Source organism: Streptomyces sp. NPDC051051 (genome assembly GCF_040682975.1).
Taxonomy (GTDB): Bacteria; Actinomycetota; Actinomycetes; order Streptomycetales; family Streptomycetaceae; genus Streptomyces.
The window spans coordinates 1-49,105 of the sequence record NZ_JBFBCB010000034.1; the positions used below are offsets into that span (position 1 = coordinate 1).

Consider the following 49,105-nt stretch of genomic DNA (forward strand, 5'->3'; position numbering starts at 1 on the left):
CATCACGGCGGCGCCGGCCAGCGACGGGTCGAGGTGGACGACGGGGGCCAGGTAGTCGGCCGTGCCCATGGCCCCGCGGGGGCGCCCGCGCGCCTCACCTCATCCGCCGCCCGTGGGCCGGGCCGTCGTCCGCGGAGGTCAGTCCTCCAGCACCAGGACGACCTCGTCGATCCGGGCACCGCGCGCGGGGGCGTACCCCGTGGCCCGCGCGGTCACCCGGAAGCCGCACTTCTCCAGGACGCGCCGGGAGCCGGCGTTGTCGTCGGCCGCGCGCGCGTACAGCGGGCGTTCGGCGACCTCGGCGAGGAGCGCCCGCAGTGCGGCCGTGGCGATGCCGCGCCCCCAGTGGGAGCGGTCCACCCAGTACGTGACCTCGCGCTCGCCCGGTTCGCCGTAGACCGCCGCGCTGCCCACCACGTCGCCGTCGGCCAGGATCGCGCGCACCACGTCGGCGGAGGCGCGGATCCGTCTCCAGCGGGCGTCGAAGGCGTCCCGGCCGGCCGGGTCCTCCGGGGTGAACGCGGCCATCCGCAGGGACTCGGGGTCGTTCATCTGCCGGTAGAACACCGGCAGATCGCTGTCGTGGACCGGGCGCAGGGCGATCTGCATGTCTCAGAGCCTACGGGTCGCCAGGGTCAGCCGGTCGCGCGCGTCGAACAGCGCGTCCTTCACCAGCTGCTCGTGCGCGGGCGTCAGCCGGGCCACCGGCACCGAGCAGCTGATCGCGTCGCGCGCGGGGGTGCGGTACGGGATCGCGACGCCGAAGCAGCGCAGCCCCAGCGTGTTCTCCTCCCGGTCCACGGCGAAGCCCTGCTCGCGGACCTGGTGCAGCTCCTCGATGAGCTTCTCGCGGTCGGTGATGGTGTGCTCGGTCAGCGCGGGCAGCGTCTCCGGGAGCAGCTTGCGGACCTGCTCGTCGGTGCAGGTGCTCAGCAGCGCCTTGCCGAGGGAGGTGGAGTGGGCGGGCAGCCGGCGCCCGACCCGGGTGAAGGGGCGCAGGTAGTGCTGCGACTGGCGGGTGGCGAGGTACACCACGTTGGTGCCGTCCAGCCGTGCCAGGTGGATCGTCTCGGTGGTGTCGTCCGACAACCGGTCCAGCGTGGGGCGGGCGGCCGCGACCACCTCGTCGCCGTCGATGTAGGAGGTGCCGACCAGCAGCGCCCGTACGCCGATGCCGTACCGCGTGCCCGTCGCGTCCGTCTCCACCCAGCCCAGCTCCACCAGCGTGCGGAGCAGCATGTAGAGGCTGGACTTGGGATAGCCGACGGCCTCCTGGACCGACGCGAGGGAGTGCATTCCGGGGCGGCCGGCGAAGTATTCGAGCAGTTCAACCGTCCGCACCGCGGACTTGACCTGCGCCCCGCCCCCCGTCTCGCCAGCCGACATCGCCCTTGACCCCTTCGTTCGACGGGAAATAGTCTCCGACAGCATATTCATCATCAGAGACAGCGTTCAGTATATCGAACGTCCCTGGTGGTGAGGTAAGGACAGCGGCATTGCGATGCGGCGACGAACGTGGAGGGACCCGCGGTGGCAGCAGCACCAGTCTGGAGTGTCGACCCCCGAACCGGGAAGCAGCGTGAACAGGTTGCGGTGGAGGCCACGGCCCAGGAGGTGGACTCCGTCGTCCGCGCCGCGCATGGCACGCGCGTGGCCCTCGCCGACCGCGCCGTCCGCACGGCCTTCCTGCGCACCGCCGCGGACCGGCTGGAGGCGGCCAGGGACCAGCTCGTCGAGGTGGCCGACGCCGAGACCGCTCTCGGCCCGGTCCGGCTGACCGGCGAGCTCGCCCGCACCTGCTACCAGTTGCGCGCCTTCGCCGACATCGTCGAGGAGGGCGCCTTCCTCGACGTCGTCATCAACCACCCCGACGACACTGCGACCCCGCCCGTGCCCGACCTGCGCCGCTACAAGGTGCCGCTGGGCGTCGTCGCCGTGTACTCGGCGTCCAACTTCCCCTTCGCGTTCTCCGTCGTCGGCGGCGACACCGCGAGCGCGCTGGCCGCGGGCAACCCGGTCGTCGTCAAGTCCCACCCCGACCACCCGGGCCTTTCCGAGCTGGTCGCCAAGGTGGTCCGCCGGGCCGCCGCCGAGCACGGCATTCCCGGCGACGTGCTCGGTCTCGTGCACGGCTTCGAGGCGGGCGTCGAGCTGATCAAGCACCCGCTGATCGCCGCCGCCGGCTTCACCGGGTCCATCCGGGGCGGCCGCGCGCTGTTCGACGCGGCGGCCGCACGGCCCGTGCCGATCCCCTTCCACGGCGAGCTGGGCTCGCTCAACCCGGTCGTCGTGACCGAGGCCGCCGCCGCCGAGCGCGCGGAGGCCATCGGGACCGGCCTCGCCGGCTCCATGACGCTGGGCGTCGGACAGTTCTGCGTGAAGCCGGGCCTGGTCCTGGTGCCGTCCGGCGCGGCCGGCGACGGCCTCGTGAAGTCCCTGACCGACGCGGTCAGCGACACCGACGCGGGCGTCCTGCTCGACCACCGCATGCGCGACAACTTCCTCGCCGGCGTCACCGAGCGGGCGCAGCTGCCCGCGGTCGAGACGCCGGTCACCCCCGGAGCTGGCGGCGAGCACACCGTGAGCGCGGGCTTCCTGACGGTTCCGGCCGAGAAGCTCACCGAGGAGGGGGCGTACGACCTGCTCCTGGAGGAGTGCTTCGGCCCGGTGACCGTGGTGGCGCGCTACGACGACGACGACCAGGCGCGGTCCGTCCTCTCGCGGCTCCCCGGCAACCTCACCGCGACCGTGCACCTGTCGACGCACGAGGCCGCCGGCGAGGGCCGCGGCGCCGAGATCCTCGCCGAACTCACCCCGCTCGCGGGCCGCGTGCTCGTCAACGGCTGGCCGACCGGTGTCGCGGTGGCCCCCGCACAGCACCACGGCGGCCCCTACCCGGCGACCACCTCCACCTCCACCTCCGTGGGCGGCACGGCCATCGAGCGCTGGCTGCGCCCGGTCGCCTACCAGAACGCCCCCGAGGCCCTGCTGCCGCCCGAGCTGCGCGACGACAACCCGCTCGGGCTGCCGCGGCGCTTCAACAACCACCTCGAACGCTGACCGGCACCGGGTGAGAGCCCGGGCGACAGAAGGATCTGGAAAACTCCGCGCATGGACCTCGAACTGCCCGAACTGCCCTTTCCGCTGCGCACCTACGGGCCCGACGGGCACTGGAGCCACGAGGACGGGGTCCTCACCGCATGGGCCGGTCCCCGCCAGGACCGGTTCGTGCCGCCCACCGCGGAGGCGCTGGACCCGGCCGCCGACGCACCCCGGCTGCTGGGGGCGCCCGAGGGCGACTTCCAGCTCATCGCCCGGGTGACCGTCGGCTTCAACGGCGCCTTCGACGCCGGGGTGCTCTACGTCCACGTCGGCGAACGGGCCTGGGCCAAGCTCTGCCTGGAGTACTCCCCGGACGTGCCCACCGTCTGCACGGTGGTCACCCGCGGCCACTCCGACGACGCCAACTCCTTCACCGTGGAAGGCAGTTCGGTCTGGCTCCGGGTGAGCAGGACCGGCCGGGCGTTCGCCTTCCACGCCTCCCGCGACGGCAAGCGGTGGATCTTCGTCCGGCTGTTCACGCTGGGCGACGAGACGCAGACGGGCGCGGCCCTGGTCGGCTTCATGGCGCAGGCGCCGATGGGGCAGGGGTGCGTCGTCACCTACGACCACCTGGAGTTCCGGCCGAAGTGGCCGGACGACATCCGCGACGGCAGCTGACCGGGGCGCTCCGGGGTCCGCTCCGGGGCCCGTCCGCCGTTCCGGAACCGGAGCGGCGGACGGCACGTCCTCCGTGACGTGATCGGTGACCGAGCGGCCGCAGGACGAGTGATCCGCACCGCCGTGCCCGCCGGGGCGCGGGCCCTCGCCGCGCCGCACACGGCGTGCGTGCGGCAGCGGCGCGCCGACGGCAAGGGCGCGCGGCACTGCCGGACGTGCACGTCGGCAACCGGCGCGCCCAGGGCTTCTCCGCACGTCGGAGCTGGTTCCCGGACCCGGCGAACCCGCCCGTGGAAGGTGACCACCACCTCTTCCCGCGGTTCCCGGTGGACGGGGAATGAGCCGAACCGTTTGAACGTTCACCTACGCGCCGGAGGGAGTCTCCGTACCCGCACGACCTGGAGAGAGCCGAGACATGCGCGTCGAGATCTGGAGCGACATCGCCTGCCCGTGGTGCTACGTGGGCAAGGCCCGCTTCGAGAAGGCGCTCGACGCCTTCCCGCACCGTGACCAGGTCGAGGTCGTGCACCGCTCCTTCGAGCTGGACCCCGGCCGCGCGAAGGGCGACGTCCAGCCCGTGCTGGCCATGCTCACCAAGAAGTACGGCATGAGCGAGGCCCAGGCCCAGGCCGGCGAGGACAACCTCGGCGCCCAGGCCGCCGCCGAGGGCCTCGACTACCGCACCCGCGGGCGCGACCACGGCAACACCTTCGACATGCACCGGCTGCTGCACCTCGCCAAGGAGCGGGGCCGCCAGGACGAGCTGGTCCAGCTCCTGTACCGGGCCAACTTCGCCGAGGAGCGGTCCCTGTTCGGCGAGGGCGACGAACGGCTCGTGGAACTGGCCGCCGAGGCCGGCCTCGACGCCGACGAGGCGCGCGCGGTCCTCGCCGACCCGGACGCCTACGCCGACGAGGTCCGCGCCGACGAACGCGAGGCCGCCCGGCTCGGCGCGAACGGCGTGCCCTTCTTCGTCCTCGACCGCACGTACGGCGTCTCCGGCGCCCAGCCCGCCGAGGTCTTCACCCAGGCCCTCACCCGGGCCTGGGGCGAGCGCTCCCCGCTCCAGCTCGTCGACCAGGGCGAAGCCGAGGCCTGCGGCCCGGACGGATGCGCGGTACCGCAGCACTGAGACGGGCGGTGACCGGGCACGAAAGCCCAGCTGACGGCCGACTCATAAGCGTTCCTTGGGGAAACCGCGCAAGAATTCGCCATGGACTTCGACTTCGCGGCACCGCAGAGTGGGGTCATGGAGACCTTCGAGACCCTCGTCCGCACCGAGTTCGCCCCGAAGAACACCTACCTCAACACCGCGAGCAACGGCCTGCTGCCCGCCCGTACCGTCACCGCCCTGCACGAGGCGGCGCTGCTGCGGGCCGAGGGCAGGCCGCTGACCCCGCTCTACGAGGACGTGGAGGCCAGCCGCGCGGCGTACGCCCGGCTGGCCGGCGTCCCCGTGGGCCGGGTCGCGACCGGTGCCTCGGTCGCCGCGCACACCGGCGTGATCGCCGCCTCACTGCCGGCCGGCGCCGAGGTCCTCACCGCCGAGGACGACTTCACCTCGGTGCTGAACCCGTTCCACGCCCGCGGCGACCTCAAGGTCCGCGCGGTCCCGCTGGAGCGGATCGCCGAGGCCGTCCGCCCCGGCACCGCGCTCGTCGCGGTCAGCGCCGCCCAGTCCGCCGACGGACGGATCGCGGACCTGCCCGCCCTGCGCGAGGCGGCCCGTACCCATGGAGCGCGCACCTACGTCGACTTCTCCCAGTCCGCCGGCTGGCTGCCGATGGACGCCGGCGCGTACGACTACTCCGTCTCCGTCTCCTTCAAGTGGCTGCTCGGCCCGCACGGGGCCGCCTTCCTCGTGGTCCCGGAGGACTTCGGCGGACTCACCCCGCTGCTGGCCGGCTGGGTGGCCGCCGAGGTGCCGTGGGACAGCTGCTACGGCCCGGTCGCCGAACTCGCCCACTCGGCACGGCGGTTCGACCTGAGCCACGCCCTGTTCACCTACGCGGGGCTGCGCCGGTCCCTCGACCTGATCGAGGAACTCGGGGTCGCCGCCGTACAGGCCCACGACCTGGCCCTCGCGGACCGGTTCCGGGCCGGGCTCGCGGCACTCGGCCACGAGCCCGTGCCCGCACCCGGTTCGGCGATCGTCTCGGTGCCCGGCCTCGGCGTCCGGCAGCCGGAGCTGAGCCGCGCGGGCATCGAGGTCTCCAACCGTGCCGGCAACCTGCGCGCGGCCTTCCACCTGTTCAACACGGCGGCGGACGTGGACCGGCTGCTGGACGTGCTGTCGGGCTGAGCACCCCCCGGGCGCCCCGGCGGGTGTGTTCAGCGCACCGGCGTGAAGTCGCGGGCGCCGATGAACTCGGGCCGCCGCACCGGCGCCGCGAACGGCTCCACCGCGGCGTTCTCCACGCTGTTGAACACGATGAAGACGTTGCTGCGCGGGAACGGCGTGATGTTGTCGCCTGACCCGTGCATGCAGTTGCAGTCGAACCAGGTCGCCGAACCGGCGCGTCCCGTGAACAGCTTGATGCCGTGCGCGGACGCCATCTCGGTCAGCGCCTCGTCGGAGGGCGTGCCCGCGTCCTGCATCTGGAGCGACTGCTTGTAGTTGTCCTTCGGCGTGGCGCCGGCGCAGCCCAGGAACGTCTTGTGCGAACCCGGCATGATCATCAGGCCGCCGTTGGTGTCGTGGTTCTCGGTCAGCGCGATCGAGACGGACACCGTCCGCATCCGGGGCAGGCCGTCCTCGGCGTGCCAGGTCTCGAAGTCGGAGTGCCAGTAGAAGCCGGAGGCGCCGAAGCCGGGCTTGACGTTGATGCGCGACTGGTGGACGTACACGTCCGAGCCGAGGAGCTGGCGGGCCCGCCCGACGACCCGCTCGTCGCGCACCAGCCGGGCGAAGACCTCGCTGATCCGGTGCACCTCGAAGACGGACCGGATCTCCTTCGACCTCGGCTCCACGATCGACCGGTCGTCGGACCGGATCGCCGGGTCGGTCACCAGCCGGTCCAACTCCCGCTTGTAGACGGCGACCTCGTCGTCGGTGAGGAGCTGGTCGACGGTGGCGAAGCCGTCCCGCTCGAACGACTGGAGATCGAGCGGCTCGAACGGGCCGGGCGCGTCCGGGGCGCCCCAGACGACCGGGTCCTGGCGGGGGACGGTCACCTCGGTGGTGCCGCGGCTGGGGTAGAGATCGGTGACGGTGGTGCCGGTGACGGTGGTCATGGGGATGTCAGACCTCCTCGGGCTCGGTGAGCAGGGGATAGACGCCGTTCTCGTCGTGGTCCTCCCGTCCGGTGACGGGCGGGTTGAACACGCAGATGCATCGGAAGTCCTCCTTGACGCGGAGCGTGTGGCGCTCGTGGCCGTCGAGGAGGTACATGGTCCCGGGCGTGACGGTGTGCGTCAGCCCGGTCTCGTGGTCGGTGAGTTCGGCCTCGCCCTCCACGCAGACGACGGCCTCGACGTGGTTCGCGTACCACATCGACGTCTCCGTGCCGGCGTACAGGACGGTCTCGTGCAGCGAGAAGCCGACCCTCTCCTTGGCGAGGACGATGCGCTTGCTCTCCCAGGTGCCGGACGCCGCCTTCACATGCCGGTCGGTGCCTTCGAGTTCCTTGAACGAACGGACGATCACGGTGGTGCGATGCCTCCTGGATAGGGGTCGGTGACGGTTTGCCAGGCAGTCCGTCAGGCGGTTTCGCGTACGGCGCGGGCGAGGACGCTCATGCCCTCGTCCAGCTCCTCGGGTGTGACGGTGAGCGCCGGCAGCAGCTTGACGACCTCGCTCTCGGGCCCGGACGTCTCGATCAGCAGACCGAGTTCGAAGGCGCGCTGCGCCACCCGTGCGGCCCGCCCCTTGTCGTGGAACTCCAGGCCCCACACCAGGCCGCGGCCCCGGTACTCCTTGATGTCGGCGAGGTTCTCCTCGGCGATCGAGATCAGCCCCTGCTCGACCTGCTCGCCGCGCCGACGGGTCTGCTTCTCCATCGCGGATCCGTCGGCCCAGTAGGTCTCCAGCGCGGCGGTGGCGGTGACGAAGGCCGGGTTGTTGCCGCGGAAGGTGCCGTTGTGCTCGCCCGGCTCCCACACGTCCAGCTCGGGCTTGAACAGGCACAGCGACATGGGCAGGCCGTAGCCGCTGATGGACTTGGACACGGTGACGATGTCGGGGGTGATGCCCGCCTCCTCGAAGGAGAAGAAGGCGCCGGTGCGGCCGCATCCCATCTGGATGTCGTCGACGATCAGCAGCATGTCCTGCCGCCCGCACAGCTCGGCCAGCGCCCGCAGCCACTGCGGGCGGGCCACGTTGATGCCGCCCTCGCCCTGCACCGTCTCGACGATCACGGCGGCCGGCTTGTTGAGTCCGGAGCCCTGGTCCTCCAGGAGCCGCTCGAACCACAGGAAGTCCGGGACCTGGCCGTCGAAGTAGTTGTCGAAGGGCATCGGTGTGCCGTGCACCAGCGGGACGCCCGCGCCGGCCCGCTTGAAGGCGTTCCCGGTGACGGCGAGCGAGCCGAGCGACATGCCGTGGAAGGCGTTGGTGAAGGAGACGATCGCCTCGCGTCCCTTCACCTTGCGGGCCAGCTTCAGCGCCGACTCCACGGCGTTGGTGCCCGTCGGGCCCGGGAACATGACCTTGTACGGCAGGTCGCGCGGCCGCAGCACCAGGTCCTGGAAGGTCTGGAGGAAGGTCCGCTTGGCGACGGTGGACATGTCGAGGCCGTGGGTGACGCCGTCGCGCATCAGGTAATCGATCAGCGCCCGTTTCAGCACCGGGTTGTTGTGGCCGTAGTTGAGCGACCCGGCGCCGGCGAAGAAGTCGAGGTAGGAGTGGCCGTCCTCGTCGTGCATGCGGCTGCCCTGAGCCCGGTCGAAGACGACGGGCCAGCCGCGGCAGTAGCTGCGCACCTCCGACTCCAGGGTCTCGAACACGCTGAGGTCGGGCTGGGTGATGGTCACGGCGAAACGCTCCTCGATGCGGTGGGAGTCGTGCGGAGGGGGAGTCGTGTGGAGGCCGGCGACGCGGGTTCTCGTGCGGCCGGGGTCGCGTGCTGCCGGGGGAGGTGGCTCAGGCGGAGGTCAACGGGCCGATGTGGTAGAGCACTTCGGGGTCGTGGGGGCCGTCCGGGAACAGGTCGGTGCCGAACAGGACCTCACGGGTGACGTCCGCGCCGTGCCGGGCGGCGTAGGAGGTGAACAGCCGCTCCGAGGCGGTGTTGCCCGGGGTGATCGTGGTCTCGACGGTGGCGAGGGGGCGCTCGGCGACCAGTCGGGCGGTCAGCGCGTCGAGCAGCGCGGCGGCCAGGCCGCGGCCGCGGTACGCGTCGGCGACCGCCACCTGCCAGACGAGCAGCGTCCGCGGCGCCTCGGGGCGGACGTATCCGGTGACGAATCCGACCGGTTCGCCGCTCTCGGTGCGCGCCACCGCGGAGGTGTCGGCGAAGTCCCGGCACCACAGCAGATAGCTGTAGGAGGAGTTCAGATCGAGGGTCCCGGATTCCTTCGCAATACGCCAGAGAGCGGCCCCGTCCGCCACCGAAGGGCGGTCGATCCGCAGGTCTGCTTGTGTGGCAGTCATGCGGATGGAACTTACCGAGGGAAATTAAAAAATGCATGGAGAGGTGGCGATGGTTCGGTGATGCCCTCGTGATCATCTTCCGATCTGTCCCGTTATGAACCGTGCATAACGGGACATAAGGCCACTCCTGTGCAATGCGTCACGCGTTCGTAATGCGCTCGAAAAATCCCCGTGTTTAAGCCCTGGGGATTCGGGCAGAAGAACCCCGGAAAGCTACCTGGGGAAAGGTCCGAGAAAGGGGCTGGAGGAAAGCGAGAGGAAAAGGGCCGCAATTGCGGGTATTCGGGCTCCGGTGACTTCGTCGATCCGCTCCCGCAGAATGTCCGCGTGACCGTTGTGCCGCGCGTATTCCTCGATGAGATGGATCAGCACCCGGCGCAGACCGACCTCCGCGCCCGCCACCGGCCCGTCGGCGATCCGCCCGGTGTCCTCCAGGCCCGCGCGCTTCCGTTCCAGGGTCGCGCGGTGGAAGTCGAGCCGGCTGTCGAGCATGGCCCGCTCGTCACCGGTCATCAGGGGGACGGGCGGCCGTCGGAAAGGGTGGTCATGCCGCGAGCACGGCAGGCGCCACCGCCGGCCCGGTCACGGACGCGACCCGGCCGTCCCCCTCCCGGTCGCCCCGCCCCGACGGCACTCTCGCCGCCGGTACCGCTGCGCGGACCTCACCGCCAGGCCTGCTCCGCCGCTCGCAGCGCGCCCGTCAGGTCCACGTCCAGGCCCCTCTCCGCGAGTGCCGCGCCCAGGGCCGTGAGACTGCCGCGGACCGCGCCCGGCGTCGCGTCCGCCCCGTAGTGGTTGACCCGGATCATCTCCTTGGCCAGCGCGCCCCCGCCCGCGGCCAGCGGCACCGCGGGGTCGCCCGCCAGCGCCCGCGTCACCAGCTCCGTGGCCACGACGCCCGACGGCGCCCTGAGCGTCGTGGCCACGGGCGCCGCCTCGCGGGCCTCGTGCACGTACGGCTCCAGCCCGCCGCCCAGCGCCAGCGCCCCCGCGCGGGTCGCGGCGGCGGCGGACGCGTGCCGGGCCATCACGGTCTGCAGCCCCTCCGCCTCGATCCGCTCCACGCACGCCTCGAGCGCCAGCATCTCCAGCTGCGCCGGCGCGTGCAGCAGGGTCCTGCGGCCGCCGTCGATCCACCGCTCCTTCCAGTCCAGCAGCGACAGGTAGGAGCGGCGCGGCGCCCGCGGGTTGGCGGCCATCCGGGCCCACGCCCGCTCGCTCACCGACACCGCCGACACGCCCGCCGGCCCGCCCATCGCCTTCTGTGCGCCGATCACGCACAGGTCCACGCCCCAGGCGTCCGGCAGCACCGGTTCGGCGCCCACGGAGGCCACGGCGTCCAGGTAGAACAGCGCGCCGTGCTCCTTCACCACCTCGCCGATCTCCGCGACCGGATTGGTGTTGCCGGTGGCGGCCTCGGCGTGCACCAGCGACACGAAGTCGATCCCGGGGTGCTCGGCGAAGGCCGCACGGATCTGCTCGGCGGTGACCGCCGTGTGGAAGGGCACCGCGAGATCGATCACGGTGGCGCCGCAGTCGCGCAGCCAGTCCCCGAAGGTCTGCCCGTACGGGCCGGTGATCACGTTCAGCGCGGTCGTGCCCGGCCCGGCCGTTCCGCGGATCGCGCCCTCCAGCGGCAGCAGCGCCTCACCCTGGGTGATCACGACGTCCTGTCGGGTGTCCAGCAGCCGGGCCACCCGGTCCTCGACGGAGGCGAACCGGGCGGCGGTCAGCGGAGCGAGATCCAGGAAGGGGTGCGTCACGGCGGTGCTCTCTTCACTCACGGGGTAGTGGTGACGAGGGTAACCAACGTGACCCCCACCCCCCGGACCGGCGACTTCTTAGGCCGAAGAACCCGGCTGCCAAGGGTTTGATTTGAGAGCCTCAAACTTCTCCTTATAATCGGAACCTACAGTTCCCCCACAGGAAGGCCCGCCGTGAACACGCTCCTCGGGCGTCGCACCCGTGTCCTGGCCGCCACCACCGCTACGGCCGGGCTCATGCTCGTGGCCGCCTGTACCTCCAGCGACGACGGCGGCAGCGGCTCCAAGACCGCCGCGGGCGGTGTGGAGCTGGTCAAGGCGGGTCAGCTCACCACCTGCACCCACCTGCCCTACCCGCCGTTCCAGTCGGAGATCGACGGCAAGGTGCAGGGCTTCGACGTCTCCCTGATCGACCTGGTGGCGAAGGACCTGGGCGTCAAGCAGGAGATCCGCGACACGCCCTTCGAGAACTTCAAGACCGGCGCCTTCCTCAACTCCGGCGAGTGCGACCTGGCCGCGGCCGGCATGACCATCACCGAGGAGCGCAAGAAGAACGTCGACTTCTCCGACCCCTACTTCGACGCCACGCAGGCCGTCCTGGTCGACAAGGACGCCGGGGTGAACTCCCTCGCCGAGATCAAGTCCAAGAACGTCAAGCTCGGCGCGCAGGCGCAGACCACCGGCGAGGACTACGTGACCAAGCAGGGCTTCGACCCGGTCTCCTTCGAGTCCTCCGACGCCGTCCTCAACGGTCTGCGCACCGGCCAGGTCAAGGCCGTCGTCATCGACTACCCGGTCGTCCAGGGCTGGCTGAAGGACAAGGCCAACGCGGACGCCTTCGAGGTCGTCGACAACCTCAACACCGGCGAGCAGTACGGCTTCACGGTGAAGAAGGGCAACACGAAGCTGGCGGCGGCCATCAACAAGGCGATCGCCGACGCCAAGGCCGACGGCACGTACAAGAAGCTCTACGAGCAGTGGATCGGCCCGTACGACGCCGCCGCGGCCTCCCCGTCCGCCTCATGAGCGACGCCACCGAGCTCGAAGCCCCGCCCCGGCGCAAGGGGCTGACGCGGACCCAGAAGCGCAGGCTGTCGCGCGGTGTCCAGTACGTCGTCTTCGTCGCCGCCCTGGTCGCGTTCGCGCTCTCGGCGGACTGGGGCCGGCTGAAGAACCAGTTCGCACAGGCGGACATCGCCGAGCGGATGTTCCCGGACGTCATCACGCTGGCGCTGAAGAACACCGTGCTCTACACACTGTCCGGCTTCCTCGTCGGGCTGGCCCTCGGCATGGTCATCGCACTGATGCGGCTGTCCTCCGTCGGCCCCTACCGCTGGCTCGCCGGCATCTACATCGAGATCTTCCGCGGCCTGCCCGCCCTGCTGATCTTCATCTTCATCGGTGTGGCCGTGCCGCTGGCCTTCCCCGGCACGGAGATCGTCGGCGGCACGTACGGCAAGGTCGCCCTGGCCCTCGGCCTGGTGGCGGCGGCGTACATGGCCGAGACCATCCGCGCGGGCATCCAGGCGGTGCCCAAGGGGCAGATGGAGGCGGCCCGCTCCCTGGGCTTCTCACCCGCCCGCGCGATGGTCTCGATCATCATCCCGCAGGCCTTCCGCATCATCCTCCCGCCGCTCACCAACGAGCTGGTCCTGCTGTTCAAGGACTCCTCGCTGGTGCTGTTCCTCGGCGTCACCCTGGAGGAGCGCGAACTGTCCAAGTACGGCCGCGACCTGGCCAGTACCACCGCCAACTCCACCCCCATCCTCGTCGCCGGCCTGTGCTACCTGCTGGTGACGATCCCGCTCGGCTTCGTCGTGCGCCGTATGGAGGCGAAGGCCCAGGAGGCCGTGAAATGAGCCGACCGGAGATCGAAGTCCGCGCTCTGCACAAGTCGTTCGGCGACAACGAGGTGCTGCGCGGCATCGACCTGAAGATCGGCCGGGGCGAGGTCGTGTGCGTCATCGGCCCGTCCGGCTCGGGCAAGTCGACCCTGCTGCGCTGCGTGAACCTCCTGGAGGAGCCCAGCAAGGGCCAGGTGGTCGTCGGCGGCGTCGAACTGACCGACCCCGACGTCGACATCGACGCCGCCCGCCGCCGCATCGGCATGGTATTCCAGCAGTTCAACCTCTTCCCGCACCTGACGGTGACCGAGAACCTGACGCTGCCGCAGCGCCGGGTCCTGCGCCGCGGGAAGGCGGAGGCGGCCCGGGTCGCCGCCGAGAACCTGGAGCGGGTCGGCCTGTCGGAGAAGGCGACCGCCTACCCGTCGTCCCTCTCCGGCGGCCAGCAGCAGCGCGTGGCCATCGCCCGCGCGCTGGCGATGGGCCCCCAGGTGATGCTGTTCGACGAGCCCACGTCGGCGCTCGACCCCGAACTGGTCGGCGACGTCCTCGCGGTCATGCGCATGCTCGCCAACGAGGGCATGACCATGATGGTCGTCACCCACGAGATGACCTTCGCCCGCGAGGTCGCCGACCGGGTCGTCTTCATGGACGGCGGCGTGATCGTCGAGGACGGCGCCCCCGCGCAGGTCATCGGCGCCCCCCGCCACGAACGCACCCGCCACTTCCTCTCCCGCCTCCTCGACCCGGCGATGGCCGACGTGGAGGAGGAGACCTCGGACCAGGTGGGCGGCGACGCCTGACTAAGGTGCCGTGCATGAGCGACGACACGGTGCTGCACGTGAAGGGCAGGGTCCTCGCCGGACCGGACGAGGACCAGGTCCGCGACGAACTGTGGGTGATCGACGGGAGGGTCTCCTACGACCGTCCCGCCGGCGCCCGTGACATCCGCACGGTGGCCGGCTGGGCCCTGCCCGGCCTGGTCGACGCCCACTGCCACGTCGGCCTCGGCGCCCACGGGCCGGTCGACGCCGACGCCGCCGAGAAGCAGGCGCTCACCGACCGCGACGCCGGGACCCTGCTGATCCGCGACGCCGGCTCCCCCTCCGACACCCGCTGGGTCGACGACCGCGAGGACCTCCCGAAGATCATCAGGGCGGGCCGGCACATCGCCAGGACCCACCGCTACATCCGCGGCTACGCCCACGAGATCGAGCCGGCCGACCTCGTCGCGTACGTGGGCCGGGAGGCCCGGCGCGGCGACGGCTGGGTGAAACTGGTCGGCGACTGGATCGACCGCGGGACGGGCGACCTGGCGCCGTGCTGGCCACGGGACGCCGTGGCGGCGGCGATCGGTGAGGCGCACCGCCTGGGCGCCAGGGTGACGGCGCACTGCTTCGCCGAGTCGTCCCTGCGCGATCTGGTCGAAGCGGGCATCGACTGCATCGAACACGCCACGGGCCTCACCGACGACCTCGTCCCCCTGTTCGCCTCCCGCGGCGTCGCGATCGTCCCGACCCTGGTGAACATCGCGACGTTCCCGCGGCTCGCGGCCGGCGGCGAGACCAAGTACCCCACCTGGTCCGCCCACATGCGCCGCCTCCACGCCCGCCGCTACGACACCGTCCGCAACGCCTACGACGCCGGCATCCCGGTCTTCGTCGGCACCGACGCGGGCGGCTCCCTGCCGCACGGCCTGGTCGCCGCCGAGGTGGCGGAACTGGTGAAGGCGGGCATCCCCCCGGTGGCGGCCCTGGCCGCGGCGACCTGGTCCGCCCGCAGCTGGCTCGGCCGCCCCGCGCTGACCGAGGGCGCCCCGGCCGACCTGGTCGTCTACGCACAGGACCCGCGCACGGACGTACGGGTGCTCGGAACACCGGCACGGGTGGTGCTGAACGGGCGGATCGTGGGCTGAACCGATCGAAGACGTGTACGGGTGTGCCACGTTGGGGTGAAACCGTGCCGGGGCCCTGTCGAACGGGCGGCGGTGCGACATCCTTTCGAGGTCCCAAGCTTTCTCTCTGGGGGTCCCACACCTTGAACGGCTACCACTTCCGCATGCCCGCACGCCGTTGCGCCACCGTGCTGGCCGCCACCGCCCTCGCCGCCGGTCCGGCGGCGCTGGCCGGCGCGCCCGCCGTCCACGCGACCGAGGAGGGGAGCGCGAGCGCCGTGGTGCTGCGCACCGGCCTCGACGTGGCCCTGCTCGACAAGACCGTCGACGTGCCCCTCACCGTCTCCCTCAACGAGGTGCGGGCGCCGCAGAGCGCCCGGAAGACCGCGCTGACGGCCGAACTCGACGGCGTCGACGGCGGCCGTCCCTTCAGCGTGCTGCGCGCGGACGTGGCCGAGGCGGAGGCGACGGTCGACAAGGGCAGGGCCGAGGCCTCCACCCGGCTCGCCCACGCCAGGCTGCACGTTCCCGGGCTGCCGCTGCTCTCCCTCGTCGAGATCGAGGCCGTCTCCTCCCGGGCCGTCTGCGAGGCCGGGAAGACGCCGGTCGCCACCTCCCGCCCGGTCGGCGCGGTGACCGTCCTCGGCAAGCGGGTGACGGTGTCGGCGGGTGGGCCCACCGACGTGAAGGTGCCGGGGGTGGGAGAGGTCCGGCTGGACCTCGCGCGGCACGAGACGACGTCGCGCACCGCCGCCGCGACGGCGCTGCGACTCACCGTCTCCATCGACCCGTTGAACCTCAACGTCGCCGAGGTGACGGGCACGGTGACGCTGGCCGAGGCCACCTGCGAGGTGCCCGCGGCGCCGCGCGGGGAGGCTCCGCCGGGTGCCGAGCCGGCCGAGCCGGTCGGGGACGTCAAGGTGCAGGGCGCTCCCGCGGAGGCCGGGCTCGCCGAGACGGGCGGCAGCTCGATGACGCCGTACCTCGCGGGCGGCGCGGTCGCCCTGCTGGCGGCGGGCGGGGGAGCGGTGGCCCTGGCGCGGCGCCGCCGCTGAGGACCGGAGGCCGCCCCCGCCGCCGTCCGCCCCACCGAGTCGGGTGGGCACAGGCCGGGGGTCCGGGGGGGCGGAGCCCCCGGGTTCGGGTCGGGAAGGGGCGGCGGGGGCGGAACACCCCCCGGCGTCACCCCGCCGCCCCCAGCACCGTCCCCACCGCCTGCAGGAACCCGTCCACCGTCCCGCGGTCCCGCACCGCGACCCGCAGCCAGTCCTCACCCAGCCCGGGAAACGTGTCCCCGCGCCGCACGGCGTACCCGAGGGCACGCAGCTCCCGCCGCACCGCCGCCGCCGCGGGCACCCGCACCAGCACGAACGGCCCCTCCGCGGGCCCCGCCACCCGCACGCCGGCCCCCGCGAACCGCGCCAGCCCGGCCACGAGATGCGCCCGGTCGGCAGCCACCCGGTCCGCCGCCCGCGCCGCCTCGGACAGCGCCCGCGGCGACACGCAGGCCTGAGCCGCCGCCAGCGCGGGCGTGGACACCGGCCACAGCGGCTGGGCCCGCTCCAGTTCGCCGATGGTGTCCGGCGCGGCGAGGACGTATCCGATGCGCAGCCCCGCCAGCCCCCACGTCTTCGTCAGGCTGCGCAGCACCACCAGACCGGGCACGTCCGTCCGCCCGGCCAGGGCCTCGCGCTCGCCCGGCACCGCGTCCATGAACGCCTCGTCGACGACCAGCGTCCGCCCGGGCCGGGCGAGCCCGGCGACCGCGGCGGCGGGATGCAGTACCGACGTCGGGTTCGTCGGGTTGCCGATCACCACCAGATCGGCGTCCTCGGGGACGGCCGCCGGATCGAGCCGGAAGCCGTCCTCCTCCCGCAGCAGCACCCGGTCGACGCTGTGCCCCGCGTCCCGCAGCGCGGCCTCCGGCTCGGTGAACTGGGGGTGCACCACGACCGGCCGACGGACCTTCAGGGCGCGGGCCAGCAGCACGAACGCCTCCGCCGCACCCGCCGTCAGCAGCACCCGCTCGACCGGCAGCCCGTGCCGCGCCGCCACCGCCGCCCGCGCGGCCCGGCCGTCGGGGTAGGCCGCGAGCCCGGTCAGGGACGCGGCGACGTGCTCGCGCAGCCACGCCGGGGGCGTGTCCGCGCGGACGTTGACGGCGAGGTCGACCAGCGCCGAGCCGTCGTCGCGCACCTCCGCGTCCCCGTGGTGCCGCAGGTCGTGCCCGTCAGTGTGCATGGGAATGCGCGTGCCCTCCGTGATGGTGGTGACCGTGGTCGTGGCCCTCGTCGTCGGGGTGGAAGTGCGGCTGCTGCGGCTGCCCCACCTTGTCCTCGAAGCCGGGCAGCGCGATCCGGTACACGCACGAGTCGCAGTTCATCCGCAGATCACCCTTGACGGCCTCCGCGTACCGTTCCATCACCAGGTCCAGCAGCTCCGGCTCGGGCCCGATGACGTCCGCCGACCGCACCTCGACCTCCGGGTGCCCGGCCGCCCACTCCTCGGTCTGGTGCCGCACCCGGTCCGGCAGGATCCCGGTGAACAGGAAGTAGGGCAGGACGACGATCCGCCGCGCGCCGAGCCTGAGGCACCGGTCGAGCCCGCTCGGCACGTCCGGCGCCGCCAGCGACACGAACGCGGTCTCCACACCGGCGTACCCGCGGCCCTCCCACAGCAGGCGGGCCGCCTTGTGCACCTCGGCGTTGGCGTCCGGGTCGGTCGAGCCGCGCCCGACGAGCAGGACGGTCACGTCGGCCGGCTCCTCGGGCGTGCGCGCGCCGCCCAGCGCCTCGTCCAGCCGCCGCCCCAGCACGTTCAGCAGCGCCGGGTGCGGGCCCAGCGGACGGCCGTACGTGTAGGAGATCCCCGGGTGCCGCTCCTTCTCCCGGGCCAGCGCCGCCGGGATGTCCCCCTTGGCGTGACCGGCGGACACCAGCATCAGCGGGACGGCCGCGAACCGCCGTACGCCGCGCTCCACCAGGTCCGTCACCGCCTCGCCCAGCGGCGGCGGGGACAGCTCGATGAAGCCGCCCGCGACGGGCAGTTCGGGGTGGCGGCGGCCCAGCTCCCGGACGAAGTCACGGAACGCCTCGGCTCCGGCCTCGTCCCGGGTGCCATGGCCGGCGATGAGCAGGGCGGGCGGCGGCGTGGTCACGGTTTCTCCTCGGAGTGCGAAAGGGGGGTGTACAGCAGGGCGTTGAGCGCGGCGGCGGCGACCGCCGAGCCGCCCTTCTCGGACACGTTGCTCACGGCGGGCAGGCCGCTCTCGCGCAACGCGGCCTTGGACTCGGCCGCGCCGACGAAACCGACGGGCAGGCCGACGACGAGTGCGGGGGAGGCGTCGAGGGTGAGCAGCTCCTCCAGGGCGGTCGGCGCACAGCCGATCACCCACAGGGCGCCGGGCCCGACCTGCTCGTACGCCAGCCGGACCGCGTGCGCCGAACGCGTCAGCCCGGGACCGGCCACGGCGTCCCGGAGCCGGCAGACGGTCTCCCGCCGGGTGATGCCGGCGGCCACCATCTCCACGTCCACGACCACCGGCGCCCCGGCGTGCAGCGCGGCGTGCGCCTTCTCCAGGTCGCCCTCGTCCATGACGAGGTCGCTCGCGTACTCCAGGTCGGCGGCGGAGTGGATCACCCGCTCCACCACCGCCCGGGTCAGCGGCGGGAAGTGCGAGGTGTCCAGGCGGGCGCGCAGCCGCCGGAAGGACTCCTGCTCGATCGGGTGGACCACACGGTTCACTTGGGCTCCTCCTGCCAGCGGTAGCCGCGCGGCGTCACCATGCGGCCGGCGATGTCCCGGGTCGCCGTGTTGCCCACCGTCACGACCGTCATCATGTCCACCGTCGCCGGGTCGAGCAGCGCGAGCGTCGTCACCCGCGCGGTGCCGTCCGGGCGTGAGGCGTTGCGCACGACGCCCACCGGGGTCGTCGGCTCCCGGTGCTCCGCGAGGATCGCGAGCGCCTTCGGCAGCTGCCAGTCCCGGCCCCGGCTGCGCGGGTTGTAGAACGTCACCACGAGGTCCGCCTCGGCCGCCGCCCGCACCCGCCGCTCGATGACCTCCCACGGCGTGTGCAGGTCGGACAGGCTGATCGACACGTGGTCGTGGCCCAGCGGCGCGCCCAGGAGCGCGGCGGCGGCCAGCGCGGCGGTCACACCCGGCACGCCGACCACGTCGATGTCGTCGGACGCCTCGGCGAGCGCGGGGGAGGCCATGGCGTACACGCCGGCGTCCCCGCTGCCGATCAGCGCGACGGCGTGCCCGCGCCGGGCCTCGGCGACGGCCGTGCGGGCCCGCTCCTCCTCCGCGCCGAGCCCGGACTCCAGGACCCGGGTGCCGGGCCGCAGCAGGTCACGGATCTGGTCGACGTACTGGTCGAGGCCGACGAGCACCGAGGCGCGCCGCAGTTCGGCCCTCGCGCGCGGGGTGAGCAGGTCGCGGGCGCCGGGCCCGAGCCCGACCACCGCCAGCCGGCCGCGTCCGGGCCGCCGTACGACGGCACAGGTCGCCGTCGCGGGGACACCGGCCGACTTGCGCTTGGGCACGAGGAGTTCGCCGCCGCCGGCCAGGGCGGCCGCCTCGGCGACGGACGGGGTGCCCACGGCGGCGAGGGGCGCCTCGGAGGGGTTCGGCACCGGCACCGCCGCCAGCTCCCCGGCCGGGTACGTCACCACCGGCACGCCGAGCCGCTCGGCCGCCCCCACGATGCCCGGCTCCTCGCGCTTGGCGTCCACGGTGGCCAGCTCGGCGAGGCTGCGCGCGGACAGACCCGCGTCCCGCAGGGCCGACTCGATCACGTCGAGTACTTCACCCACCGGAGCGCCCTTGGACGCACCGACCCCCACCACCAGCGACGGCGGACGCAGCAGCACCTCGCGCCCGGCGGGTTCGACGGCCCGGTCCGTGAGGCGCACGGTCCAGGCGCCCCGCTCGGCGAACGGCACCGGCGGCAGCGGCCACGCCACCTCCGCGCGCAGCGCGACCGGCTCCCCGTCCAGCAGGGCCCGCGTCACGCCCGCGACATCGCCCTCCACGGGCATGCCGAGGGTGTCGAGACCGGGGATGCCGACGGCGTCCGTCGCCGTGGTCACCACGGGCACCGCACCCAGCGACTCGCCCACCTCGCGGGCCAGGTCGTTGGCGCCGCCCGCGTGCCCGCCGACCAGCGGCACCGCGAACCGGCCCGCCTCGTCGACGCACACCACACCCGGGTCGGACGCCTTGTCGGACAGCAGGGGCGCGACGAGCCGTACCACCGCGCCCGTCGCCAGGAAGCACACGAGCTGCTCGCACTCCGCGAACGCCCGCCGGACGGCGTCCCCGACGGGCCCGTCGTACACGCGCGTGCGGTCCGGCCACGCCGCGGCCAGCCGGTCGCGCGCCGCCGCCCCCGCCGCGGTGGCGGAAATGAGGCCGATCACTGGGCAACTCCTTCTTCGGGGACCTCCGCGGGGACTTCCGCAGAGTCTTCTTCAGGGGTTTCTTCAGGGGTTTCTTCAAGGACGGGGGGCCTGGACCCCCACAGCAGGAAGACGGGATTGGTCGCCGCCAGCCGGGTCACGTCCCCCGGCAGCGGGGCCAGCCGCGAGGACTGCAGCAGGACGCCGTCGACGGCGAACCCGGCGTCCGTGAGCGCGGCCCGCGCCGCGGGCACCCGGTCCAGCGCGGCCATCGCGACGACCACGGTCCGCCGGGCCCGGCGCGCGCACGCCCCGACGACGGCGGGCAGCTCCCGCCCGCCGCCGCCGACGAACACCGCGTCCGGATCGTCGAGTCCGTCCAGGGCCTGCGGCGCGCTGCCGTGCACCACGTGCACGTCGACGCCGTGCGCGGCCGCGTTGGCCCGGATCCGTCCGACGCCGTCCCCGGACTTCTCCACCGCGCTGACCGCGGCGCCCAGCCGCGCGCACTCCACGGCCACCGACCCCGAACCGGAACCCACGTCCCAGACCAGGTCGCCGGGGCGCGGCCCGAGCCGGGCCAGTGCCAGCGCCCGCACCTCGAACTTGGTGATCATCGAGTCGCGGTGCGCGAAGTCGCCCTCGTCCAGCGCCCACCCGGCGGGCCGGCGCACCGGCCCCGCCAGCGTCCGCACGGGGCCGGCCGCCCGCGCCTCGTCCAGGCACAGCACGACACTCACCGCCGTCCCCCAGTCGCGCGCCGCCGCCTGCGCGGGCGTGACCCGCTCCACGAGCTCGCGGGCCGGGTCGCCCAGCGCCGAGGCGACGACGAGCACCCGGCCGGGAGCGGTCCGGGCCAGCGCGGCGCCCAGCTCGGCGGGACCGGCACCGGGCCCGGTCAGCACGGCCACCTTCGGATGTGCCCGGCACACCTGGACCGCCGTCCGCGGATCCCGCCCGTGCGCACTGACGACGACGGCGTCCTCCCAGGTCAGACCGAGCCGCGCGAACGCGGTGGCGACCGAGGACACCCCCGGCACGACCTCCAGCCGGTCCGCGCCGAACCGCTCGGCGAGCGCCCGCACGATCCCGAAGAACCCCGGGTCCCCGGACGCCAGCACCACCACCTGCCGCTCCTCGGCGACGTACCTCTCGATGCCGTCGAGAGCGGGCGCCAGCGGCCCCAGCACGATCCGCTCGGCGCCCTCCGGCAGCTCCGCGGCGTCCAGGTGGCGGCGTCCGCCGACGACGAGGTCCGCGCCCGCCGTCACCGCCTCGGGGACGGGTGCCCCGGTCCCCGTGCCGACGACGGTGATCGGACGGCTCACGTACGGGCACCCCGTTCGCGCAGGGCCCTGCGGGCCTCGGGGTCGGCCTTGCGGTGGCCGTGGAAGTGACCGGGGTGGTAGAGGTGCGAGCGGGTGCCGTGCGCGGCGAGCGCCGGGCCGACCAGGAACAGCGTGTGCTTCCACAGCTTGTGCTCCTTGACCGTCTCCTCCAGAGTGCCGATCGTGCACCGCACGACCAGCTCCTCCGGCCAGGTGGCCTGATGGGCGACGACGACGGGCGTCGAGGTCGGGTAGCCGCCTTCCAGCAGCTCCCGCACCAGCTGTCCGCTGCGCGCGGCCGACAGGAAGACCGCCATGGTCGTGCCGTGCCGGGCGAATTCCCGCACCTCCTCGCCGGGCGGCATGGGCGTCTTGCCGCCGCCGAGCCGGGTGAGGATCACCGACTGCGCCACCTCGGGGATCGTCAGCTCGCGCCGGGCCAGCGCGGCGACGGCGGAGAAGGAGGACACCCCGGGCACGATCTCGGTGGCGATGCCGATCTCGTCGCAGCGGTCGACCTGTTCCTGGGTGCCGCCCCACAGGGCGGGGTCGCCGGAGTGGATCCGGGCGACCTCGAGGCCGTCCCGGTGCGCCCGTTCGTAGACGGCGACGACGTCCTCCAGGGACATGGTCGCCGAGTCGAGGATCTCCGCGTCCTCGCGCGCGTGCTCAAGCACCTCCGCCTGGACCAGGCTCGCGGCCCAGATCACGACGTCGGCCTCGGCGATGGCGCGGGCGGCACGGAAGGTCAGCAGGTCGGCGGCGCCGGGACCGGCGCCGACGAAGGTCACCTTGCCGGTGGGGGCGTCGGCCATGGGTTCGGGTCCTCTCATCACGGGGTGGAGTGCGGGGCGGGAAACGGGTGGTGGCGAAGGTGCGTGGCCGGGGCCCGATCGGATACGAAGGGCACATGGCGGTGTTCGTCGCGCTCGGCGCGTTCCTGATGACGTTGGCCGGCGGCTGGACCGCACAGCGCGTGACCGACCGCCGCCACCTGGTGCTGGGCCTGGCCGGGGGCCTCATGCTCGGCGTGGTCGGCCTGGACCTGCTGCCGGAGGCCCTGGAGGCGGCCGGCACGGAGGTCTTCGGGGTGCCCGCCGCGCTGCTGCTGTTCGTGGCGGGCTTCCTGCTGGCCCATCTGGTGGAACGTCTGCTGGCCCACCGGCAGGCTGCGCACGGCGCCGGCGAGCACGACGGCCGCAGCCCCCAGGTGGGCCTCACGGCGGCCGCGGCGATGGTCGGTCACAGCGCCATGGACGGCGTCGCGATCGGCGCGGCCTTCCAGGTCGGCGGGGGCATGGGCGCGTCCGTCGCGCTGGCCGTCATCGCCCACGACTTCGCGGACGGCTTCAACACGTACACCATCACGAGCCTGTACGGGAACGCCCGCCGCAGAGCCCTCGCCATGCTGGTCGCGGACGCCGCGGCACCGGTCGTCGGCGCCGCCTGCACCACGTTCGTCACCATCCCCGAGCCGCTGCTCGGCGGCTACCTGGGCTTCTTCGCCGGCGGACTGCTCTACCTGGCGGCGGCCGAGATCCTGCCCGAGGCCCACCACGAACACCCCGCCCGCTCGACGGTGCTGTGCACGATCGCGGGCGCGGCCTTCATCTGGCTGGTGGTGGGCCTGGCGCAGTGAACCGGCCGCCGTCCGGCAGCGGGCGTCGGCCACGGAGCCGGTGGCCGGGCGGCGGGGGATCCCGGCGCGGGCCGGCCGGTGGTGGGGCCCGGCGGGGGCCGGCTCCCGGCGAGGCCGGACCGCCGGGCCGGTCACCGGGTTCCGGCGGGACCCGGCGGCCGCCTCCGGGGCGGGGCGTCTCACAGCTTGCCGCCCCGTCCGCCGTCGCGTCGCGCGGGCGCGATGAGCGTCGAGAGGTAGGGGAGGGGCTCCCCGGCCAGCTCGGCGGCGGGCCGGATGGACTCCTCGGCCAGCCCGAGCGCCGATCCCCACACCGCGTCCTCGAGCCGCCCGGTCTCGCGCAGCGCCTCCGCGACCTCGGCGGCCTGCCGGCCGAACTTGTAGGCGACGACGGTGCCGGGTCCGGCCAGGGCGTCCTTGAGCACGGCCGACCCCGCCGTCACGGGCACCAGCGTCAACGGCTCGGTCCCCTCGGTCAGTACGGCCCCCGACCGCGCCGCGAGGTCCTGCATGGCGGTGATCCCGGGCACCGTCTCCACGACCGTGCCCGGCACCGACTCCCCGACGGTATGGGCGAGATACGTGAACGTCGAGTACACGTTCGGGTCGCCGATGGTGGCGAAGGCGACGGTGTCGTACTGCGTGAGCAGCTGAGCCACCCGCTCCCCGGCGGCGTCCCAGGCGGCCTCCCGCCGGTCCCGGTCGGTCCGCTCGTTCAGCGCGAACGCCACCCGGACGACCTTCTCCGCGGGGACGTAGTGGAGCACGGTGGCCTCGGCGCGCCCCCGCTCCCCGCCCGCCGTTCCGTCGGGCGCGGCCATCACGGGGACGACGACCACGTCGGCGGCCCGCAGAGCGTTGACGCCCTTCACGGTCACCAGCTCCGGATCCCCGGGACCGACCCCGACTCCGATCAGCCTGCTGCTCATGACGTCCGGCACCTCTCCACGAACCGACGGGCCGCACCGGGCGACGACGCCCAGTGCGTGTGCAGGTAACTCGCGTGCACACCGCGCTCCACAAAACCTTCGACCCGCTTCACGGGAGCGAGGACCCCCCACGCGGGAGCCGCCCCGGCGCCCGGCTCGACGACGGTCCGGTGGAACTCGTGCCCCCGCATCCGCGTCCCCGCCCCGGCGAGCACGCTGTCGCCCACGGCGACGGCGTCCCGGTAGCCGAGGGTGAGCCGCTCGGTCATCCGGGCCGTGGCGTCGAGCACCCCGCACATGGGCCGCCCGTCCAGCTCCCGGCACAGATACAGCAGTCCGGCGCACTCGGCGGCGACCGGCGCCCCGCTCTCCGCGAGCGCGGCGACCTCCTTGCGGAGCCCCTCGTTCGCGGACAACTCGGCGGCGTACACCTCGGGGAACCCGCCCCCCACCACCAACCCGGCCGTCCCCGGAGGAAGGTGCCCGTCCCGCAGCGGGTCGAAGGTCACGACGTCGGCCCCGGCGGCGGTGAGCAGCTCGGTGTGCTCGGCGTAGGAGAAGGTGAACGCGGCCCCACCGGCGACGGCGATCGTGGGCGCCGGTCCCTCGGCCGGCCGGGCCGGGCGGTCATGACCGGGCCCGGCCGTGACCCCGGCCACGGCCCCGGGCGCGTCCCAGGCCGCACCCGGCAGCGGCCCCGCACCACGCGCCAGCGCGGCCAGCGCCTCCAGATCGCACCCGGCCGAGACCTGCGCCGCCATGGCGGCCACCGCTTCCACCGCCTGCGCCCCGCGCTCGGCCACCGGCACCAGCCCCAGGTGCCGCGACGGCGTCTCCACCGTCGCGGCCCGCCGCAGCGCACCCAGCACCGGCACCCCCACCGACTCGAGCGCCTCCCGCAGCAACGCCTCGTGCCGGTCGGAGGCGACCTTGTTCAGGATCACGCCCCCGATCCGCACCTGCGGGTCCCACGACACGAACCCGTGCACCAGCGCCGCCACCGACCGCGACTGCGACGACGCGTCCACGACCAGCACCACCGGCGCCCGCAGCAGCTTCGCCACCTGCGCCGTGGACGCCAGTTCACCCTGCCCCGCGGCCCCGTCGTACAGCCCCATCACGCCCTCGACGACGGCGATGTCACACCCGCGCGCCCCGTGCAGGAACAGCGGAGCCACCAGCTCCGGCCCGCACAGGTACGCGTCGAGGTTCCGCCCCACCCGCCCGGTGGCGAGCGCGTGGTACCCGGGATCGATGTAGTCCGGTCCCACCTTGTGCGGGGACACGGCGAGCCCCCGCGCGGCGAACGCGGCCATCAGCCCCGTGGCGACGGTGGTCTTGCCGCTGCCCGACGAGGGCGCGGCGACGACCAGCCGTGGGACGGAGGACGTCACCACTCGATGCCCCTCTGCCCCTTCTGCCCCACGTCCATGGGGTGCTTGACCTTGGACATGTCGGTCACCAGGTCCGCGAACTCCACCAGCTTCTCCGGCGCGTTGCGCCCGGTGATCACCACGTGCTGGTTCCCCGGCCGCTCCCGCAGCACGGACACCACCTCGTCGGTGTCGATCCACCCCCAGTGCAGGGGGTAGGCGAACTCGTCGAGCACGTACAGCCGGTACGTCTGCGCGGCGAGGTCCCGCTTGACCTGCTCCCAGCCCTCGCGGGCCTTCTCCTCGTTGTCCATCTGCGAGTCCCGCTGCACCCAGGACCAGCCCTCGCCCATCTTGTGCCAGGCGACCGACCCGCCCTGCCCGGAGTCCCCGAGCACCCGCAGCGCGTTCTCCTCGCCGACCTTCCACTTCGCCGACTTGACGAACTGGAACACCCCGATGGGCCACCCCTGGTTCCAGGCCCGCAGCGCGAGCCCGAACGCGGCCGTCGACTTGCCCTTGCCGACCCCGGTGTGCACGACGACCAGCGGCCGGTTACGCCGCTGACGGGTCGTCAGTCCGTCGTCCGGTACGACACTCGGCTGTCCCTGCGGCATTACGCGGCCCTCCTCGAAGTCCCCTGCACGTCCCTGACCAACCCGGCGATCGAGTCCGCCCGCAACTCGTCGAGCGTGACGGCACTGCCGCCCAGCTCGGCCGCGAGGCGCCCGGCGAGCCCCAGCCGCACGGGCCCCGACTCGCAGTCCACGACCACGGACGCGACGCCCTCGGCCGCGAACAGCCGGGCCGCCCGACCGGCGAGGGCGACGGGCTCGGGCCCGCCGGTCGCCCGCCCGTCCGTCACCACGACGACCAGCGGCCGCCGGGCGGAGTCCCGCAGCCGCTCCACCCGCAGCACGTCGTGCGCCCTGAGCAGCCCGGCCGCCAGCGGCGTCCGCCCCCCGGTCGGCAACGACTCCAGCCGCACCGCCGCCGCGTCCACGGACGAGGTCGGCGGCAGCGCCACGTCGGCGGCCGACCCCCGGAACGTCACCAGCCCCACCTTGTCCCGCCGCTGGTAGGCGTCCAGCAGCAGCGACAGCACGGCACCCTTCACCGCGCCCATCCGCTGCCGGGCCGCCATGGACCCGGACGCGTCGACGACGAACAGGACGAGATTGCCCTCGCGCCCCTCCCGCGTCGCCTGCCGCAGATCGTCACGGCGCACGACGAGACCGCGCCCCGAGCGCCCGCGCGCCCGCTGGTGCGGCGCCGCCGCCTGCACGGTCGCCGCCAGATGCAGCTTGGACAGCGTCCCCCGGGGCCGCCGGGCCCCGGTGGTCCGCCCGTGCTCGGTCCGCGCCCGCGACCGCCGCCCGGCGGCGCCCTCCCCGATCCCGGGCACGCTCAGCGCCTTGGTCCGGAAGGGCTCGGCGGCACGCGCCGGCTGCTGCTCACCGGCGCCGGCCCCCGAGGTCTGCGGCTCACCGCCCTCCCCGGCCTCGGGACGCGCCCCGGTGTCACCGCCCTCGGGCCCCTCCGACGGCGGCTGCCCGCCGCCCCCGCCGGGCCCGTCCGGACCGGGGTCCGGGTCGGGGTCGGGGTTCTCGTCGTCGGAGCCGCCGAACTCCTCCAGCGTCTCGTCGAGCTTGTCCTCGTCGAGCCCGGGCGCGTCGAAGGGGTTGCGGCGCCGCCGGTGCGGCAGCGCGAGCAGCGCGGCCTGCCGGACGTCCTCCGCGAGCACCTCGGTCCGCCCGGCCCAGGCCGCCAGCGCCGTGGCCGTCCGCGCCATCACGATGTCGGCCCGCATGCCGTCCACCTCGAACGCGGCACAGGTCGCCGCGATCTGCCGCAGCGCCCCGTCGCCCAGCCGCACCGACGGCAGCAGCTTGCGCGCCGCCACGATCCGCGCCCGTACGGCGGTCTCCTCGTCGGCCCACCGGGCGGCGAAGCCGGCCGGGTCGTCGTCGTGGGCGAGCCGCCGCCGGACGACCTCCACGCGCTGGTCGGGCTCCCGGGAGGCGGCGACCTCCACGGTCAGCCCGAACCGGTCGAGCAGCTGCGGCCGCAGCTCGCCCTCCTCCGGGTTCATGGTGCCGACCAGCAGGAACTTCGACGCGTGCCGCACGGACACACCCTCGCGCTCCACGTACGACGCGCCCATCGCCGCCGCGTCCAGCAGCAGGTCGACCAGGTGGTCGTGGAGGAGGTTGACCTCGTCGACGTACAGGATCCCGCGGTGCGCGTCGGCGAGCAGGCCGGGCTCGAAGGCCTTCACGCCCTCCGAGAGCGCCCGCTCGATGTCGAGCGCGCCCACCAGGCGGTCCTCGGAGGCGCCGACGGGCAGCTCGACCATCCGCGCGGGCCGTTCGGCCCCGGCCCCCGGCTCGTGCGGCCCGTCCGGGCACGCGGGGTCGGGACGGGCGGGATCGCAGGAGAAGCGGCATCCGGGAACCACGGAGACCGCCGGCAGCAGCACCGAGAGGGCGCGCACCGCCGTCGACTTGGCGGTGCCCTTCTCGCCGCGCACCAGCACCCCGCCGACCGCCGGCGACACGGCGTTCAGCAGCAGCGCGAGCCGCAGGTCGTCCTGGCCGACGACGGCCGTGAACGGGAACGGGGTACTCACTGGTCGTCGCCCTCCAAGTCGCCTTCCAGCTCCAGGTAGGTCGCCCGGAGCCGCTCGATCGTGTCCGCGTCCGGCTCGGCCCACAGCCCGCGTTCGGCTGCCTCCAGCAGCCGCTCGGTGATGCCGCGCAGCGCCCACGGGTTGGACTTCTTCATGAAGTCCCGGTTCTCCGCGTCGAAGACGTACTCGGCGCTGAGCTTCTCGTACATCCAGTCGTCGACCACGCCCGCCGTGGCGTCGTAGCCGAAGAGGTAGTCGACGGTCGCCGCCATCTCGAAGGCGCCCTTGTAGCCGTGCCGCCGCATCGCGGCCATCCAGCGCGGGTTGACCACCCGGGCGCGGAACACCCGGTGGGTCTCCTCGCCCAGCGTCCGCGTCTTCACCTGGTCGGGGGTGGCCGAGTCGCCGACGTACGCCTCGGGGGAGGCGCCCGTCAGATGGCGCACCATGGCGACCATGCCGCCGTGGTACTGGAAGTAGTCGTCGGCGTCGACGAGGTCGTGCTCGCGGGTGTCCACGTTCTTCGCGGCGACGGCGATCCGCCGGAACGCCGTCTCCATGTCCCCGCGCGCCGCCCGCCCGTCGAGTCCGCGCCCGTAGGCGTAGCCGCCCCACACCGCGTACACCTCGGCGAGGTCGGCGTCCGAGCGCCAGTTGCGGGCGTCGATCAGCGGCAGCAGCCCGGCGCCGTACGCGCCCGGCTTGGAGCCGAAGACCCGGGCCGTCGCCCGGCGCCGGTCGCCGTGCTCGGCGGTGTCCTCGTCGGCGTGCGCCTTCACGTAGTTGACGTCGGCCGGCTCGTCCAGCTCGGCCACCGCCCGCACCGCGTCGTCGATCAGCCCCACCACGTGCGGGAACGCGTCGCGGAAGAACCCGGAGATGCGGACCGTGACGTCGATGCGGGGCCGGCCCAGTTCCGCCGCCGGCACGATCTCGAAGCCGGTCACCCGGCGCGAGGCGTCGTCCCACACCGGGCGGCAGCCCAGCAGCGCGAGGATCTCGGCGATGTCGTCGCCCTGGGTGCGCATGGCCGAGGTGCCCCACACCGTCAGGCCCACCGACTTCGGGTACGCGCCGGTGTCCTGGAGGTACCGCTGCACGAGCGAGTCGGCGAGGGACTGGCCCACCTCCCAACTCAGGCGGGACGGGATGGCCTTGGGGTCGACCGAGTAGAAGTTGCGGCCGGTCGGCAGGACGTTGACCAGCCCGCGCGTCGGCGAGCCGGACGGACCGGCCGGGACGTAACCGCCGTCCAGGGCCCGGAGGATGTGCCCGATCTCGTCGGTGGTCCGCTCCAGCCGGGGCACGACCTCCGTACAGGCGAACTCCACCACCGCGACGGCGTCCGGGAGTTCGGTGCCCAGGACCTCCCGGACGAGCGCACGGCTCTCACCGGCCGCCCACCCCCGCGCCTCCATGCCCTCCGCGATCCGCCGGCACAGCTGTTCCAGCAGGTCGATCGCGTCGGCGGCGCTGCGCGACGGGCCCGGCACCAGGTCCGTCAGCTCCACCGGGACCTTGACCGGCGCCCCCGGCTCGGCGAGCAGCTCCTTCTCGGCCAGCCCGAAGTGCTCCGCCAGGCAGGCCCGCAGCCCCGGCAGCGCGTTCGCCCGCCCGCCCCACACCTGCGAGGCCCGCAGCACGGCCAGCACCAGGTTCACGCGCGGCTCGCCCACCGGCCCGCCGCCGAGGACGTGCAGGCCGTCGCGGATCTGCACGTCCTTGATCTCGCACAGATAGCCGTCGATGTGCATGACGAACTCGTCGAACGCCTCGTCGTCCGGCTGGTCGTCGACGTGCAGGTCGTGGTGCAGCTCGGCCGCCTTCACCAGCGTCCAGATCTGCGCCCGCACGGCCGGCGCCTTCGCCGGGTCCAGGTCGGAGACGAGCGCGTACTCGTCGAGGAGCTGCTCCAGCTTCGCCAGGTCGCCGTAGGTGTCGGCGCGCGCCATCGGCGGCACCAGGTGGTCGACGACGGTGGCGTGCCCGCGCCGCTTGGCCTGCGTGCCCTCGCCGGGATCGTTGACGATGAACGGGTAGATCAGCGGGAGCTCGCCGAGCACGGCGTCGGGGGCGCAGCCCCCGCTGAGGCCCAGCCCCTTGCCCGGCAGCCACTCCATCGTGCCGTGCTTGCCCATGTGGACGATCGCGTCGGCGCCGAAACTGTTCTCCAGCCAGCGGTACGCCGCCATGTAGTGGTGCGACGGCGGCATGTCGGGGTCGTGGTAGATCGCGATCGGGTTCTCGCCGAAGCCGCGCGGCGGCTGGATCATCACGACGACGTTCCCGAACCGCAGGGACGCCAGCACGATGTCGTCGCCGTCGACGTACAGGCCGCCCGGCGGCTCGCCCCACGCGTCGAGCATGCCCTGCCGGAGGTCCGGGTCGAGCTTGTCGAACCAGGCCCGGTAGTCGGCCAGCGGCACCCGCGCGGGCGCGGCGGCGAGCTGCTCCTCGGTCAGCCACTCGACGTCGTGGCCACCGGCCTCGATCAGCCGGTGGATCAGCTCGTCGCCGTTGTCCGGGTACGCGGTGAGCGAGTAGCCGGCGTCCCGGAGGGCGTCCAGCACCCGGACGGCGGAGGCGGGCGTGTCGAGGCCGACCGCGTTGCCGACCCGCGAGTGCTTGGTGGGGTAGGCGGTGAAGACGAGCGCGAGCTTCTTGTCGGCGTTCGCCTTGTGCTTCAGCCGGGCGTGCCGCACGGCGATCCCGGCGACGCGCGCGGCCCGCTCGGGGTCGGCGACGTACACCGGGACGTCGTCCGGGCCCTGCTCCTTGAAGGAGAAGGGGACCGTGATCAGCCGCCCGTCGAACTCGGGGATCGCCACCTGCATCGCCGCGTCCATGGGGGACAGGGCGGCGTCGGAGGCGTCCCAGGCGGCCCTCGAGGAGGTGAGGCAGAGGCCCTGCAGCACCGGCACGTCGAGGTCCGCGAGGGCCCCGATGTCCCAGGCCTCCTCGTCGCCGCCGGCCGAGGCCTGCGAGGCGTGCGTGCCGCCCGCCGCGAGGACGGTCGCGACCAGGGCGTCCGCCGTCCCGAGGATCTCGTACAGACCGGGGTCGGCGTCGCGCAGCGAACCGCAGTACACCGGGAGGGCGTTGGAGCCCGTCGCCTCGATCGCGTCGCACAGCGTGTCCACGAAGGCGGTGTTGCCGCTCAGCTCGTGGGCGCGGTAGAAGAGCACGCCGACGGTCGGCCGGCCCTCCCGGCGCACCCGGTCGCCGTGGACGCCGTACGCGGGCATCGGCCGCGGCTCCTCGAACCCCTCGCCCGTCAGCAGGACGGTGTCGGAGAGGAACCGCGCCAGTTCGGTGAGGTTGGCGGGCCCGCCCTCGACGAGGTACCGCAGCGCCTCCGCCACCACGCCGGCCGGCACGGACGACTCGGCCATCAGCTCCGCGTCCGGCACGGCCTCCCCGCCCAGCAGGACGGTGGGGATGCCGGACGCCTTCAGCGCGGCGAGCCCGTCCTCCCAGGCCCGCTTCCCGCCGAGCAGCCGTACGACGGCGACGTCCGAGCCCTCGACCAGGCCGGGGAGGTCCTCCGCGACGTCCACGCGGGTCGGATTGCCGATCCGGTAGGAGGCACCGGCGGCGGCCCGGGCCGCCAGCAGATCGGTGTCGGCGGTCGACAACAACAACACTGTGCTCATGCGGGCGCTCCCGGTGGAATGAAAGGCAGTCCTTGCGGCGCGCCCGACTCGATGAGCCGCCACAGCGCGTCCGTGTCCGCGTGCTGTTCGATCAGGTCGCCGAGCCGGTCGAGCTGCTCCTCGCGCAGCGCGGCGAAGGAGGTGTCGGCGGCCGGCACGAAACGGCGGCCCGCGGCGGCCGCCACCTCCCGCAGGAACGCCCGGCGGAAACCGTCCGACTCCAGTGAGCCGTGCCAGTGGGTGCCCCAGGTCTGCCCGACCCGGCAGCCGTCCAGGAAGGCTTGGCCTCCGGTGACGTCGGCGACCCCGTGATGGATCTCGTACCCCTCGACCCGCTCGCCGAGGGCTTCCCCCACCGGCCGGGTCAGGGTCTTCTCGCGGGCGAACCGCACCCGCACGGGCAGTACCCCGAGCCCGTCGACATGGCCCCGCCGGCTCTCGACCTCGTCCTCGATGTGCGCGCCGAGGATCTGGAAACCGCCGCAGACGCCCAGCACGGGCCGCCCCTCGGCGACCCTGCGCAGGACGGCGTCCGCCAGCCCGCGCTCCCGCAGCCACTCCAGCGCCCGGACCGTCCCCCGGGTCCCCGGGAGCACCACGAGGTCGGCGTCGGCCAGTTCCTCCGGCCGGTCCACGAACCGCACGACGACGCCCGGTTCGGCGGCCAGCGCGTCCACGTCGGTGAAGTTGGACATCAGCGGGACCGCGCAGACGGCGACCCGCAGCACGTCCTCACCGACGGGCGCGGAGACGGCCGACTCCCGGACGGCGCCCCGCAGGGAGACCGCCATCCCGTCCTCCTCGTCGATCCCGAGCCCGTGCCGGAACGGCAGCACCCCGTACGTCCGCCGCCCGGTCAGCCCGCGCAGCATGTCCAGGCCCGGCTCCAGCAGCGAGACGTCACCGCGGAACTTGTTGACGAGGAACCCGGCGACCAGTTCCTGGTCCTGCGGCGAGAGCAGTGCGACGGTCCCGAAGAAGGAGGCGAAGACGCCGCCGCGGTCGATGTCGCCGACGACGAGCACGGGGAGCCGCGCGTTGCGGGCGATCCCCATGTTCACGATGTCGGTCCGCCGCAGGTTGATCTCGGCGGGACTGCCCGCCCCCTCACAGATCACCGCGTCATACGTGCCCCGCAACTCGGCGAGACAGTCGAGAACGGTCCCGAGGAGTTCCTCCTGCCGTCCGCCGCGCAGCCTGTTCCCGGGGGACGACCCCCCGGCTTCCCCGGTCCCCCCGAAGAACCCGCGCGCGCTCATCTCGCCGACCGGCCTGCCGAGCAGCACGACCTGACTGCTCCGCTCGCCGCCCGGCTTGAGCAGCACCGGATTCATCAGCGCCGTCGGCTCGATGCGGCAGGCCTGCGCCTGCATGGCCTGCGCGCGCCCGATCTCGGCGCCCTCGCGGGTCACGAACGAGTTGAGGGACATGTTCTGCGCCTTGAAGGGCGCCACCTTGACCCCCTGCCGCACCAGCCACCGGCAGATCCCGGCGGTGACGACGCTCTTGCCGGCGTCCGAGGTGGTGCCGGCGACGAGGAGACCCCCGCTCATGACGTACGCCCCTTCGCTCTCGCCGCGAGGACACCCGCGGAGACGACGCGCGCGGCGACGGTGACGCCGAGCGCGAGCAGGCCGACGCGGCGGGAGAGCCGCGCGGCGCGTTCGATGTCGTGGGCCATGACGGGCCGCCCCCGCTCCCCGTTCAGCACGGGCCGGTGTTCCACGCGCCCGGCGTACGACAGCGTCCCGCCCAGCCGCACCCCGAGGGCACCGGCGAACGACGCCTCCACGGGACCGGCGTTGGGACTGGGATGCCTGCGCGCGTCGGCCCGCCAGGCCCGCACCGCCCCGCGCGGATCGTCACCGGCGACGGCGGCCAGGACGGCGGTCAGCCGTGCCCCCGGCCATCCGGCGACGTCGTCCAGCCGGGCCGACGCCCACCCGAAGCGGAGGTGGCGCGGCGAGCGGTGGCCGACCATGGCGTCCAGGGTGTTGACGGCCCGGAACCCGAGCAGTCCCGGCACACCGCCGACGGCCCCCCACACCAGGGCGCCCACGACCGCGTCGGAGGTGTTCTCGGCGACGGACTCGACGACCGCGCGGGCGATGCCGTCGGCGTCCAGGGCCTGCGGGTCCCGTCCGCACAGGTGCGGCAGCCGCGCCCGCGCGCCCTCGACGTCCCCCGCTTCCAGGGCCCGCCCGACGGTCCGGGCCTCCCGTACCAGTGAGGTCCCGCCGACGACGGCCCACACGGCGGCACCGGTCAACGCGACGGAGGCGGCGGGGGAGCGGCGTACGGCACGTGCGGCGAGGGCCCCGAGGGCCACGGCGCCACCGGCGCACACGGCGGTGTGCAGCGCGCCCCACCCGCGGTGGTCCCGCCACAGCACCCGTTCCACGCCGGCCGCGGCCCGCCCGAACACGGCGACCGGATGCCCCCGGCGCGGATCGCCGAGGAGCAGGTCCCCCAGGAGGCCGGCGGCGGCACCGTACGCGTAGCGGCGATCGGCACCCATCGGCTCAGCCGGCCGACGGGCCGGGCAACGACCTGGTGCTGTACCTCGAACGGCAGCCGAGCATGGCGATATGTCCTCACTCAGGGTGTCCACGCCCTGGTTCGACGAGACCGGCGACGAGAGTTCCTGGCTCCCGGGGGTGTCTACCCCGGTGACAGTGGCGGGACCGCGCCGGATTCACACCGGCTTCCTCTTCTGTCGCCGTACATGGCCCCGGCAGTCCACCACGGGCCCGGAACGGCCGTCAACTCGCTGTTGACCTGCGACGGGACAGTGTGCAGAACCCCACACACCACCGGTCACCGCCGGTCACGGCCGTCACGCACGCGTGGGGCGCGGGACGGTGGTCCGTCCCGCGCCCCACGCGCGTGTGCGTGCCGTCCGTCAGGCGACGATCAGCGAGATCCCGTAGGCCACCGCACCGGCGCACGCCGCGAAGCAGGCGTACGCGCCGGTGACGGCCAGGGTGGCGGAGCCGCCCTGGGCCGCGGCCCGCTCGCGGCGGGAGAGGCCCATGATGCCGAGGGTGAAGAGGGCCACGAGGGCCACGGTGACGACGAGACTGACGCCGAAGACGGAGCCGAGAGCCGCCCAGTCGATCTTCATGCTGCTTCTTCCTTCGTACCGGTGGGGGCGGGACTCAGACGGTGGTGACGGTGGGAGCGGCCGGGGGAGCCGGTTCCGCCGCCGGGGCGGGGATGGTGGCCGTGAGGTCCTCGGCGACCGTGCCCGCCGGAGGCGGGGTCACGGCGGCGATCGCGGTGGTGACCACGCCGGCCGGCTCCTCGTCCGCGTCGACGACGTTCGTGTGGTCGATGACCTCGCGCCGCGAGATCTTCCAGATCGCCGCGCTGGAGGCGATGAGGAACGCCGCGACGAGCGCCGTGCCCCAGTCGCCGAGGCCGGTCACGTACTCGGCGAGGGCGCCGACCAGGGCCGCGGCCGGCAGCGTCAGGCCCCAGGCCACGAACATCCGGGTGGCGGTCGACCAGCGGACGACGCCGCCCTTGCGACCGAGGCCCGCACCCATCACCGAGCCGGACACCGAGTGCGTGGTGGAGAGCGAGAAGCCGAGGTGGGAGGAGGCCAGGATGACGGTGGCCGCGCTGGTCTGGGCGGCGAAGCCCTGCTGCGGCTGGAGGTCGGTCAGGCCCTTGCCCATGGTGCGGATGATGCGCCAGCCGCCGAGGTAGGTGCCGAGCGCGATCGCCAGGCCCGCGGACAGGATGACCCACAGCGGCGGGTCGGAGTCGGGGGCGACGGCGCCGCCGGCGACCAGGGCGAGGGTGATGATGCCCATCGTCTTCTGCGCGTCGTTGGTGCCGTGGGCGAGCGAGACCAGGCCGGCGGAGGCGATCTGGCCGGTTCGGTAGCCCTTGGCGGCGGCCTTGCCGTCGGCCTTCTTGCCCAGCGAGTACGACAGCCGGGTCGCGAGCATCGCCGCGACGCCCGCGACGATCGGCGCGGCGATGGCCGGGATCAGGACCTTGGTGACGAGCACGTCGCCGTGGACCGCGCCGGCGCCGGCCGAGGCGATGGTGGCGCCGATCAGACCGCCCATCAGGGCGTGCGAGGAACTGGACGGCAGTCCGACCAGCCAGGTCAGCAGGTTCCAGAGGATCGCGCCGACCAGGGCGGCGAAGATGACCTCGGGACGGATGCCGGTCTCGTCGACGAGACCCTTGGAGATCGTGTTGGCGACCTCCACGGAGAGGAAGGCGCCTACAAGGTTCAGAACGGCGGACATGGCCACCGCGACCTTGGGCTTGAGGGCACCGGTCGAGATGGTGGTGGCCATCGCGTTGGCGGTGTCGTGGAAACCGTTCGTGAAATCGAACGCGAGTGCGGTCATTACCACAATCGCGAGGATCAGCGAGAAGCTTTCCATTTACCCAGGCAATCGTTCGAGGTCATTGGCTGGATGAACGTAGGTAACCTGAGTGAACGGAAGGTGAACTGGGGCGGGCTTCATGATGTCCACAATCGGCGGGACTCGTTCCGCTCCGCCGTGACACCCCGGACGCCGCACGGGCCCGGGTCCCGCGCCCCCTTCCCCGAGGGTCCCGGAAGGCCGCGAAAGAGACGTTCGTCACCTGGCAGGATCGCGGCATGGCAGAGCAGCGACGCGACACCGGCGACGGCATCCACGACCCCCACGACCTCCGCGGCGGGGAGGTCGCACACGCCTGGGAACAGCTCGTGGCGACGGCCCGCCGCACCGTCGCCGACCGGCTCGTCGTCGGCACCTCCGGCAACGTCTCGGTCCGCGTCGGGGAACTCGTCCTGGTCACCCCCTCGGGCGTCCCCTACGACCGCCTCACCCCGGACGACGTCACCGGCGTCGACCTCGACGGCCGGCAGGTCCTCGGCACCCTCACCCCGACCAGCGAACTGCCCATGCACCTCGCCGTCCACCGCACCACCGACGCCCGCGCCGTCGTCCACACCCACGCCGTGCACGCCACCGCCGTCTCGACCCTCGTGACCGAACTCCCGTCCGTCCACTACATGACGGCCGCCCTCGGCGGCCCCGTCCGCGTCGCCCCCTACGCCACCTACGGCACCGAGGAACTCGCCCGCAACCTCCTGCACGCCCTCACCGACCGCACCGCCTGCCTCCTCCAGAACCACGGCACCCTCACCTACGGCACCACCCTCGACCAGGCCTACGACCGCACGGCCCAGCTGGAGTGGATGTGCCACCTGTGGCTGACGGCCTCGTCCGTCCCGGGCCGCACCCCGAACCTGCTGACCGACGACCAGCTGGGGGAGGTGGCGGAACGCCTGCGGGGCTACGGGCAGAACCGCTGAGGCGACGCACCGGGACCGCCGACACGACCCCGACACCCTCGGCGGCCGGTCCCGAGGCCGGGGCGTGGCGGTACGCGGCTCCGCCGGGCGTGCGGCCACCGCCACCCGCCCGCACCCCCGGCCCCCTCCACCACTGGCCCTCGGCGGGATCGGCCAGGACACTGGACGAGTGCGCACCGTCACGGCGACCGCCGTCACCGCAGCCGCGGCCCTGGCCGCCGGCGCCGCAAGCGTGGCCGCGGGCCGCCTCGCCAGCGACGCGGCGCTGAAGGCGTCACCCGGCCGACCCCTGCCCACCGAACCCCGGCTCACCGTGCACGGCACGGCCGACGGCCAGGTGATCCTCACCCGCGACCTCGCCGCCCTGCGGCCCGGCACCTACGGACTCGCGGGCGACGGCTCCCACGCGGTCGTCGGCCCCGTCCTGGACAGCCCCCCGCACTCCGCCGACACGGTCGTACGACGTCTGGAGCGGGTCACCCACGGCACCCTCGACGCGGGCGACGCGGTGTGGCTCACCCCGAACCTGCACGTGGGCAACCCGAGCACCGCGCTCGGCCTCGACCACGCCGACATCGACGTGCCCGGCGAGCTGGGACCGCTGCCCGCGTGGTTCGTCCCCGGCGCCCGCCGCACCTGGGTGATCGCCGTGCACGGCCTGGGCACCACCCGGGAACACGCCCTGAACCTGACCGGCTTCCTGCACCGCCGCCGCTTCCCGGTCCTCGCCCTGTCCTACCGCGGCGACCTGGGCGCGCCCCGCCCCCCGGACGGCCTCAACCACCTCGGCGAGACCGAGTGGCGCGACCTGGACGCGGCGATGCGCTACGCCGTCCGCTACGGCGCCGAACGTCTCGTCCTGCTCGGCTGGTCCACCGGCGCCACCATGGCCCTGCGCGCCGCCGCGCACTCGGGGCTCCGCAACCTCGTCTCGGGGCTCGTGCTGGACTCCCCGGTCCTCGACTGGCAGGCCACCCTGCGGGCCCTCGCCTCCGCCCGCCACGTTCCGGGCGCGCTGCTGCCGCTGGCCGTCCGCGCCGCCGAGGGCCGCGCCGGCCTGAGCGCCGGCACCGCCGACGGGGCCGCCGACCCGGCCGCACTCGCCGTACCGACCCTGGTCATCCACGGCCCCGGGGACACCGTGGCCCCATGGGCGGCCTCCCGCCGCTTCGCCGACCGCCACCCCGGCCCGGTCGCCCTCCACTCCGTCCCGCACGCCCCGCACGCCGCCATGTGGAACCCCGACCCGGCCGCCTACGAGGAAGTGCTGCGCCGCTTCCTGACCCCCTTGATGTGAGGTGCCGCGGCGGGCCGCACCGGAACGGTCCCACAGGTTCCGTTTAAGGCCGAACCGCTGGCCTGAACAAGCCTCTTCCCCTCTCCCCGCACCCCGCGCGTTGGCCAGTCCCGTAGCCCGCCGTGACATTCCGTTTGGGATTTCGGACCGTCAACCGGAAGACTGCACCCGTGACGTCCCGTATCCCGCGCGACTCCAGGCTTCGACTCGTCCGCCCCCGACCCCTGGCCGCCGCCCCCTCAGCTGTGAACCAGCGGCGACAGCGCCGCCCCGCGCCCCGCCCGCCGGAGGGCACTCCCGCCCCGGCGGAGCTGGCCAGAATGGCGCGCTCCGTCCTGGCGGCCGCGGCCCGCGTCGCCCGCTGGGCCGACAACGCCCTCGGTCCCGGCCGGGACGCGGCCACCGACGACGGCAAGGCCACCCTCTCCGAGGCGACCGCCGAACGCGCGGCGGCCGACCTGGGTCTGACCGCGGCTCAGGTCCGCGCCGACTGGGACACCGCCCGTCTCGCAGGCCTCGTCGAGGTGCACGGCGACAGCGCCCGCCCCGGCTGGCGGCTGCGCGCCTGGAACCGCGACGACAGCGCCGTCCTGCGCGGCTGGGTCGCCCTCTTCGACGCCTGGTCGCTGGCCACCCCGGAACCCGCCGGCCAGGAGCCCGGCGCCGTCGCCGAGGTCGTCTCGGCCATGCCTCAGGTGCTCTCCCTCCTCCAGCTGTCCGCCGGCCCCGTCCCCGTGGACCAGCTCCTCGACCTGCTGCGCCAGCGCGTCACCGAACTGCGCACCGAACGCTGCGAGGTCTCCTACGGCCCAGAGGACGCCGACACCCCGAGCCCCCGCCGGCCCGGCCCCTCCGCCGACGCCGACCCGGCGGAACCGGCCCGCGCCGCCGAACTCGCCCCCCTCCTCGACTGGGCCCTGCACGCCCTCGCCTCGGTGGGCGCGCTCACCTGCGGCGACGGCCAGGCCACCCTGACCCCGCTCGGCAACTGGGCGGTCTGGGTCAAGCTGGAGCAGATCTGCGTCGCCGCGCAGAGCCCCGCCGGCAACATCGAGGTCGCGGCCGAGGAGATGCTCCGCGGCTGCGCCCAGCTCCGCCCGAACGCCGCCCGCGCCGAGTACCGCGCCTGGCTCGCCGCCCGCACCGTCGGCAGCGCCGTCGGTGAACTCCTCACCGCCGCCCGCGGCGAGGACGCCCTGCTGCGCGGCCTCGCCTTCGAGGCGCTGCGCGTCGTCGGCGCCCCCGCGGAGCCCGACGTGCGCGCCGTCGTCGAGGAGCCCGCCCTGCGGCCGTACGCCCTGCTGTGGCTGGCCGAGCACGACGGGGTGGACCCCGAGGACGCCCACGAGGTGCTCACCCGCGAGGAGGCCACCTGGCTGTGGGTGGACACCGCCGCGGCCGTCGCCGACCACGGCGAGGCGCCGATGCTGGTGCGCCACCTGGAGTCCGCGCTCCAGCCGACCGTGCCGGCGCTGCTGGCCGAGGTCCGCTCCGTCGGGCACCCGCGCACCGTGCAGGTCCTGGTGGCGCTCGCCGCCGCCCACCCCGACCCGGCGCTGGCCAAGGCCGTGCGCAGGGCCGCCTTCCAGGTCCACACCGGGGGCTGAGGCCGGCGCCGGACGTCAGCCCTGTATCTCGGGCGCGTACGTGCCGAAGCTCCAGATGTTGCCCTCGGCGTCCCGGGCCGTGTAGTCCCGCGAGCCGTACTCCTGGTCCGTCGGGGGCATCAGGATCTCCGCGCCGTGCTCCACGGCCCGCCGGTGGTGGGCGTCGACGTCGTCCACCACGACGTACACCCCCGCCGGACCGGCGTCCTTCATCGCCGCGTCGAAGAGACCGCCGCGGCCCTTCGAGCCGAGCATCACCGCGCCGTTGCCCTGCACCAGCTCGGCGTGCAGCACCGAGCCGTCCTCGCCCTCGAACACCGACAGCTCGGAGAAGCCGAAGGCCTCCGTGAGCTGCCGGATCGCCGCCCCGGCGTCCCGGTAGAGCACCGTCGGGTAGATGCTCGGGCGCCCACCGCTCATGCCTGCCATGCCGACCACTCCCTCGCGACCCCCGCGCCGTTCCTGCCGGAAACCCCACTCACGGCCCAGTCTGGCAGCGCCCACCGACAACGCCCCGGGGAGCGGACACCGCGCGGTCAGCGGAAGGTGTCGCACCGCGCCATGTCCCCGCTCCGGTACCCCGCGTCGAACCACTGCTGCCGCTGCGCCGCCGACCCGTGCGTCCACGTCTCGGGCGTCACCCGCCCCTGGAACCGCTCCTGGATCCGGTCGTCGCCCACGGCCGCCGCTGCGTCCAGCCCGTCGGCGATGTCCGCGGCCGTGAGGCTGGTGATCAGCGGCCGCCCGGTCGACTCGTCCGGCGTCGTGGTCGCGTGCCGGGCCCACACGCCGGCGTAGCAGTCGGCCTGCAGCTCCACGCCCACCGCGGCGCTCCCGGCGCCGGTCAGCCCGTCCTGCGAGCGGCTCAGCGTGCCCATGAGGTCCTGCACGTGGTGCCCGTACTCGTGCGCCACGACGTACGCCTGCGCGAAGGGCCCGCCGCCCGCGCCGAACTTCGACCGCAGTTCGCCGAAGAACCCCAGGTCCAGGTAGACCTTCCGGTCGCCCGGGCAGTAGAACGGTCCGACCGCCGAGGTCGCCGTCCCGCACGCCGTCCCCACCCGCTGGGCGAAGAACACGGTGGGCGAGCGCGTGTACGCGCCGTCCCGCCGCCGGAACTCCTCGTCCCAGAAGTCCTGCACGCTGTTGACCACCGCCACCGTCCGGCAGTCGTCCCGCGTGTTCGCGTCCTGCCCGGTACGGCAGTCGCGCTGCACCTGCGCGAACCCCGACGAGGTCGCCGCGGGCTCGTCGCCGCCCGAGGAGAGCCCGAGCTGGTCCGGCCCGACCCCGAGGAACAGCGCCAGCAGCAGCGCGACCAGCCCGGCGATCCCGCCGCCCACGGTCGCCCGCCCGCCCGGAATCCGGCTCCCGCGCACGTCCTGCACCTCGGACGTGTCCAGCCTGGCGTCGTCGTCGAACTGCACGGGCCACCTCCGTCTGTGCCACCCTCGGCCGCCATCCTCACCCGCCACACCCTCCCCACGCGCGGAGCCTGCGCGGAGCCGAGGAGGCGGGTCGGCAACCAGGTACCCGCCCGTCCCGCCGTTGCACGCACCACCCCGCCGCCCGCGCGCGGAGCCCGCGCGATCCGGCCCGCGCGCCCGACCGGGCAGGTGACCCGCGCGAAGATCGAACACCTGCACCCAGGAAAAGTGCTTGCACGGCCCCGTTAGAATGGCTTCATGGCCATTCTCCTCGCGCATTAGACGGCGGGAACGTCCTCAGCCGCCCATCCCGCCCCCACCCGCTCTGGAGTCTGTCCGTGATCTCCGCCTCCGGCATCGAGCTGCGCGCCGGTGCCCGCATCCTCATCGAGAACGCCTCCTTCCGCATCGCCAAGGGCGACCGCATCGGTCTGGTCGGACGCAACGGCGCCGGCAAGACCACGCTGACGAAGGTCCTCGCCGGTGAGGGCATCCCCGCCGCGGGCCAGGTCACCCGGTCCGGCGAGGTCGGCTACCTCCCGCAGGACCCCCGCACCGGAGACCTCGACGTCCTCGCGCGCGACCGCATCCTCTCCGCCCGCGGTCTCGACGTACTGATCCGCAAGATGCGCGACAACGAGCAGCGCATCGCCGACGGCCAGGGTGCCACCCGCGAGAAGGCCATGCGGCAGTACGAGCGCCAGGAGACGGAGTTCCTCACCAAGGGCGGGTACGCCGCCGAGGCCGAGGCCGCCACCATCGCCGCCGCGCTCAACCTGCCCGACCGCGTGCTCGGGCAGCCCCTGCACACGCTGTCCGGCGGTCAGCGCCGCCGGGTCGAGCTGGCCCGGATCCTGTTCTCCGACGCCGACACCCTGCTCCTCGACGAGCCGACGAACCACCTGGACGCCGACTCGATCGTCTGGCTGCGGGACTACCTCAAGACCTACCGCGGCGGCTTCATCGTCATCTCCCACGACGTCGACCTGGTCGAGACGGTCGTCAACAAGGTGTTCTACCTGGACGCCAACCGCTCCCAGATCGACGTCTACAACATGGGCTGGAAGCTCTACCAGCAGCAGCGCGAGGCCGACGAGAAGCGCCGCAAGCGCGAGCGGCAGAACGCCGAGAAGAAGGCCGCCGCCCTGCACTCGCAGGCCGACAAGATGCGCGCCAAGGCCACCAAGACGGTCGCCGCCCAGAACATGGCCAAGCGGGCCGACCGGCTGCTCGCCGGACTCGAGGCCGTGCGGGCCTCCGACAAGGTCGCCAAGCTGCGCTTCCCGGAGCCCGCGCCCTGCGGGAAGACCCCGCTGATGGCCGAGGGCCTGTCGAAGTCGTACGGCTCGCTGGAGATCTTCACCGACGTCGACCTGGCCATCGACAAGGGTTCCCGCGTCGTCATCCTCGGCCTCAACGGCGCCGGCAAGACCACGCTGCTGCGCCTGCTCGGCGGCGTGGAGAAGCCCGACACCGGCGAGGTGCGCCCCGGCCACGGGCTCAAGCTCGGCTACTACGCCCAGGAGCACGAAACGCTCGACCCCGAGCGCTCGGTCCTGGAGAACATGCGCTCCGCGGCCCCCGACCTGGACCTCGTCGAGGTCCGCAAGGTGCTCGGCTCGTTCCTGTTCTCCGGCGACGACGTCGACAAGCCGGCCGGTGTCCTGTCCGGCGGTGAGAAGACCCGGCTGGCCCTGGCCACCCTCGTGGTCTCCTCGGCCAACGTGCTGCTCCTCGACGAGCCCACCAACAACCTCGACCCGGCCAGCCGCGAGGAGATCCTCGGCGCGCTGCGCACCTACAAGGGCGCCGTCGTCCTCGTCACCCACGACGAGGGCGCCGTGCAGGCGCTCCAGCCCGAGCGGATCATCCTGCTGCCCGACGGCGTCGAGGACCTGTGGGGCGCCGACTACGCGGACCTCGTCGCCCTGGCGTGACCGAACGCTTGATCCACGGCGTATGGATCATTCGGCCCACCGGTGATCCCTCATCTGTGTGAGATCTCCTCGTATCGAGGTGTGTCCTACATCCATTTCGCGGCCGACCCCTCTGTCGTCAGGGGTCGGCCGTCGTGCGTCTCTGACCTGGTACTTCGTGGAGGAACCCGTTCGGCCGTACGAACGCCCGTCACCGGAATCGCAGATTCCATTCGTGGAGACGTGCTCCTGTCGTCACAACCCTGTCGCACGGACCTTGCCGAATGGGTGGCCATCGGGCTCCGGAGGGGTGATCATGAGGGGACCAGAGCGCACTTCCCATGAGGAGGCACGGGTGGCCGAGACTCTGAAGAAGGGCAGCCGGGTGACCGGCGCCGCGCGCGACAAGCTCGCGGCAGACCTGAAGAAGAAGTACGACTCCGGTGCGAGCATTCGGGCACTGGCCGAGGAGACCGGCCGCTCGTATGGCTTCGTGCACCGGATGCTCAGCGAGTCGGGCGTCACGCTCCGTGGGCGTGGCGGGGCGACACGCGGCAAGAAGGCCGCCTCGGCCTGATCCGGGCGGCCCATCGGCTCCGATGGTGGCCACCCGGTCGGTCTTCCGATCGGCCGGGTGGTTACTGTGCAGTCACTTAGCTGACCGCTAGCTGACCGCACTCATCGGAGGCGCCCCATGGCCACGCCCGGCCAGGAACTCGTTCCCCTGCTCGACAAGGACGGCGTACGGCTCACCGTGGACGACGCGCTCGCCACGGTGACGCTGACCCATCCGGCCAAGCGCAACGCGCAGAGCCCCGCGATGTGGCGCGCGCTGGCCGAAGCGGGCCGGCTGCTGCCGGGCTCCGTCCGCGTGGTCGTGCTGCGCGGCGAGGGCAAGTCCTTCTCCGCCGGCCTCGACCGGCAGATGTTCACGCCCGAGGGGATCGAGGGCGAGCCGTCCTTCATCGATCTCGCGCGCAGTGGCGACGCCGAACTCGACGCCGCCATCGCCGAGTTCCAGGAGGGCTTCACCTGGTGGCGGCGCAACGACCTCGTGTCGATCGCCGCCGTCCAGGGCCACGCCATCGGCGCGGGCTTCCAGCTGGCCCTCGCCTGTGACCTGCGCGTCGTCGCCGACGACGTGCAGTTCGCCATGCGCGAGACCGGCCTCGGCCTGGTACCGGACCTCACCGGCACGCACCCCCTCGTCTCCCTCGTGGGGTACGGCCGCGCCGTCGAGATCTGCCTGACCGGCCGCTTCGTGCACGCCGAGGAGGCGGTCGCCACCGGCCTCGCCAACGTCGCCGTGCCCGTCGCCGAACTCGACGCGACGGTCCGCGAGCTGGCCGCGGCGGTCCTGGCCGCACCGCGCGACGCGGTCGTCGAGACGAAGACGCTGCTGCGCGGCGCCGGCGACAGGACGTACGACGAGCAGCGGGCGGCCGAACGCGCCTCCCAGGCCCGCCGCCTGCGGGACCTGGCCGGCCTCGGAGAGTGACCCCGCCGGGGCCGGTGCGTGCGGCGGGCGTTCAGCCCGCCGCCGTCACCAGCACCGCCACCGTCGGCTGATCCGTCAGCGCTTCCGACACCGCCGCGCGGACCCCCCGGGCGACCTCCAGCGCCCGGTGGTCCGCGCGCACCGCGATCTCCACGCACGCGTGCCGCCGCGGCAGGGCGGCCGTCACGTCCCGCCGCTCCTCCAGGCGCACCGCGCGCCCGAGCACGGCCGTCAGCGTGGCCACCCCGGGCACCGACAGGGCGGCCTCGGCGACGCGCGCCTCGTCGCCCTCCCGCCCCGCCCCGGCCGGCCGGGGCGGCCGCCCGGGCTCCGGCCCGGGCTCCGGCCGTTCCTCCTCACCGTCGAGCAGCGCCGTCACCCGCAGGTCCACCTCGGCCACCACCAGCCCGAGCCGCTCCGCCGCCGCCAGCGCCAGCGCCGTGCGCAGCCGGGACGCGGTCGTGGGCAGCGGTTCGGAGGCCGCCGCCGCGAACTCCGCCGTCACCCGCAACGGACCCGGCGGCAGCGCGCTCGGCGGCGCCGGCACCACCGGCTCGTACACCGCGCCGGGATCGGCCACCGCGATCCGCAGCGCGCCCAGGCGCACGCCGGGCAGCTCCCGCGCCGCCCGCCGCAGCACCGCCCGCGCCGCGTCCTCCGCGATCCACGCCCCGTCCCTCGGCCCGCCCAAAGGGAGCAACCGGCCCATTCCGAGCTGTTCGCGCACCACGCGCGTCCATTCGTCCGACGTCATTCCTCCACCCTGCCGCATCCCTGGGGCGAGGACGGCCCACCGCGCTTACGGTGGCAGAAGGACGACGACCGAAAAGGACGTACGGCGATGAGCGAGACGACCCAACAGAGCAGGACGCGGCTCCCGGACGGCGGCACCGAGCCGGTGTCGACCCGCAAGGCGACGACGCGCGGCGGCGGCGACCCGGGATCGCGCGGACGCACCACCATCGCCGACGGCGTCGTGGAGAAGATCGCCGGACTGGCGGCCCGCGACGTGGTCGGCGTGCACGCGATGGGCAGCGGCATCAGCCGTACCTTCGGCGCGGTGCGCGACCGGGTGCCCGGCGGCACGAAGTCCGTCAGCCGCGGCGTCAAGGCCGAGGTGGGCGAGGTGCAGACGGCGCTCGACCTGGAGATCGTGGTCGACTACGGCGTGTCCATCACCGAGGTCTCCCGGGACGTGCGCGAGAACGTCATCGCGGCCGTCGAGCGGATGACCGGCCTCGAGGTGGTCGAGGTCAACATCGCGGTCAGCGACGTCAAGCTGCCCGAGGAAGAGGACGAGGAGCCGGAGTCCCGGCTCCAGTGACACACCGGCCACGGGCGACCGGGCCGCTGAGGGGAGTGCATAGTGAACATGGCCGTGGTGGGCATGATCGCCGGCATGGCACTGGGCTTCGCCGGATACTTCGGCGGGTTCGGGGCCTTCCTGCTGGTGGCGGCGCTGGGCGCCGTCGGGTTCTTCGTCGGCCGGTTCCTGGAAGGGGACCTGGAACTCGGCGACTTCTTCCGCACGCGTGACGACCGGCGCCGGTGACGTCCGTGAGCGAGGCACCCGGCCCGTCCGGCACCCGCCCGGCCGCGGTCCCGCCCAGGGAGCGGGGCGCCACCCGGATCGCCGACCGGGTGGTGGCGAAGGTCGCGGCCCAGGCCGCGCGCGAGGCGGTGGGGCCGCTGCCGGCCGACGCCGCCCGCCCGCACGCCACCGTGGTCGTCCATCACGACGCCGCGCACATCCGCGTCCACCTCGAACTCGGCTATCCGACCGACATCGGCCCCCGCTGCCACGCGGTGCGTCGTCACGTCACCGAGAGGGTAGGCGCGTTGGTGGGAATGGAGGTGCCGGAGGTCGCCGTCCAGGTCGAACGCCTGCATCTGGCGGCGGAACACGGCGTGGCACACGGGAGGACGCCATGAGCGAGCCCCTGGGCTCCGAGGGCAGCACACGACGACTGCCGGTCCTCGAGAAGGCGGCCGAGGACGACACACCCCCACCCGGAGGCGCCCCCGCGCCGAGCAGCGGACGCTTCTGGTCGGTCCGCCGGGTCCCGGCGGCCGTCGTCGCGCCGCTGCTCGCCGCCCTCGCGGGCGTGCTCCTGTACGACATCGCCGCGGTGCGGGCCGACCGGCCGGCCCTGCACGTACGCCGGGAGCTGGCACGGCAACTCGCCCAACGGCCCCTGGACGACACCTGGGTCCTCGTCGGCGCGGGCGTCGCCGCGGCCCTCGGCCTGTGGCTGGTCCTCCTCGCCGTCACACCCGGGCTGCGCGACCTGCTGCCCATGCGGCGCCCCCACCCCGACGTCCGCGCCGGACTGCACCGGGGCGCCGTCCGACTGGTGCTGCGCGACCGGGCCATGGAGGTCGCCGGCGTGCAGTCGGTCCACGTCCGCTCCGGGCGCCGCCGGGCCGACGTACGGGCGGTCTCCCACTTCCGCGACCTGGACGAGGTGCGCGAGGAACTGCACGAGGTGCTCGGCGGCGCCGTCCACGGCCTGGGGCTCGCCCGGCCGCCCGCGCTGTCCGTGCACGTGCGCCGGCCCGGAAAGAAGGGATGACGCCGATGCTCAGGACCGTCAACCGCGTGGCCCTGGGGCTCGTGGGCCTCGCCCTGCTCGTCGTCGGCGGCGCCGTGCTCGCCGTCGGCCTGGGCGCGGACCCGCCCTCCTGGTGGATCCACGACGACCGGCACGACGTCCTGCTCAGCACCGCCGAGCGCACCCGCTGGCGGGACGAGGGCTGGTGGTGGCCGACCGTCCTCGCCGTGCTGGCGGTGCTCGTCCTGCTCGCCCTGTGGTGGCTGGTCGCGGTCCTGCGCCGGCGCCGCCTCGGCGAGGTCCTCGTCGACACCGGCGACGGCGCGGGCGCCCTGCTGCGCGGCCGTGCCCTGGAGAACGTCCTGGCCGGAGACGCGGCCCGGCTGGACGGCGTGTCCCACAGCCGCGCCCACCTCACGGGCCGCAGGAACGCCCCCGAGGCCCACGTACGACTCCTGCTGGAACCGCACGTGGACCCGGCCGTGGCGCTCGACCGCCTGACGAACGAGTCCCTGGTCCACGCGCGGGACTCGGCGGCGCTGCCGTCGCTCCCGGCGGAGGTCCGCCTCAGGACGCACAAGCACAAGGCGGAACGGGTCGGTTGACGCCGGCCCGGACCGGTCCGGGCCGACGGCCTCTCAGAACCCGTGCCGCATCCCGCCGTCCACCGGCACCATGGTGCCGGTCAGGTAGGAGGCGGCCGGCGACAGCAGGAAGGCCGCCACCCGCCCGAACTCCTCCGGCGTCCCGTACCGCCGCAGCGGGATCCGGGACTGGTTCGCGGCCCGGGTCGCCTCCGGATCGGCCGACAGCGCGTCCAGCTCGCGCACCCGGTCGGTGTCGATCCGCGCCGGCAGCAGCCCCACGACCCGGATCCCGCGCGGCCCCAGCTCGTCGGAGAGCGACTTCGCGAACCCGGCCAGCCCCGGCCGCAGCCCGTTGGAGATCGTCAGCCCCGGAATCGGTTCGTGCACCGACCCCGACAGCACGAACCCGATGACACCCCCGGCCTCCAGCTCGGCGGCGGCCGCCCGCGCCAGCCGCACCGCGCCGAGGAACACCGACTCGAACGCCGTCAGCCACTGCTCGTCCGTGTTGTCCGCGACGAACCCGGGCGGCGGCCCGCCCACGCTCACCAGCACACCGTCGAAGCGGCCGAACGCCTCCCGCGCGGCCGCGATCAGCCGCGCGGGCGCCTCGGGGTCGGCGTTGTCGGCGGCCACCCCGACCGCGTCCGGCCCCAGCGCCCGCGCCGCCTCGACGGCACGCTCCTCGTCCCGCCCCGTGACGACCACCTTCGCGCCGTCCGCGACCAGCTCGCGCGCGGCGGCGTTGCCGAGGCCGCGGGTGGCCCCGGTGACGACGTACACCCGGTCCTTCAGTCCAAGATCCATGGCCCCTATCCTGCCTGCCCGTCGCCGTACAGCGTGAGGGCGGTGTTGACGAGGCCGATGTGGCTGAACGCCTGCGGGTAGTTCCCCAGGTGACGGCCGGCCTTCGGGTCGTACTCCTCGGCCAGCAGCCCCACGTCGTTGGCCAGGGCCACCAGGCGGTCGAACAGCTCGCGCGCCTCCCGGGTCCGGCCCGTCATGTGCAGGGCGTCCGCGAGCCAGAAGGAGCACGCCAGGAAGGTGCCCTCGTCGCCGCACCACCGAGTGGACGCCGCGACCGGCCGTACCGTCAGCTGCCAGCGCGCGATCGTGCTCTTTCTGGCC

At 73.8% G+C, this 49,105-nt stretch carries 48 protein-coding genes, 1 pseudogene and 1 riboswitch; of the genes and pseudogenes, 21 read left to right on the forward strand and 28 right to left on the reverse strand.

Features of this window, described 5'->3' with window-relative positions:
* Positions 1-138: 138 nt before the first annotated feature.
* On the reverse strand, positions 139-609 hold the full coding sequence (locus tag AB0N31_RS24130) for a GNAT family N-acetyltransferase (RefSeq protein WP_366060478.1): 471 nt from the start codon (positions 607-609) through the stop codon (positions 139-141).
* Positions 610-612: 3 nt separating this feature from the next.
* Positions 613-1,386, reverse strand: coding sequence for an IclR family transcriptional regulator (locus AB0N31_RS24135; protein ID WP_366060479.1), 774 nt, complete (start codon positions 1,384-1,386; stop codon positions 613-615).
* A 144-nt stretch (positions 1,387-1,530) separates the two neighbouring features.
* Here AB0N31_RS24135 and AB0N31_RS24140 point away from each other — a divergent pair, with 144 nt between their 5' ends.
* From AB0N31_RS24140 to AB0N31_RS24155, 4 genes are all read left to right on the forward strand, one after another.
* Positions 1,531-3,060, forward strand: coding sequence for an aldehyde dehydrogenase (NADP(+)) (locus AB0N31_RS24140; protein ID WP_366060480.1), 1,530 nt, complete (start codon positions 1,531-1,533; stop codon positions 3,058-3,060).
* Positions 3,061-3,111: 51 nt separating this feature from the next.
* Positions 3,112-3,720, forward strand: a complete 609-nt coding sequence (locus AB0N31_RS24145; protein ID WP_366060481.1) for a DUF1349 domain-containing protein — start codon at positions 3,112-3,114, stop codon at positions 3,718-3,720.
* Between the two features lie 415 nt (positions 3,721-4,135).
* Entirely contained in the window at positions 4,136-4,852 is a 717-nt protein-coding gene (locus AB0N31_RS24150; RefSeq protein ID WP_366060482.1) for a DsbA family oxidoreductase, read from the forward strand.
* An 81-nt stretch (positions 4,853-4,933) separates the two neighbouring features.
* On the forward strand, positions 4,934-6,022 hold the full coding sequence (locus tag AB0N31_RS24155) for an aminotransferase class V-fold PLP-dependent enzyme (protein ID WP_366060483.1): 1,089 nt from the start codon (positions 4,934-4,936) through the stop codon (positions 6,020-6,022).
* A gap of 29 nt (positions 6,023-6,051) precedes the next feature.
* Here the strand turns inward: AB0N31_RS24155 and thpD are convergent, their stop codons facing one another.
* The 6 genes and pseudogenes from thpD to AB0N31_RS24185 form a co-directional block, all read right to left on the reverse strand.
* Complete coding sequence (thpD, locus tag AB0N31_RS24160) at positions 6,052-6,954, reverse strand: ectoine hydroxylase (RefSeq protein WP_366060485.1); 903 nt, start codon at positions 6,952-6,954, stop codon at positions 6,052-6,054.
* 7 nt (positions 6,955-6,961) lie between these two features.
* A complete protein-coding gene (locus tag AB0N31_RS24165; protein ID WP_366060486.1) occupies positions 6,962-7,366 on the reverse strand; it encodes an ectoine synthase in 405 nt (134 codons plus the stop codon).
* 53 nt (positions 7,367-7,419) lie between these two features.
* Positions 7,420-8,691, reverse strand: a complete 1,272-nt coding sequence (gene ectB / locus AB0N31_RS24170) for a diaminobutyrate--2-oxoglutarate transaminase (RefSeq protein ID WP_366060487.1) — start codon at positions 8,689-8,691, stop codon at positions 7,420-7,422.
* A 109-nt stretch (positions 8,692-8,800) separates the two neighbouring features.
* Positions 8,801-9,310 (reverse strand): diaminobutyrate acetyltransferase, encoded by a 510-nt coding sequence (ectA, locus tag AB0N31_RS24175; protein ID WP_366060488.1) that lies wholly within the window; start codon positions 9,308-9,310, stop codon positions 8,801-8,803.
* A 285-nt stretch (positions 9,311-9,595) separates the two neighbouring features.
* A pseudogene (locus tag AB0N31_RS24180) lies at positions 9,596-9,823 on the reverse strand (DUF664 domain-containing protein); the annotation flags it as partial.
* A 149-nt stretch (positions 9,824-9,972) separates the two neighbouring features.
* Entirely contained in the window at positions 9,973-11,073 is a 1,101-nt protein-coding gene (locus AB0N31_RS24185) for an aminotransferase class V-fold PLP-dependent enzyme (protein WP_366060560.1), read from the reverse strand.
* Between the two features lie 174 nt (positions 11,074-11,247).
* Here AB0N31_RS24185 and AB0N31_RS24190 point away from each other — a divergent pair, with 174 nt between their 5' ends.
* The 5 genes from AB0N31_RS24190 (at position 11,248) to AB0N31_RS24210 (ending at position 15,866) form a co-directional block, all read left to right on the forward strand.
* The gene (locus tag AB0N31_RS24190; RefSeq protein ID WP_366060489.1) at positions 11,248-12,099 is read left to right on the forward strand and encodes a transporter substrate-binding domain-containing protein; all 852 of its coding nucleotides are present in this window, start codon (positions 11,248-11,250) and stop codon (positions 12,097-12,099) included.
* Entirely contained in the window at positions 12,096-12,932 is an 837-nt protein-coding gene (locus tag AB0N31_RS24195) for an amino acid ABC transporter permease (RefSeq protein WP_366060490.1), read from the forward strand. The genes AB0N31_RS24190 and AB0N31_RS24195 overlap by 4 nt, the downstream gene beginning before the upstream one ends.
* On the forward strand, positions 12,929-13,720 hold the full coding sequence (locus tag AB0N31_RS24200) for an amino acid ABC transporter ATP-binding protein (RefSeq protein WP_366060491.1): 792 nt from the start codon (positions 12,929-12,931) through the stop codon (positions 13,718-13,720). The genes AB0N31_RS24195 and AB0N31_RS24200 overlap by 4 nt, the downstream gene beginning before the upstream one ends.
* 14 nt (positions 13,721-13,734) lie before the next feature.
* Positions 13,735-14,832: an amidohydrolase family protein gene (locus AB0N31_RS24205; protein ID WP_366060492.1), complete on the forward strand. Its 1,098-nt coding sequence runs from the start codon at positions 13,735-13,737 to the stop codon at positions 14,830-14,832.
* A gap of 122 nt (positions 14,833-14,954) precedes the next feature.
* A complete protein-coding gene (locus AB0N31_RS24210) occupies positions 14,955-15,866 on the forward strand; it encodes an SCO1860 family LAETG-anchored protein (protein ID WP_366060493.1) in 912 nt (303 codons plus the stop codon).
* Between the two features lie 127 nt (positions 15,867-15,993).
* Here the strand turns inward: AB0N31_RS24210 and cobC are convergent, their stop codons facing one another.
* The 6 genes from cobC to cobM are packed head-to-tail and all read right to left on the reverse strand — an operon-like array spanning position 15,994 to position 22,356.
* Entirely contained in the window at positions 15,994-17,052 is a 1,059-nt protein-coding gene (cobC, locus tag AB0N31_RS24215; protein ID WP_366060494.1) for an Rv2231c family pyridoxal phosphate-dependent protein CobC, read from the reverse strand.
* Positions 17,042-17,968 (reverse strand): sirohydrochlorin chelatase, encoded by a 927-nt coding sequence (locus AB0N31_RS24220; RefSeq protein ID WP_366060495.1) that lies wholly within the window; start codon positions 17,966-17,968, stop codon positions 17,042-17,044. The genes cobC and AB0N31_RS24220 overlap by 11 nt, the downstream gene beginning before the upstream one ends.
* Complete coding sequence (locus AB0N31_RS24225; protein ID WP_366060496.1) at positions 17,965-18,555, reverse strand: precorrin-8X methylmutase; 591 nt, start codon at positions 18,553-18,555, stop codon at positions 17,965-17,967. The genes AB0N31_RS24220 and AB0N31_RS24225 overlap by 4 nt, the downstream gene beginning before the upstream one ends.
* Positions 18,552-20,234, reverse strand: coding sequence for a precorrin-3B C(17)-methyltransferase (gene cobJ / locus AB0N31_RS24230; RefSeq protein ID WP_366060497.1), 1,683 nt, complete (start codon positions 20,232-20,234; stop codon positions 18,552-18,554). Before cobJ ends, AB0N31_RS24225 begins: the two co-directional genes overlap by 4 nt.
* The gene (gene cbiE, locus AB0N31_RS24235; protein WP_366060498.1) at positions 20,231-21,541 is read right to left on the reverse strand and encodes a precorrin-6y C5,15-methyltransferase (decarboxylating) subunit CbiE; all 1,311 of its coding nucleotides are present in this window, start codon (positions 21,539-21,541) and stop codon (positions 20,231-20,233) included. Before cbiE ends, cobJ begins: the two co-directional genes overlap by 4 nt.
* Complete coding sequence (gene cobM / locus AB0N31_RS24240) at positions 21,538-22,356, reverse strand: precorrin-4 C(11)-methyltransferase (RefSeq protein ID WP_366060499.1); 819 nt, start codon at positions 22,354-22,356, stop codon at positions 21,538-21,540. The genes cbiE and cobM overlap by 4 nt, the downstream gene beginning before the upstream one ends.
* A gap of 95 nt (positions 22,357-22,451) precedes the next feature.
* Between cobM and AB0N31_RS24245 the strand changes: the two genes are divergently transcribed.
* The gene (locus AB0N31_RS24245) at positions 22,452-23,180 is read left to right on the forward strand and encodes a ZIP family metal transporter (protein WP_366060500.1); all 729 of its coding nucleotides are present in this window, start codon (positions 22,452-22,454) and stop codon (positions 23,178-23,180) included.
* A 179-nt stretch (positions 23,181-23,359) separates the two neighbouring features.
* On the opposite strand, the gene cobI is transcribed toward AB0N31_RS24245, so the two are convergent.
* The 9 genes from cobI to AB0N31_RS24290 form a co-directional block, all read right to left on the reverse strand.
* On the reverse strand, positions 23,360-24,109 hold the full coding sequence (gene cobI, locus AB0N31_RS24250) for a precorrin-2 C(20)-methyltransferase (RefSeq protein ID WP_366060501.1): 750 nt from the start codon (positions 24,107-24,109) through the stop codon (positions 23,360-23,362).
* Complete coding sequence (locus tag AB0N31_RS24255; RefSeq protein ID WP_366060502.1) at positions 24,106-25,506, reverse strand: cobyrinate a,c-diamide synthase; 1,401 nt, start codon at positions 25,504-25,506, stop codon at positions 24,106-24,108. Before AB0N31_RS24255 ends, cobI begins: the two co-directional genes overlap by 4 nt.
* Positions 25,500-26,099, reverse strand: a complete 600-nt coding sequence (cobO, locus tag AB0N31_RS24260; protein WP_366060503.1) for a cob(I)yrinic acid a,c-diamide adenosyltransferase — start codon at positions 26,097-26,099, stop codon at positions 25,500-25,502. Before cobO ends, AB0N31_RS24255 begins: the two co-directional genes overlap by 7 nt.
* Positions 26,099-28,111, reverse strand: coding sequence for a putative cobaltochelatase (locus tag AB0N31_RS24265; protein WP_366060504.1), 2,013 nt, complete (start codon positions 28,109-28,111; stop codon positions 26,099-26,101). Before AB0N31_RS24265 ends, cobO begins: the two co-directional genes overlap by 1 nt.
* Positions 28,108-31,764 (reverse strand): cobaltochelatase subunit CobN, encoded by a 3,657-nt coding sequence (cobN, locus tag AB0N31_RS24270; RefSeq protein ID WP_366060505.1) that lies wholly within the window; start codon positions 31,762-31,764, stop codon positions 28,108-28,110. Before cobN ends, AB0N31_RS24265 begins: the two co-directional genes overlap by 4 nt.
* Complete coding sequence (locus AB0N31_RS24275; RefSeq protein ID WP_366060506.1) at positions 31,761-33,317, reverse strand: cobyric acid synthase; 1,557 nt, start codon at positions 33,315-33,317, stop codon at positions 31,761-31,763. The genes cobN and AB0N31_RS24275 overlap by 4 nt, the downstream gene beginning before the upstream one ends.
* Positions 33,314-34,282, reverse strand: coding sequence for a cobalamin biosynthesis protein (locus tag AB0N31_RS24280; RefSeq protein WP_366060507.1), 969 nt, complete (start codon positions 34,280-34,282; stop codon positions 33,314-33,316). The genes AB0N31_RS24275 and AB0N31_RS24280 overlap by 4 nt, the downstream gene beginning before the upstream one ends.
* A 100-nt stretch (positions 34,283-34,382) precedes the next feature.
* Positions 34,383-34,515, reverse strand: a riboswitch (cobalamin riboswitch).
* A 151-nt stretch (positions 34,516-34,666) separates the two neighbouring features.
* Positions 34,667-34,888, reverse strand: a complete 222-nt coding sequence (locus tag AB0N31_RS24285; protein WP_366060508.1) for a hypothetical protein — start codon at positions 34,886-34,888, stop codon at positions 34,667-34,669.
* Positions 34,889-34,922: 34 nt separating this feature from the next.
* The gene (locus AB0N31_RS24290) at positions 34,923-36,170 is read right to left on the reverse strand and encodes an inorganic phosphate transporter (protein ID WP_366060509.1); all 1,248 of its coding nucleotides are present in this window, start codon (positions 36,168-36,170) and stop codon (positions 34,923-34,925) included.
* A 221-nt stretch (positions 36,171-36,391) separates the two neighbouring features.
* Here AB0N31_RS24290 and AB0N31_RS24295 point away from each other — a divergent pair, with 221 nt between their 5' ends.
* The 3 genes from AB0N31_RS24295 to AB0N31_RS24305 all read left to right on the forward strand — a co-directional run bounded on the left by AB0N31_RS24295 (position 36,392) and on the right by AB0N31_RS24305 (position 39,997).
* Complete coding sequence (locus AB0N31_RS24295; protein ID WP_366060510.1) at positions 36,392-37,093, forward strand: class II aldolase/adducin family protein; 702 nt, start codon at positions 36,392-36,394, stop codon at positions 37,091-37,093.
* Positions 37,094-37,262: 169 nt separating this feature from the next.
* Positions 37,263-38,390: an alpha/beta fold hydrolase gene (locus tag AB0N31_RS24300; protein ID WP_366060511.1), complete on the forward strand. Its 1,128-nt coding sequence runs from the start codon at positions 37,263-37,265 to the stop codon at positions 38,388-38,390.
* Positions 38,391-38,560: 170 nt separating this feature from the next.
* Positions 38,561-39,997, forward strand: a complete 1,437-nt coding sequence (locus AB0N31_RS24305) for a hypothetical protein (RefSeq protein ID WP_366060512.1) — start codon at positions 38,561-38,563, stop codon at positions 39,995-39,997.
* Between the two features lie 15 nt (positions 39,998-40,012).
* Here AB0N31_RS24305 and AB0N31_RS24310 read toward each other — a convergent pair whose 3' ends face one another.
* On the reverse strand, positions 40,013-40,426 hold the full coding sequence (locus tag AB0N31_RS24310; RefSeq protein ID WP_366060513.1) for a VOC family protein: 414 nt from the start codon (positions 40,424-40,426) through the stop codon (positions 40,013-40,015).
* Between the two features lie 107 nt (positions 40,427-40,533).
* Complete coding sequence (locus tag AB0N31_RS24315; protein WP_366060514.1) at positions 40,534-41,424, reverse strand: neutral zinc metallopeptidase; 891 nt, start codon at positions 41,422-41,424, stop codon at positions 40,534-40,536.
* Positions 41,425-41,762: 338 nt separating this feature from the next.
* Here AB0N31_RS24315 and AB0N31_RS24320 point away from each other — a divergent pair, with 338 nt between their 5' ends.
* The 3 genes from AB0N31_RS24320 (at position 41,763) to AB0N31_RS24330 (ending at position 44,838) form a co-directional block, all read left to right on the forward strand.
* Positions 41,763-43,361, forward strand: coding sequence for an ABC-F family ATP-binding cassette domain-containing protein (locus AB0N31_RS24320; RefSeq protein ID WP_366060515.1), 1,599 nt, complete (start codon positions 41,763-41,765; stop codon positions 43,359-43,361).
* 334 nt (positions 43,362-43,695) lie between these two features.
* Entirely contained in the window at positions 43,696-43,917 is a 222-nt protein-coding gene (locus tag AB0N31_RS24325) for a helix-turn-helix domain-containing protein (RefSeq protein ID WP_006123601.1), read from the forward strand.
* A 117-nt stretch (positions 43,918-44,034) separates the two neighbouring features.
* Positions 44,035-44,838, forward strand: coding sequence for an enoyl-CoA hydratase/isomerase family protein (locus AB0N31_RS24330; protein WP_366060516.1), 804 nt, complete (start codon positions 44,035-44,037; stop codon positions 44,836-44,838).
* Between the two features lie 31 nt (positions 44,839-44,869).
* On the opposite strand, the gene AB0N31_RS24335 is transcribed toward AB0N31_RS24330, so the two are convergent.
* A complete protein-coding gene (locus tag AB0N31_RS24335; RefSeq protein ID WP_366060517.1) occupies positions 44,870-45,592 on the reverse strand; it encodes a nucleopolyhedrovirus P10 family protein in 723 nt (240 codons plus the stop codon).
* A gap of 87 nt (positions 45,593-45,679) precedes the next feature.
* Here AB0N31_RS24335 and AB0N31_RS24340 point away from each other — a divergent pair, with 87 nt between their 5' ends.
* From AB0N31_RS24340 to amaP, 5 genes are read left to right on the forward strand one after another with little or no spacing between them, the layout of a single operon-like run.
* On the forward strand, positions 45,680-46,162 hold the full coding sequence (locus AB0N31_RS24340) for an Asp23/Gls24 family envelope stress response protein (RefSeq protein WP_366060518.1): 483 nt from the start codon (positions 45,680-45,682) through the stop codon (positions 46,160-46,162).
* Positions 46,163-46,204: 42 nt separating this feature from the next.
* Positions 46,205-46,390 carry a hypothetical protein gene (locus AB0N31_RS24345; RefSeq protein ID WP_366060519.1) on the forward strand — a complete coding sequence of 62 codons (186 nt, stop codon included), beginning with the start codon at positions 46,205-46,207 and terminating at the stop codon, positions 46,388-46,390.
* Between the two features lie 5 nt (positions 46,391-46,395).
* Entirely contained in the window at positions 46,396-46,770 is a 375-nt protein-coding gene (locus AB0N31_RS24350) for a hypothetical protein (protein WP_366060520.1), read from the forward strand.
* Positions 46,767-47,411 (forward strand): DUF6286 domain-containing protein, encoded by a 645-nt coding sequence (locus tag AB0N31_RS24355; protein WP_366060521.1) that lies wholly within the window; start codon positions 46,767-46,769, stop codon positions 47,409-47,411. Before AB0N31_RS24350 ends, AB0N31_RS24355 begins: the two co-directional genes overlap by 4 nt.
* On the forward strand, positions 47,408-47,995 hold the full coding sequence (amaP, locus tag AB0N31_RS24360; RefSeq protein WP_366060522.1) for an alkaline shock response membrane anchor protein AmaP: 588 nt from the start codon (positions 47,408-47,410) through the stop codon (positions 47,993-47,995). Before AB0N31_RS24355 ends, amaP begins: the two co-directional genes overlap by 4 nt.
* Before the next feature lie 33 nt (positions 47,996-48,028).
* On the opposite strand, the gene AB0N31_RS24365 is transcribed toward amaP, so the two are convergent.
* Positions 48,029-48,784, reverse strand: coding sequence for an SDR family oxidoreductase (locus tag AB0N31_RS24365; RefSeq protein WP_366060523.1), 756 nt, complete (start codon positions 48,782-48,784; stop codon positions 48,029-48,031).
* A gap of 5 nt (positions 48,785-48,789) precedes the next feature.
* The coding region (locus tag AB0N31_RS24370) for a glycoside hydrolase family 15 protein (protein ID WP_366060524.1) at positions 48,790-49,105 on the reverse strand (316 nt) is incomplete at its 5' end.

What these genes read in the sequence shown, in the direction of transcription:
- AB0N31_RS24130 (WP_366060478.1), bottom strand. Translation starts at nt 609, where the DNA reads ATGCAGATCGCCCTGCGCCCGGTCCACGACAGCGATCTGCCGGTGTTC.
- AB0N31_RS24135 (WP_366060479.1), bottom strand. Translation starts at nt 1,386, where the DNA reads ATGTCGGCTGGCGAGACGGGGGGCGGGGCGCAGGTCAAGTCCGCGGTG.
- AB0N31_RS24145 (WP_366060481.1), top strand. Translation starts at nt 3,112, where the DNA reads ATGGACCTCGAACTGCCCGAACTGCCCTTTCCGCTGCGCACCTACGGG.
- AB0N31_RS24150 (WP_366060482.1), top strand. Translation starts at nt 4,136, where the DNA reads ATGCGCGTCGAGATCTGGAGCGACATCGCCTGCCCGTGGTGCTACGTG.
- AB0N31_RS24155 (WP_366060483.1), top strand. Translation starts at nt 4,934, where the DNA reads ATGGACTTCGACTTCGCGGCACCGCAGAGTGGGGTCATGGAGACCTTC.
- thpD (WP_366060485.1), bottom strand. Translation starts at nt 6,954, where the DNA reads ATGACCACCGTCACCGGCACCACCGTCACCGATCTCTACCCCAGCCGC.
- ectA (WP_366060488.1), bottom strand. Translation starts at nt 9,310, where the DNA reads ATGACTGCCACACAAGCAGACCTGCGGATCGACCGCCCTTCGGTGGCG.
- AB0N31_RS24195 (WP_366060490.1), top strand. Translation starts at nt 12,096, where the DNA reads ATGAGCGACGCCACCGAGCTCGAAGCCCCGCCCCGGCGCAAGGGGCTG.
- AB0N31_RS24200 (WP_366060491.1), top strand. Translation starts at nt 12,929, where the DNA reads ATGAGCCGACCGGAGATCGAAGTCCGCGCTCTGCACAAGTCGTTCGGC.
- AB0N31_RS24205 (WP_366060492.1), top strand. Translation starts at nt 13,735, where the DNA reads ATGAGCGACGACACGGTGCTGCACGTGAAGGGCAGGGTCCTCGCCGGA.
- cobC (WP_366060494.1), bottom strand. Translation starts at nt 17,052, where the DNA reads ATGCACACTGACGGGCACGACCTGCGGCACCACGGGGACGCGGAGGTG.
- cobM (WP_366060499.1), bottom strand. Translation starts at nt 22,356, where the DNA reads ATGGCCGACGCCCCCACCGGCAAGGTGACCTTCGTCGGCGCCGGTCCC.
- AB0N31_RS24245 (WP_366060500.1), top strand. Translation starts at nt 22,452, where the DNA reads ATGGCGGTGTTCGTCGCGCTCGGCGCGTTCCTGATGACGTTGGCCGGC.
- cobI (WP_366060501.1), bottom strand. Translation starts at nt 24,109, where the DNA reads ATGAGCAGCAGGCTGATCGGAGTCGGGGTCGGTCCCGGGGATCCGGAG.
- cobO (WP_366060503.1), bottom strand. Translation starts at nt 26,099, where the DNA reads ATGCCGCAGGGACAGCCGAGTGTCGTACCGGACGACGGACTGACGACC.
- cobN (WP_366060505.1), bottom strand. Translation starts at nt 31,764, where the DNA reads ATGAGCACAGTGTTGTTGTTGTCGACCGCCGACACCGATCTGCTGGCG.
- AB0N31_RS24275 (WP_366060506.1), bottom strand. Translation starts at nt 33,317, where the DNA reads ATGAGCGGGGGTCTCCTCGTCGCCGGCACCACCTCGGACGCCGGCAAG.
- AB0N31_RS24280 (WP_366060507.1), bottom strand. Translation starts at nt 34,282, where the DNA reads ATGGGTGCCGATCGCCGCTACGCGTACGGTGCCGCCGCCGGCCTCCTG.
- AB0N31_RS24285 (WP_366060508.1), bottom strand. Translation starts at nt 34,888, where the DNA reads ATGAAGATCGACTGGGCGGCTCTCGGCTCCGTCTTCGGCGTCAGTCTC.
- AB0N31_RS24290 (WP_366060509.1), bottom strand. Translation starts at nt 36,170, where the DNA reads ATGGAAAGCTTCTCGCTGATCCTCGCGATTGTGGTAATGACCGCACTC.
- AB0N31_RS24295 (WP_366060510.1), top strand. Translation starts at nt 36,392, where the DNA reads ATGGCAGAGCAGCGACGCGACACCGGCGACGGCATCCACGACCCCCAC.
- AB0N31_RS24310 (WP_366060513.1), bottom strand. Translation starts at nt 40,426, where the DNA reads ATGGCAGGCATGAGCGGTGGGCGCCCGAGCATCTACCCGACGGTGCTC.
- AB0N31_RS24330 (WP_366060516.1), top strand. Translation starts at nt 44,035, where the DNA reads ATGGCCACGCCCGGCCAGGAACTCGTTCCCCTGCTCGACAAGGACGGC.
- AB0N31_RS24335 (WP_366060517.1), bottom strand. Translation starts at nt 45,592, where the DNA reads ATGACGTCGGACGAATGGACGCGCGTGGTGCGCGAACAGCTCGGAATG.
- AB0N31_RS24340 (WP_366060518.1), top strand. Translation starts at nt 45,680, where the DNA reads ATGAGCGAGACGACCCAACAGAGCAGGACGCGGCTCCCGGACGGCGGC.
- AB0N31_RS24355 (WP_366060521.1), top strand. Translation starts at nt 46,767, where the DNA reads ATGAGCGAGCCCCTGGGCTCCGAGGGCAGCACACGACGACTGCCGGTC.
- amaP (WP_366060522.1), top strand. Translation starts at nt 47,408, where the DNA reads ATGACGCCGATGCTCAGGACCGTCAACCGCGTGGCCCTGGGGCTCGTG.
- AB0N31_RS24365 (WP_366060523.1), bottom strand. Translation starts at nt 48,784, where the DNA reads ATGGATCTTGGACTGAAGGACCGGGTGTACGTCGTCACCGGGGCCACC.